Source organism: Variovorax sp. CCNWLW186 (assembly GCF_037203865.1).
Classification (GTDB): Bacteria; Pseudomonadota; Gammaproteobacteria; order Burkholderiales; family Burkholderiaceae_C; genus Variovorax.
In genome coordinates this window covers 168,885-224,441 of sequence record NZ_JBBCBO010000002.1, presented here as the reverse complement: position 1 = coordinate 224,441, position 55,557 = coordinate 168,885, and the positions used below count along the sequence as shown (strand labels likewise).

At 64.7% G+C, this 55,557-nt stretch carries 58 protein-coding genes and 1 pseudogene (2 of these 59 running past the window's edge); 33 read left to right on the top strand and 26 right to left on the bottom strand.

Translation table 11 applies throughout. The features are described from left to right. The 3 genes from V9K97_RS03555 to V9K97_RS03545 all read left to right on the top strand — a co-directional run. Positions 1-751: the 3' end of an AMP-binding protein gene (locus V9K97_RS03555; RefSeq protein WP_337316258.1), read on the top strand. Its footprint begins 905 nt before the window's first position; the window shows 751 of its 1,656 coding nt (coding positions 906-1,656); its start codon lies beyond the left edge, outside the window; the stop codon is at positions 749-751. Then, the gene (locus V9K97_RS03550) at positions 744-1,187 is read left to right on the top strand and encodes a MaoC family dehydratase (RefSeq protein WP_337316256.1); all 444 of its coding nucleotides are present in this window, start codon (positions 744-746) and stop codon (positions 1,185-1,187) included. Before V9K97_RS03555 ends, V9K97_RS03550 begins: the two co-directional genes overlap by 8 nt. Before the next feature lie 88 nt (positions 1,188-1,275). Continuing rightward, positions 1,276-1,938 (top strand): dihydrofolate reductase family protein, encoded by a 663-nt coding sequence (locus V9K97_RS03545; protein WP_337316254.1) that lies wholly within the window; start codon positions 1,276-1,278, stop codon positions 1,936-1,938. A gap of 20 nt (positions 1,939-1,958) precedes the next feature. On the opposite strand, the gene V9K97_RS03540 is transcribed toward V9K97_RS03545, so the two are convergent. Further along, complete coding sequence (locus V9K97_RS03540) at positions 1,959-2,330, bottom strand: VOC family protein (RefSeq protein WP_337316252.1); 372 nt, start codon at positions 2,328-2,330, stop codon at positions 1,959-1,961. 72 nt (positions 2,331-2,402) lie between these two features. Next, positions 2,403-3,149 (bottom strand): type I methionyl aminopeptidase, encoded by a 747-nt coding sequence (map, locus tag V9K97_RS03535; protein WP_337316250.1) that lies wholly within the window; start codon positions 3,147-3,149, stop codon positions 2,403-2,405. Between the two features lie 148 nt (positions 3,150-3,297). Between map and V9K97_RS03530 the strand changes: the two genes are divergently transcribed. From V9K97_RS03530 to V9K97_RS03500, 7 genes are all read left to right on the top strand, one after another. Next, positions 3,298-3,792 carry a helix-turn-helix transcriptional regulator gene (locus V9K97_RS03530; RefSeq protein ID WP_258501893.1) on the top strand — a complete coding sequence of 165 codons (495 nt, stop codon included), beginning with the start codon at positions 3,298-3,300 and terminating at the stop codon, positions 3,790-3,792. Continuing rightward, positions 3,789-4,196 carry a VOC family protein gene (locus tag V9K97_RS03525; protein WP_337316249.1) on the top strand — a complete coding sequence of 136 codons (408 nt, stop codon included), beginning with the start codon at positions 3,789-3,791 and terminating at the stop codon, positions 4,194-4,196. The genes V9K97_RS03530 and V9K97_RS03525 overlap by 4 nt, the downstream gene beginning before the upstream one ends. 50 nt (positions 4,197-4,246) lie before the next feature. Beyond that, the gene (locus tag V9K97_RS03520) at positions 4,247-5,884 is read left to right on the top strand and encodes a sensor histidine kinase (protein ID WP_337316248.1); all 1,638 of its coding nucleotides are present in this window, start codon (positions 4,247-4,249) and stop codon (positions 5,882-5,884) included. Then, positions 5,881-6,564, top strand: coding sequence for a response regulator transcription factor (locus V9K97_RS03515; RefSeq protein WP_337316247.1), 684 nt, complete (start codon positions 5,881-5,883; stop codon positions 6,562-6,564). The genes V9K97_RS03520 and V9K97_RS03515 overlap by 4 nt, the downstream gene beginning before the upstream one ends. Before the next feature lie 171 nt (positions 6,565-6,735). Next, a complete protein-coding gene (locus V9K97_RS03510) occupies positions 6,736-7,218 on the top strand; it encodes an SgcJ/EcaC family oxidoreductase (RefSeq protein ID WP_337316245.1) in 483 nt (160 codons plus the stop codon). Positions 7,219-7,346: 128 nt separating this feature from the next. Continuing rightward, positions 7,347-7,907: a hypothetical protein gene (locus V9K97_RS03505; RefSeq protein ID WP_337297075.1), complete on the top strand. Its 561-nt coding sequence runs from the start codon at positions 7,347-7,349 to the stop codon at positions 7,905-7,907. Then, the gene (locus V9K97_RS03500) at positions 7,904-9,094 is read left to right on the top strand and encodes a PrsW family intramembrane metalloprotease (RefSeq protein ID WP_337316242.1); all 1,191 of its coding nucleotides are present in this window, start codon (positions 7,904-7,906) and stop codon (positions 9,092-9,094) included. The genes V9K97_RS03505 and V9K97_RS03500 overlap by 4 nt, the downstream gene beginning before the upstream one ends. 8 nt (positions 9,095-9,102) lie before the next feature. Here V9K97_RS03500 and V9K97_RS03495 read toward each other — a convergent pair whose 3' ends face one another. Further along, complete coding sequence (locus V9K97_RS03495; protein ID WP_337316240.1) at positions 9,103-9,999, bottom strand: AraC family transcriptional regulator; 897 nt, start codon at positions 9,997-9,999, stop codon at positions 9,103-9,105. Between the two features lie 98 nt (positions 10,000-10,097). Between V9K97_RS03495 and V9K97_RS03490 the strand changes: the two genes are divergently transcribed. From V9K97_RS03490 to V9K97_RS03480, 3 genes are all read left to right on the top strand, one after another. Continuing rightward, positions 10,098-10,841: an SDR family oxidoreductase gene (locus V9K97_RS03490; RefSeq protein ID WP_337316238.1), complete on the top strand. Its 744-nt coding sequence runs from the start codon at positions 10,098-10,100 to the stop codon at positions 10,839-10,841. 151 nt (positions 10,842-10,992) lie between these two features. Beyond that, positions 10,993-11,781, top strand: coding sequence for an extensin-like domain-containing protein (locus V9K97_RS03485; protein ID WP_337316236.1), 789 nt, complete (start codon positions 10,993-10,995; stop codon positions 11,779-11,781). 207 nt (positions 11,782-11,988) lie between these two features. After that, on the top strand, positions 11,989-13,557 hold the full coding sequence (locus V9K97_RS03480) for a serine hydrolase domain-containing protein (protein ID WP_337316235.1): 1,569 nt from the start codon (positions 11,989-11,991) through the stop codon (positions 13,555-13,557). Between the two features lie 13 nt (positions 13,558-13,570). Here V9K97_RS03480 and V9K97_RS03475 read toward each other — a convergent pair whose 3' ends face one another. Beyond that, positions 13,571-14,365, bottom strand: coding sequence for an SDR family NAD(P)-dependent oxidoreductase (locus tag V9K97_RS03475; RefSeq protein WP_337316234.1), 795 nt, complete (start codon positions 14,363-14,365; stop codon positions 13,571-13,573). Positions 14,366-14,422: 57 nt separating this feature from the next. After that, positions 14,423-15,052 (bottom strand): DUF938 domain-containing protein, encoded by a 630-nt coding sequence (locus V9K97_RS03470; protein ID WP_337316233.1) that lies wholly within the window; start codon positions 15,050-15,052, stop codon positions 14,423-14,425. Between the two features lie 170 nt (positions 15,053-15,222). Here V9K97_RS03470 and V9K97_RS03465 point away from each other — a divergent pair, with 170 nt between their 5' ends. Together V9K97_RS03465 and V9K97_RS03460 are read left to right on the top strand one after the other, a co-directional pair. Continuing rightward, positions 15,223-15,621 carry a VOC family protein gene (locus V9K97_RS03465; RefSeq protein ID WP_337316232.1) on the top strand — a complete coding sequence of 133 codons (399 nt, stop codon included), beginning with the start codon at positions 15,223-15,225 and terminating at the stop codon, positions 15,619-15,621. Between the two features lie 18 nt (positions 15,622-15,639). Next, the gene (locus V9K97_RS03460; protein ID WP_337316231.1) at positions 15,640-16,467 is read left to right on the top strand and encodes a helix-turn-helix transcriptional regulator; all 828 of its coding nucleotides are present in this window, start codon (positions 15,640-15,642) and stop codon (positions 16,465-16,467) included. Positions 16,468-16,488: 21 nt separating this feature from the next. Here V9K97_RS03460 and V9K97_RS03455 read toward each other — a convergent pair whose 3' ends face one another. After that, the gene (locus tag V9K97_RS03455) at positions 16,489-17,295 is read right to left on the bottom strand and encodes a helix-turn-helix transcriptional regulator (protein ID WP_443302496.1); all 807 of its coding nucleotides are present in this window, start codon (positions 17,293-17,295) and stop codon (positions 16,489-16,491) included. Between the two features lie 71 nt (positions 17,296-17,366). On the opposite strand from V9K97_RS03455, the gene V9K97_RS03450 reads away from it, so the two are divergent. Both V9K97_RS03450 and V9K97_RS03445 read left to right on the top strand, forming a co-directional pair. After that, entirely contained in the window at positions 17,367-17,855 is a 489-nt protein-coding gene (locus V9K97_RS03450; protein ID WP_258501907.1) for a DUF3237 domain-containing protein, read from the top strand. Positions 17,856-17,904: 49 nt separating this feature from the next. Next, positions 17,905-18,921 (top strand): Bug family tripartite tricarboxylate transporter substrate binding protein, encoded by a 1,017-nt coding sequence (locus tag V9K97_RS03445; RefSeq protein WP_337316229.1) that lies wholly within the window; start codon positions 17,905-17,907, stop codon positions 18,919-18,921. An 18-nt stretch (positions 18,922-18,939) separates the two neighbouring features. On the opposite strand, the gene V9K97_RS03440 is transcribed toward V9K97_RS03445, so the two are convergent. Then, entirely contained in the window at positions 18,940-19,842 is a 903-nt protein-coding gene (locus tag V9K97_RS03440; protein WP_337316228.1) for a LysR family transcriptional regulator, read from the bottom strand. Between the two features lie 130 nt (positions 19,843-19,972). On the opposite strand from V9K97_RS03440, the gene V9K97_RS27260 reads away from it, so the two are divergent. Together V9K97_RS27260 and V9K97_RS03430 are read left to right on the top strand one after the other, a co-directional pair. Next, positions 19,973-20,107 carry a hypothetical protein gene (locus V9K97_RS27260; RefSeq protein WP_443302493.1) on the top strand — a complete coding sequence of 45 codons (135 nt, stop codon included), beginning with the start codon at positions 19,973-19,975 and terminating at the stop codon, positions 20,105-20,107. A gap of 14 nt (positions 20,108-20,121) precedes the next feature. Next, positions 20,122-21,330 carry an L-dopachrome tautomerase-related protein gene (locus V9K97_RS03430; protein WP_337316227.1) on the top strand — a complete coding sequence of 403 codons (1,209 nt, stop codon included), beginning with the start codon at positions 20,122-20,124 and terminating at the stop codon, positions 21,328-21,330. A 1-nt stretch (position 21,331) separates the two neighbouring features. Here the strand turns inward: V9K97_RS03430 and V9K97_RS03425 are convergent. From V9K97_RS03425 to V9K97_RS03415, 3 genes and pseudogenes are all read right to left on the bottom strand, one after another. Then, positions 21,332-22,069, bottom strand: a pseudogene (locus tag V9K97_RS03425) (NADPH-dependent F420 reductase); the annotation flags it as partial. 16 nt (positions 22,070-22,085) lie between these two features. Continuing rightward, complete coding sequence (locus V9K97_RS03420) at positions 22,086-23,063, bottom strand: tripartite tricarboxylate transporter substrate-binding protein (protein ID WP_337316226.1); 978 nt, start codon at positions 23,061-23,063, stop codon at positions 22,086-22,088. Between the two features lie 30 nt (positions 23,064-23,093). Further along, entirely contained in the window at positions 23,094-24,260 is a 1,167-nt protein-coding gene (locus V9K97_RS03415; RefSeq protein WP_157615196.1) for a mandelate racemase/muconate lactonizing enzyme family protein, read from the bottom strand. A gap of 103 nt (positions 24,261-24,363) precedes the next feature. Here V9K97_RS03415 and V9K97_RS03410 point away from each other — a divergent pair, with 103 nt between their 5' ends. The 5 genes from V9K97_RS03410 (at position 24,364) to V9K97_RS03390 (ending at position 29,989) form a co-directional block, all read left to right on the top strand. Further along, complete coding sequence (locus V9K97_RS03410) at positions 24,364-25,260, top strand: LysR substrate-binding domain-containing protein (protein ID WP_443302572.1); 897 nt, start codon at positions 24,364-24,366, stop codon at positions 25,258-25,260. A 47-nt stretch (positions 25,261-25,307) separates the two neighbouring features. Next, positions 25,308-25,562 carry a DUF7661 family protein gene (locus V9K97_RS03405; protein WP_337297092.1) on the top strand — a complete coding sequence of 85 codons (255 nt, stop codon included), beginning with the start codon at positions 25,308-25,310 and terminating at the stop codon, positions 25,560-25,562. Between the two features lie 158 nt (positions 25,563-25,720). After that, entirely contained in the window at positions 25,721-26,374 is a 654-nt protein-coding gene (locus V9K97_RS03400; RefSeq protein ID WP_337316224.1) for an alpha/beta fold hydrolase, read from the top strand. Between the two features lie 14 nt (positions 26,375-26,388). After that, complete coding sequence (locus V9K97_RS03395) at positions 26,389-28,773, top strand: DNA polymerase II (protein WP_337316223.1); 2,385 nt, start codon at positions 26,389-26,391, stop codon at positions 28,771-28,773. A gap of 88 nt (positions 28,774-28,861) precedes the next feature. Then, positions 28,862-29,989: a sensor histidine kinase gene (locus tag V9K97_RS03390; protein WP_337316222.1), complete on the top strand. Its 1,128-nt coding sequence runs from the start codon at positions 28,862-28,864 to the stop codon at positions 29,987-29,989. 13 nt (positions 29,990-30,002) lie between these two features. Here V9K97_RS03390 and V9K97_RS03385 read toward each other — a convergent pair whose 3' ends face one another. From V9K97_RS03385 to urtA, 10 genes are all read right to left on the bottom strand, one after another. Next, the gene (locus V9K97_RS03385) at positions 30,003-30,644 is read right to left on the bottom strand and encodes a response regulator transcription factor (protein ID WP_337316221.1); all 642 of its coding nucleotides are present in this window, start codon (positions 30,642-30,644) and stop codon (positions 30,003-30,005) included. A gap of 13 nt (positions 30,645-30,657) precedes the next feature. After that, positions 30,658-32,022, bottom strand: a complete 1,365-nt coding sequence (locus tag V9K97_RS03380) for a cache domain-containing protein (RefSeq protein ID WP_337316220.1) — start codon at positions 32,020-32,022, stop codon at positions 30,658-30,660. A gap of 60 nt (positions 32,023-32,082) precedes the next feature. Then, positions 32,083-33,021: a VTT domain-containing protein gene (locus tag V9K97_RS03375; protein ID WP_337316218.1), complete on the bottom strand. Its 939-nt coding sequence runs from the start codon at positions 33,019-33,021 to the stop codon at positions 32,083-32,085. Between the two features lie 37 nt (positions 33,022-33,058). After that, on the bottom strand, positions 33,059-34,069 hold the full coding sequence (locus V9K97_RS03370; protein WP_258501925.1) for an aldo/keto reductase: 1,011 nt from the start codon (positions 34,067-34,069) through the stop codon (positions 33,059-33,061). 90 nt (positions 34,070-34,159) lie between these two features. Further along, positions 34,160-35,416 (bottom strand): MFS transporter, encoded by a 1,257-nt coding sequence (locus tag V9K97_RS03365; RefSeq protein WP_337316216.1) that lies wholly within the window; start codon positions 35,414-35,416, stop codon positions 34,160-34,162. A gap of 135 nt (positions 35,417-35,551) precedes the next feature. Further along, positions 35,552-36,244, bottom strand: coding sequence for an urea ABC transporter ATP-binding subunit UrtE (urtE, locus tag V9K97_RS03360; RefSeq protein ID WP_337297101.1), 693 nt, complete (start codon positions 36,242-36,244; stop codon positions 35,552-35,554). A gap of 12 nt (positions 36,245-36,256) precedes the next feature. Continuing rightward, complete coding sequence (gene urtD / locus V9K97_RS03355) at positions 36,257-37,135, bottom strand: urea ABC transporter ATP-binding protein UrtD (protein WP_337297102.1); 879 nt, start codon at positions 37,133-37,135, stop codon at positions 36,257-36,259. Further along, a complete protein-coding gene (urtC, locus tag V9K97_RS03350) occupies positions 37,132-38,358 on the bottom strand; it encodes an urea ABC transporter permease subunit UrtC (RefSeq protein ID WP_337316214.1) in 1,227 nt (408 codons plus the stop codon). Before urtC ends, urtD begins: the two co-directional genes overlap by 4 nt. 55 nt (positions 38,359-38,413) lie before the next feature. Beyond that, positions 38,414-39,961 carry an urea ABC transporter permease subunit UrtB gene (urtB, locus tag V9K97_RS03345; RefSeq protein ID WP_337316211.1) on the bottom strand — a complete coding sequence of 516 codons (1,548 nt, stop codon included), beginning with the start codon at positions 39,959-39,961 and terminating at the stop codon, positions 38,414-38,416. Positions 39,962-40,146: 185 nt separating this feature from the next. Continuing rightward, a complete protein-coding gene (gene urtA / locus V9K97_RS03340) occupies positions 40,147-41,415 on the bottom strand; it encodes an urea ABC transporter substrate-binding protein (protein WP_337316209.1) in 1,269 nt (422 codons plus the stop codon). Between the two features lie 178 nt (positions 41,416-41,593). Here urtA and V9K97_RS03335 point away from each other — a divergent pair, with 178 nt between their 5' ends. Both V9K97_RS03335 and V9K97_RS03330 read left to right on the top strand, forming a co-directional pair. Then, entirely contained in the window at positions 41,594-42,220 is a 627-nt protein-coding gene (locus tag V9K97_RS03335; protein WP_337316207.1) for a nucleotidyltransferase domain-containing protein, read from the top strand. Further along, positions 42,204-42,632, top strand: a complete 429-nt coding sequence (locus V9K97_RS03330; protein ID WP_337316206.1) for a hypothetical protein — start codon at positions 42,204-42,206, stop codon at positions 42,630-42,632. Before V9K97_RS03335 ends, V9K97_RS03330 begins: the two co-directional genes overlap by 17 nt. On the opposite strand, the gene V9K97_RS03325 is transcribed toward V9K97_RS03330, so the two are convergent. Together V9K97_RS03325 and ppk2 are read right to left on the bottom strand one after the other, a co-directional pair. Next, positions 42,629-43,696 (bottom strand): extracellular catalytic domain type 1 short-chain-length polyhydroxyalkanoate depolymerase, encoded by a 1,068-nt coding sequence (locus V9K97_RS03325; protein WP_337316204.1) that lies wholly within the window; start codon positions 43,694-43,696, stop codon positions 42,629-42,631. The two genes, V9K97_RS03330 and V9K97_RS03325, sit on opposite strands and share 4 nt — an antisense overlap. A gap of 71 nt (positions 43,697-43,767) precedes the next feature. Next, a complete protein-coding gene (gene ppk2 / locus V9K97_RS03320) occupies positions 43,768-44,688 on the bottom strand; it encodes a polyphosphate kinase 2 (RefSeq protein ID WP_337297104.1) in 921 nt (306 codons plus the stop codon). A gap of 152 nt (positions 44,689-44,840) precedes the next feature. On the opposite strand from ppk2, the gene V9K97_RS03315 reads away from it, so the two are divergent. The 7 genes from V9K97_RS03315 (at position 44,841) to V9K97_RS03285 (ending at position 51,185) form a co-directional block, all read left to right on the top strand. Next, complete coding sequence (locus V9K97_RS03315) at positions 44,841-45,875, top strand: transporter (protein WP_337316202.1); 1,035 nt, start codon at positions 44,841-44,843, stop codon at positions 45,873-45,875. Between the two features lie 97 nt (positions 45,876-45,972). Next, on the top strand, positions 45,973-46,830 hold the full coding sequence (locus V9K97_RS03310; RefSeq protein ID WP_337316201.1) for a 3',5'-nucleoside bisphosphate phosphatase: 858 nt from the start codon (positions 45,973-45,975) through the stop codon (positions 46,828-46,830). Beyond that, positions 46,827-47,804 carry a DMT family transporter gene (locus tag V9K97_RS03305; protein WP_337316199.1) on the top strand — a complete coding sequence of 326 codons (978 nt, stop codon included), beginning with the start codon at positions 46,827-46,829 and terminating at the stop codon, positions 47,802-47,804. The genes V9K97_RS03310 and V9K97_RS03305 overlap by 4 nt, the downstream gene beginning before the upstream one ends. 13 nt (positions 47,805-47,817) lie before the next feature. Continuing rightward, a complete protein-coding gene (locus tag V9K97_RS03300) occupies positions 47,818-48,453 on the top strand; it encodes an L-threonylcarbamoyladenylate synthase (protein ID WP_258501941.1) in 636 nt (211 codons plus the stop codon). Positions 48,454-48,496: 43 nt separating this feature from the next. Further along, on the top strand, positions 48,497-49,168 hold the full coding sequence (locus V9K97_RS03295) for a site-2 protease family protein (RefSeq protein ID WP_337297107.1): 672 nt from the start codon (positions 48,497-48,499) through the stop codon (positions 49,166-49,168). Between the two features lie 10 nt (positions 49,169-49,178). Next, complete coding sequence (locus V9K97_RS03290; RefSeq protein WP_337316197.1) at positions 49,179-50,510, top strand: tryptophan--tRNA ligase; 1,332 nt, start codon at positions 49,179-49,181, stop codon at positions 50,508-50,510. Positions 50,511-50,582: 72 nt separating this feature from the next. Further along, positions 50,583-51,185 (top strand): response regulator transcription factor, encoded by a 603-nt coding sequence (locus tag V9K97_RS03285; RefSeq protein ID WP_258501945.1) that lies wholly within the window; start codon positions 50,583-50,585, stop codon positions 51,183-51,185. Between the two features lie 171 nt (positions 51,186-51,356). Here the strand turns inward: V9K97_RS03285 and shkS are convergent, their stop codons facing one another. From shkS to V9K97_RS03265, 4 genes are all read right to left on the bottom strand, one after another. Beyond that, positions 51,357-52,775: a surface-behavior sensor histidine kinase ShkS gene (gene shkS, locus V9K97_RS03280; protein WP_337297109.1), complete on the bottom strand. Its 1,419-nt coding sequence runs from the start codon at positions 52,773-52,775 to the stop codon at positions 51,357-51,359. A gap of 234 nt (positions 52,776-53,009) precedes the next feature. Then, positions 53,010-53,786 carry a glycosyltransferase family 2 protein gene (locus tag V9K97_RS03275; RefSeq protein ID WP_337316195.1) on the bottom strand — a complete coding sequence of 259 codons (777 nt, stop codon included), beginning with the start codon at positions 53,784-53,786 and terminating at the stop codon, positions 53,010-53,012. Continuing rightward, a complete protein-coding gene (locus V9K97_RS03270; RefSeq protein WP_337316193.1) occupies positions 53,783-55,135 on the bottom strand; it encodes a hypothetical protein in 1,353 nt (450 codons plus the stop codon). Before V9K97_RS03270 ends, V9K97_RS03275 begins: the two co-directional genes overlap by 4 nt. A 48-nt stretch (positions 55,136-55,183) precedes the next feature. Further along, positions 55,184-55,557: the 3' portion of a hypothetical protein gene (locus tag V9K97_RS03265; RefSeq protein WP_337316191.1), read on the bottom strand. The gene runs 64 nt beyond the window's last position; 374 of the gene's 438 nt are visible here — the last part of the coding sequence; its start codon lies off the right edge, out of view; its stop codon occupies positions 55,184-55,186.

The window sequence follows — 55,557 nt, the reverse complement described above, 5'->3', positions numbered from 1 at the left end:
TGCGGGGTCTCCGCCTCCGCTTGCCGTGCTCAACAGCGTGCTGGCCATGGGTTTCGATGTGGAGCATGTCTTCGGCATCACGGAGGTTTGCGGCACGCCGGTGAGTTGCGTGTGGCAAGACGGCTGGGACGATCTTCCCAAGGCCGAGCAAGGAAAGCTGCGGGTGCGCCAGGGCGTGCGCGCCGCCATGTTCGAAGGCCTCATGGTCGGCGATGCGGACACCCTGGCACCTGTTCCGCAGGACGGAAAAACTGCGGGAGAGCTCATGCTGCGCGGCAACACGGTGATGATGGGCTACTTCAAGAACGAGGCCGCAACGCGCAAGGCGCTCGCCGACGGATGGTTCCGTACCGGGGACGTCGCGGTGCTCCACGGCAACGGCTATGCCCAGATCACCGATCGTTCGAAAGACGTGATCATTTCGGGCGGCGAGAACATCTCTTCCGTCGAGGTCGAGGACGTGGTTCACGGGCACCCAGCCGTCTTGCATGCCGCCGCGGTCGCCCAGCCCGACGAAAAATGGGGCGAAGTGCCCTGCGTGTTCATCGAACTCAGGGCCGGTGCCGCGGCACCGTCGGAGCAAGAAATCATTGCCTTCTGCCGCGAGCGGCTGGCTCACTTCAAGTGTCCGCGCCGCGTGATCTTCAGCAGCCTGCCGAAAACGGCCACGGGCAAGATCCAGAAATTCCGCCTGCGCCAGCAAGCCGGAAGCCAGGAAGCCATCACCGGGCTCGCGACGCCGCATGACTGAATTCGAACCCGCCGCCCGGGCGCCCATAGAGCCCGGCTACCGCTTCTCGCGGACCCACGCCTTCGACGAAGAGCAAGTCAGGAGGTTTGCCCTGGCCGCGGGAGACGACAACCCACTGCACCACGATGCGGAGTTTGCAAGAGGCACGCGCTTCGGCGGGTTGATAGCAAGTGGCACCCACACCACGTCGCTGTTGATGGGGCTGACCGCCAGCCACTTCGCCAAGAAAGGAAGCGTGCTCGGAATCAACTTCTCGGTCGACCTGCTGCGCCCCGTGCGGGCGAGCGAGACGGTACTCATCGAATGGAACGTCTTGTCGATCGCGGCCCGCCCGAGAGGCGGCAGCATCATCGAGATGCAGGGCTGGGTGAAAGGCGCGGATGACCGGACCAGCGTTCTTGCGCATGGCACGGTGCTTCTCAATGAGCACAACTGAGGCATCCCCTCGCGTCTTTGGCAGAAAGCGAGGCTTTGTTGTCATTGCCGAGCCACCGCGCAGCTCCTAGACTCGCCGCTCCAATGCCATGGAGCAAGGGGCTAATGCCATGTCAAAGCTTCGATTCAGGATTTCGATTTCGCTGGACGGGTTTGTCGCCGGTCCGCACCAAAGCTTGCAGGAGCCGCTCGGGGTTGGCGGCGAGCAATTGCATGAATGGGTGGTCCAGCTCGAGGCCTGGCGCCGGCCGCACGGCCTGGATGGCGGCGTGGTGAACGAGAGCACGGCGGTGATGGAAGATGAACTCGTCAACATCGGCGCGACCATCATGGGCCGCAACATGTTCGGCGGCGGCCCAGGGCCGTGGGACAACACGAATCCCTGGAACGGCTGGTGGGGCCGCAATCCGCCGTTCCGTCACCCGGTATTCGTGCTGACCCACCACGCGCGCGAGCCGTTGATGATGGAGGGCGGCACGAGCTTCACGTTCGTGACCGACGGCATCGAAAGTGCACTGGACCAGGCCCGGCGCGCGGCAGGCGGAAAGGACGTGGCACTGGCGGGTGGGGCCAACGCCGCGCAGCAGTACCTGAAAGCCGGCCTCGTCGATGAAATGCAGCTGCACCTTGCGCCGATCTTGCTCGGCGGTGGAGAACGCCTGTTCGACGGCGTCAACACCCTGCATTCCCTTGCCCCGGTGAAGACGATCGCGGCGCCGGACGTGACCCACCTGAAATTCGCGAGGAAGTAAAAGCGCTGTGTGCGCGCGCGCTAGCGCAATGGCTGCTGCACAAGCTGGAGCTCGTTGCCCGCGGGGTCGCGCAGCGTCGCAAGAATGCCGCCCCATGCCTGCTGCTCCGGAAGGCCGCTAAACGCAACGCCGAGCGAGGCAAGCTCGCTGTACTTCGACTGAACGTCCGCCACGTCGAAAGACAGCCCCGTGAAACGCCCGATAAGCGCCTGGTCTTCCGCGGGGGCATCCGCGTCGACATGCTCGACGACCAGGCTCATCGGTCCTGCGTCGAACACGCGAAAGCCCTCTTCGCTTCGCGGCGATGTGAGCGGCAAGCCAAGCAGCTCTTCGTAGAAGCGGGACGCGCCCGGCAGGTCTCGAACAAAAATGCGTGCGGTGCGAAGCTGCATGGTCTCTCCTGGCGAGCGTTGGTGGATGGCTAGGGCATACGAGAGAAACGAAGGGCGAATCCCTGTTCGCAGTCAGTGCAGCGTCACGACGATGGGAGCACCCTTGGTGATGATCATCGTGTGTTCATACTGCGCGGACAAGTTGCCGTTTGCGCCTGCGAGCGTCCACCCGTCGGCAGCTTCCGTCACGATGCGGCTCTTGGTCGAAAGAAACGGTTCGATGGTGATGACCATTCCTTCTTGCAGGATGCGTTTGTCCGAGGGATCGAAATAACCGGCGATGTGTTCCGGCTCTTCATGCAACGCGCGGCCGACGCCGTGGCTACCGAGATTTTCGATGACCTTGAAACCATAGGCCTTTGCAGTGCGCTCGATGGCGGCGCCGATGGCGTTGATCGGTTGCCCTGCCCTGGCGCTCTTCATTGCTTCGGCAAGGGCCGTGCGCGTCGCGTGGCAGAGGCGGGTCTTCTGCGGGTTGCTCGGGGGCACCACGATGGTCCCGCCGGTATCGGCAAAGTAGCCGTTGAGCTCGGCCGACACATCGATGTTCAGGACGTCTCCTGCTTTGATGATCCGGTCCCCGGGGATTCCGTGCGCCGCCTCTTCATTGATGCTGATGCACGTTGCCCCCGGAAAGTTGTATGTCAGCCTCGGTGCGGACCGCGCGCCCTGTTCTTCCAGCAGCTGCTCGCCGAGCGAGTCGAGCTCGCGCGTGGTCATGCCGGGTTCTGCGGCATCGAGCATCTGGCGCAGCACGAACGAGACGATTCTGCCGATCCGTTTCAATGCTGCGACGTCGTCCTGGGTTTCGATGGTCATCTGAGGTATTTGTGGAAGATTCGGTTGAAAGATCTTTTTTGGGTGGCGCACGGGCCTTGGAGGGCATTATCCGGTACCTATGGCGCTGGTACGCGCCAAACACACGAGGGAGAGCGTTGAACGTGAATCTGCATCTTCAGGGGGCCGCGTGAGCGAAGCCCCTGCCCTTCAAGACCCCGACCTGCTGCGCCGGCTGCTGCGCGCAAAAGACCGGATGGACGCCGCATCGCACGAGGAGTGGCCGGTGGGCCGTCTCGCAGAGGTAAGCGGCGTGTCCGAGGCCCACTTCGCGCGATCGTTCAAGCAGGCCTTCGGCATTCCGCCGCACCGCTATCTGCTCACCCGGCGCATCGAGCGCGCGATGGCCTTGCTGCGCGAAACCGACCGGCCCATCACCGACATTGCCTTCGATACGGGCTGGGCGAGCCTGGGAACCTTCGGGCGCACCTTTCGCGACATTACCGGCCACAGCCCGAGCGCGGTGCGCTCGCAAGGCAAGCAGGCGGTGCGCGAGCTCGGCCCGGTGCCCGAGTGCATCGTGAGCGCCGCGCGCCGGCCCGGGCTCACGACCGCAGTTTCGGAGAAGCGGCGCCAGGCGGCAAACGGTACAAACAAGCCCGAACAAACACAGGAGAGTTCATGAAGCAGGGCATTGATGTAGCCGGTTTGTATGTGCGCGATCAGGACGAGGCGCTTGCGTTCTATGTAGACAAGCTGGGGTTTCGTGTTCACACGGACGTGGGCAACGGCGGCTATCGCTGGCTCACGGTGCAGCACCCGGAGCAGCCGTCGTTGCAGCTTGGGCTTTTTCTGCCCGGCCCGCCGGTGCACGACGAGGCAACGGCGCAGGCGCTGCGCGCCATCGTGGCCAAGGGCGCGATGCCTCCGCTGGTGCTCACGGTGGCCGACTGCCGCGCCGCTTACGCCCAGATGCTTGCCAAGGGGGTGGAGTTCACGCAGGAGCCAGTAGAGCGCTACGGCACGGTGGACGCGGGCTTTCGCGATCCTTCCGGCAACGGGTGGAAGATGATCCAAGGCCGCGGCTGAGGCCTGCGGCACGCCATCGCACGGCCGCGCGGGCTTGCTAAAGTCCGCGCATGTTCAGATCAAGGCTCTCACTGGCGTTCGCCGCACTGGTTACGCTGGTTTGCATCCAGGCGGCCTTCGTCTACTGGGGCTCGGCGCGCGTCAATGTCTACACGCAGCACAGCCGGCTGGCGAGCGACATCCTCTCCGAGCTGCTGGAGCTGTCGGCCAACAAGCAGCGGCTGCGCGTGTGGGCGTCGCAGCAACTGATGAACGCGGGAGCCTCCAGCGAAACGCGCGACCGCTGGTTGGCGGGCATGCAGGCCAGCGCGGCCCGGCTCAACGAGCTGGCGCATCGCGACCTGGCCGTGTGGACCGAGATCGCGGCCAGCGATGGCTCCGCAGTACCCGCGGAGGTCACGCAGCTGGTCGATGCGGTTGAACTGCTGGACGCCAACATTGCCGACGTGCATGAGCGGCTGCTGCGCCTGACGCCGCTGGAGCGAGGCGCCGAGTTCTCCGCCGTATGGCAGGAGCTCAACCAGGTGTTCGACGTGACGCGCGGGCGCGACCTGCGCGAACTGGTGAACGGCGCCATCGAGCGCCAGCGCCGCACAGTGCCGGTGGCCCGTGCCGCCACCGAGCGCGGCCTCGAGGCGCTGCGCCTGAAGGCCATCGCGCTGGCCGCGCTCACGCTGGCCGCTGCCGTGCTGATGGCCGTGCACCTGAACCGACGGCTGCAGCGGCCGCTCGACCGCTTGCTGGCCGGCACGCAGGCCCTGCAGGCCGGCAATCTCGACCACCGCCTGGCCCTGGGTTCGCACGACGAGTTCGACCGGGTCGCCGAGCATTTCAACGCCATGGCGGTCGAACTGCAGCAGCACCGCAATGCCGCCGAAGCTGCCCGGCGCCGGCTGGAAGACGCAGTCGAAGCGCGCACCGCGGAGTTGCGCAGCGCGCACGACACCTTGCAGCAGATCGACCAGCGGCGCCGGCAGCTCTTTGCCGACCTCAGCCATGAGCTGCGCACCCCGGCCACGGCCATTCGCGGGGAGGCCGAGATTGCGCTGCGCGGCAGCGACAAGCCGCTCGCCGAATACAAGCAGACGCTGGGGCGCATCGTCGGCGGCGTGAAGCAGCTCGCTCGTGTAATCGACGACCTGATGCTGATCGCCCGCGCGGAAGCCGACCAGCTCGTGATGCGCCCCGGCGAGGTCGAGCTGCAGCAGCTGGTTGCCGATGCCGCCGAGCAGGCCGAAGCGCTCGGTGCGCTGCATGGCGTGCGGGTGCAGCTCGAGGCGCACGCCAGCACCGCAGCCCAGCCGGTGCACGTTCATGTGGACGCCGACCGCCTTCGCCAGGCGCTGATGATCGTGCTGGACAACGCCGTGCGCTATTCGCATGCGGGCGGCACGGTGCGCCTTGGCTGGCGCGAGCGCGGCGAGCAGGTCGACATCGTCGTGCAGGACGAGGGCATCGGCATCGACCCGCACGAGATGCCCACCGTGTTCCAGCGCTTTCACCGCGGCCGGCGCGCGCGCGACCACCGGGTGGAAGGCACCGGCATCGGGCTGTCGATTGCGCAGGCCATCGTGGGTGCACACCATGGCCACATCGGCATCGACAGCGTGCCCTTTACCGGTACCACTGTCAGCATCAGCCTGCCGAAATCGCACGGCGACCAGGCCGCTTCGCTGGAGGCGGCATGAACATTCTCATCGTGGAAGACGATCCGCGCGTCGCCGATTTTCTGCAGCGCGGCTTGCGCGCCGAGGGCTATGGTGTGCAGCTTGCGCGCACCGGCACCGAGGGCCTGGAGCGCGCGCGCGGCGGCGATCTCTCGCTGCTGGTTCTCGACCTGATGCTGCCCGGCCTGAGCGGGCTGGAACTGTGCCAGACGCTGCGCGCCGAAGGCCGCCATGTGCCGGTGCTGATGCTCACGGCCATGAGCACGCTCGAAGACAAGGTCAAGGGCCTGCGGCTGGGTGCCGACGACTACCTTACCAAGCCCTTTGCGTTCGAGGAACTGCTCGCGCGCATCGAAGCGCTGATGCGCCGCGGCCGCGAACAGCGCCCGCAGGCCAGCACGCTGCAGCTGGCCGACCTGGTGCTCGACCGCGAGCGCATGCAGGTCACGCGCGCCGGCCGGCCGGTTTCTCTCACGGCGCGCGAATTGGCCTTTTTGGAGCTGTTGATGAGCGCCCCGGGCCGCGTGTACAGCCGCGAACGCATCCTGTCGAACGTGTGGGGCACCAACGAGGACCCGCTGACCAATGTGGTCGATGTGTATGTGCGCCGTCTTCGCAGCAAGATCGACGACGGCCATGCGCTTGCGCTGCTGAAGACGGTGCGCGGCTTCGGCTACCGGCTCGACGCGCAGGAAAGCTGAAAAGAAGCTCGCCCGCGTTCATGCGCTGTTCATCTGCGCGTTAACCATTTGTCATTCCGCGCAGAGGCTCGCGTTCATCCGCGCGGCCAACACTTGATTCCTGCGCCGCGATGCGGTGCAGCGCCGTCACAACACGGCGTCGCTTTCACCTCACTGCACAGGAATCAAAAAATGAAGATGCGACTTCTCGCCATCACCGCCGCCACCAGCCTGCTGGCCCTTAGCTTCGCCACCGGCGCCAACGCCGCCTCCGGCGCGGCGGCTTGCGCCCCTGTGACGCAAGCGCAGGTCAGCGCGCTATTCGACCGCTGGAACGATTCGCTGCGCACGCTGGACCCGGACAAGGTCACCGCCAACTACGCACCCGACGGCGTGCTGCTGCCCACCGTGTCGAACAACCCGCGCAGCACGCCTGCGGAAATTCGCGACTACTTCGTCAAGTTTCTGAAGGGCGAGCCGCGGGGCACGATCGACAAGCGCATCATTCGCATCGGTTGCAACGTGGCGCAAGACGTGGGCACCTATACCTTCAAGTTCAAGGACGGCACATCGGTGCACGCGCGCTACACCTACGTGTATGAACTGGTGAACGGCCAATGGCTCATCGCCCATCACCACTCGTCGGCAATGCCCGAGGCCGTTGCGGGCAAGTAAACGGCCGCACGCGCTGCCGCTGGAGATGCGCGCGGGGTTCCTCCTCACCGCCATTTCCAGCGGCGGCGGATGATCGTCGTCCGCCGGCGGCGATGCAAGAGCAGCCCGCCGTGTGGCACGATAAAAGCATGCTCGAGCCCTCACGCCGCATTCCATACCGCACCTGGCCAGGCGCGCTTGCCGTTCTGCTTGCCATTGCCGGGTATGTCGGCGGCCTGAAATTGTGGGACAGCCGCACCCCCGGGAGCCGGCCGCTGCCCGCGGGCGAAACGGTGGCGGTCGGGCACGCGCGGTTCGTTCCCGCCGAAGGATGGGAAATGGACGTGTCCCGCTCCAGGGCGGGCAGGTCCCTGATGCTGTTCAAGGGCGGCCACAAGTTTTTGGTGACTACCGGGTCATGGGCAGGCGGGCCCGACGGGCCGATGACGCGGCAGCAAAGGTTGATGGAACGCGGCCAGGGCTTGCAGATCGACGGCGACGTGTCCGGCTTTGTCACGCCGTGGGGCCTGCAGGGCAAGACCTTTGCCTACTACGGGTCGAAGCTGGCGGGGCGGTTCTGGCAGGTGGTCGACCTGCAGCGCCGCTCGCTGGTGCAGATCGACGTCTACGGCGCGAGCGACGGCTTGAACGAGGCCATGGCCGACGCGCGCAGCATGCTCGAATCGATGGACCTGGAGGCTCCGCAATGAACCTCGAACTTCCCGAGCAACAGGATCGCGCCGAATGGCCGGTGGGCACCGACTCGTTCTTTCAGCCGCGCCGCGCGGCCTTCTGGCTGCTGTCCGCGCTGATCGTCAACGGGTTGTTCTACACCTTCAACATGTTCTCGGTGGGGTTCCGGGTCGTCCCCATCACTGCGTTGCTGGGGCTGCTGGTGTGGGGCATCTACACGCTGGTTTTTCTGCTGGTGTTTCGCACGCTCGATTTGCTCGAGCAGCATCCGCCGGAAGCTTTTTTCCTCGCGTTTGCGTGGGGCGGCCTGGGCGCGGTCTACTTTGCCGCGCCGGCGAACATTGCCATTCAGAGCCTGTGCGCCAAGCTGGTGTCGCCCGATTTCGTGGCGATCTGGGGGCCGGCCATTGCGGGCCCGATCACCGAAGAGTTCCTGAAGCTGGCGGGCGTGGTGCTGCTCATTCTTGTGGCGCGCAACCAGTTCCAGACCTACCTCTCGGTGCTCATCGTCGGGGCCATGACGGGGCTTGGCTTCCAGGTGGTCGAAAACCTCACCTACACCGTCAACGCTTCCATGCACTTTCCGCTCGAGAACCAGGTGTACCCCGTGCTGCTGAACCTGCTGACGCGCGGGCTGTTGAGCGGGCTGTGGAGCCACGCGGCCTACACCACGATCGCGTCTTTCGGCCTCGCCTGGTTCCTGCTGCACCCTGAACGCCCCATGGCGGCAAGAATCGGCTGCGCCCTTCTGTGCTTTGCGCTGGCCTGGGCCATGCATTTCATCTGGAACTCGCCATGGCTCGAAGATCTTTTCGACGGTGGCTACGGCGAGATGGCGGTGCTGCTTGTCGTCAAGGGCATTCCCGCGATGATTGCGGCCGGGCTCTTCTGGCGCGTGGCCGCCCGTGAGAACGGCGCCTACCTGCACGCCCTTGCGGCCTACTTCGTACCCGAGCGCGATCTGATCCGCGACGACGAGTGGGTTCGCCTGGGCGCGCCTTTGTCGCGCTACAGGGTTCGCATTGAAATGGGATGGAACTTCGGCCTGCGTGCACGGCGCCTGAAGACCCAGCTGCAGCGCGAGCAGCTGCGGCTCATTCGCAAGGCGATGACCTATGGCCGCGGGGCGCAGACGCTGCGGCACGAGGTGGCAATACGGCGGCTGCGCGCCATGCTCGACCCGCTCATCGCACCCCAACCCTGAGGCACCCGCTAGCCCTGGCGTGCAAAGCGACCCGGCGGCCGGCCCACATGGCGGCTGAACGCGGTGCTGAATGTGCTGGCGGAGCCGTAGCCCACGCGCTCGGCAACTTCCGCAATGCCGACGTCGCTGCGGGCCAGCAGGTCTTTGGCGAGCGCCATGCGCCAGGCGAGCAGGTACTCCATGGGCGGCAGGCCCACAGCGCGAGAGAAGCGTTCAAAAAAAGCCGACCGCGACAGTGCGGCCTTTCTTGCAAGATCGGCCACCGTCCACGACTGCGCGGGATCGCCATGCAGGTGCCGCAGCGCGGTGGACAACCGCGGATCGGCCAACCCGCGAAGCAGCCCCGGCGGCGCGCGCTCCCCGGGGGTGGAGCGCAGGGCTTCGATCAGCAGCAATTCAACGAGGCGTTCAAGGACGAGATCGCGCCCCGGTTTCTGCTGGAGCGATTCCTCCCTTACGAGCTGCAGCAGCACTGAAAGGCGCCCGATGTCGCGCACGTGCAGCAGCGCTGGAAGCAGCGAAGCCATCAACGACGCGTCCGGCGATTCGAAGGCAAAGTAGCCGCCGAGCATTCGCATGTCCGGGAGGCCTTCGCGCCTGCCGTGGCGAATTTCTTCCGTTGGCGCGGGCACCTTCCTGGCGTCCACAAACACCGGCTCCGCAGGTTCGAGGCCCGACATGGTGAACCCCGGCGTGGCCGGCATGAGCACGAAGTCGCCGGCGGCAAGGGCAAGCGGCTCTTGCCCGTCTACCGCAAGAACGCATTCGCCCTCGAGCATGGTGCAGAAGCTGGGCTCGCCGAATGCCGAATAGCGAACCGCCCAAGAGCCCGCGCCGCTGATGACCTTCGAGTACACCGCGCGCGGACGCAGCAGCTTGACGACATCGGCGAGCGGATCGGACATGCCGGACTCCTGCAAATAAAACACGGACTATAGGTTATTCAAAGTCCGGCGAGGTGCCGATATCGTGACGCACCTTCAACCAATCTCAAAGGAACCCAATGAAGACCGTCCTGATCACCGGCTGCTCGTCTGGCTACGGCCTGGAAACCGCGCGCCACTTTCACGCGCAAGGCTGGCACGTCGTTGCGACCATGCGCACGCCGCGCGCCGAACTCCTGCCTGTGTCGGAATGCCTTCGCGTGCTGCCGCTCGACGTGACAAGGCCCGAGAGCATTGCCGCCGCGCTCGAGGCCGCCGGACCTATCGACGTGCTGGTCAATAACGCGGGGCTGGGCCTCTTCGGCGCATTCGAGGCAACGCCGATGGCGACCGTGCGCGAGATATTCGAAACCAATACCTTCGGCATGATGGCGATGACCCAGGCCGTGCTGCCGCAGTTCCGGCTCAGGAAGTCGGGCGTGGTCATCAACGTCACATCCACGGTCACCCTCGCACCCATGCCGCTCGTGGCGGCCTACACCGCGAGCAAGACCGCCATCGAAGGCTTCACCGAGTCCCTGGTGTTCGAGCTCGCGCCTTTCAACATTCGCGCAAAGCTCGTCGAGCCCGGGTATGGCCCGGGCACGCAATTCACCGCCAACGGAGCTGAACGCATGCAGGGCTTGATTCCCGAGGCCTATGCCCCGCTGGCGCACCGCGTGTTCGCGGAACTGGGCAACCCGGCGGCAGTGACTACCGCGGCCGACGTGGCCGAGGCGGTGTGGCACGCCGCGAACGACCCCGCGCCGACGTTGCGGTATCCCGCCGGTGCGGATGCGATCGCACTCGCCGGCAGCAAATAGGAAAGCCCGAGGCCCGCCGGCACCTGACCGCACAGCAGAAAGCCACGTCAGACTACAGCCGAGTAACGCCAGGCCTTCTAGCGTTCTGCTTTTTGCAGAGCTTCAGCATGGCTGATCCAATCCTGCCTGGCGCTGCATCGGAGCGCTTGTCTTGAACCTTTCTGATGATGCGGCAAAGCCGACGCCCTCGAGGCGCAAGCGCTGGCTCGGCACGGCGTTTGTGTGCGCCGTGCTCGCTGCACTTTTGCTGGGCGCGTGGGCGGTCGCTACCGGCAGGCTGCAGATCCCGGAGCGCTTCAATCCATGGGCGCCGCTCGACGTGAATGCGCCGCCCGGCTGGCTGACCGGCTACAAGCTTTCGCGCGCCCGCAGCGAGCCTGCGCGCTGCCTGGCCGCGCTGGCGCAAACCGGCATGCAGTACGACCTGCTGCCCGACCGAACCACCGCCCCCGGCTGCGGCTTCAAGAACGCGGTGAGGCTGCGCTCCGCCGGCGTGCGGCTGGGCACGGCGCCTTCGCTGAGTTGCCCCATGGCGCTGTCCTTCTTCATGTGGGAGAGACACGCACTGCAACCCGCCGCCCTGCAGCACTTCGGCCAACCGGTGGCGGCCATCGACCACCTGGGCAGTTACGCCTGCCGCAACGTGAACCGCGGCGAAGGCGCCGTGCCGGGTGCTTCGCGCAGCCGGCATGCGACAGCCGATGCGCTCGACGTTGCCGGCCTGACGCTTGCCAACGGCCGGCGCATCACGGTGCTGCAGGCATGGCCTCGCGGCGGCTCCGCCGACGCGGCAAGCACCAGCGATCCGGCCGCGCTGCTGGTGCGCGATGCGCACCGCGGCGCCTGCCGGTTCTTCAACGGCGTACTCGGCCCCGACTACAACGCGGCGCACCGGGACCATCTTCATCTGGAAACCGGCGGGTATGAGGTGTGCCGCTGACAGCGGCTTCTCTCCCAACCCGCGTCATCGCAAAGACGTGTTTGATGCGCCTTGCTGAACAGGTGAGAACCTTGGAGCTACATCGCTCGCGCTTCCCCGAAAAGAGCTAGGCGGCCGCATGGGATTCACACACAATCCCGCCGGTGTCGGAGTTTGCGCACGGCAAACACCCACCGCTCCCATCGCAAAGCTACCCAAGGACCGCCAATGCATTGCCCGATCCGCCGTTCCCTTGCCACAACCGCTGCGGCCCTGAGCCTGGCAACCCTGCTGGCCTCGTGCGGTGGTGGTGGTGGCGGCGGGGGTGGAGGCGGCGGAGTGGTCGGTGTTCCGGTGACACCGCCGCCCACCACGGCCCAGTTGCCCGAACGCGATGCGCTCATTGCGCGGGCGCGGGCGCTCGAACTGAACACACCTTATGTGCCACCGCCGGGCAATGTGCTGGAGCACCATACCTCCGGCTATGCCAAGACGATGTGTTCCGCCGTGTTCATCACGGGCATCGACCCCGACGTTGCCGCCGAGAGCCTCGGCTACTTCGTGGGCCCCTATGAGCAGCGCAAGAACGTTGGCAAGCCCGTGGTCGATCGCGTGAAGAAAGAGGTCCGCATCTCGATTCCCAACGGCCCGACGTTGGTCGCGCGCCACTTTGGCTCGCAGGGCTGCGTCACGCTGCCGGCGGGCAGCGACGGCGTTTTCTTCGCGCCCGTCGAGGTGAAGAGCACCCTGCCCGACCCCGCGACCCAGCCCTGGCCGATGGGCGACGTGCTGCCTGGCGACCCGCCGCCCGCGGAAGTCAACATGGCGAAGGTGAACGAGGCGGTCGAGGCGGCGTTCGGAGTGACGGAGGCCTACACGGCGGCCTTCGTGGTCACGCACAAGGGGCGCATCGTTGCGGAGCGCTACATGAACGGCATCGGGCCGACGACGCCGCTCGAATCATGGTCGATGGGCAAGAGCGTCGTTGCCACCATGATGGGCGTGCTCATCAAGCAGGGTGTGTACAAGCTCGACCAGCAGGCACCGATCCCCGAGTGGCAAGGGGCCGGCGACGGCCGCCAGCAGATCAAGATCTCGGACATCCTGCAGATGTCGAGCGGGTTGCGCATCAAGGCGCCCGACGACCCGGACTTTGACCCCAACGGCACCTACCCCGATCACACCTACTACTACACCGGCCGCATCAACGCCTTCAACTATGCCGCCACCCGCCCGCAGCAATGGCCGCCCGGCGCGGTAGGCCGCTACCGCAACACCGACCCCGTGCTTGCCAACTACCTGGTGCGCCTTGCGGTGGAAAAGCGCGGCGAGGAGTACCTCTCGTTTCCGCAACGCGCGCTGTTCGACAAGATCGGCATCCGCTCGATGGTCATCGAGACCGACCCCTACGGCAACTTTCTCACGCAGGGCTACGACTTCATGTCGGGACGCGACTGGGCCCGCCTGGGCAACCTCTACCTGCAGGACGGCGTGTGGAACGGCGAGCGCATTCTTCCCGAAGGCTTCGTCAATTTCGTGGGCAGCGTTGCGCCGGCGTGGGCCGCGGACAAGCGCCCCATCTACGGCGGCTTCTTCTGGATCAACGGCATGAGTTCATTGGCCGCGCCGACGTCGGCCTACTACATGCTTGGCGCGGGAGGCCAGTTCGTGCTGGTGATTCCTTCGCACGATCTCGTCGTGGTGCGCATCGGGCATTCCAAGGGCCAGTGGTTCGCAACCTCGACGCTGAACAAGGCGCTTGCGCTGCTGACCGCCGCAGTGCCGCGCGTGCGCTGACAGCGGTAAGCAATCAGGACGTGGGCGCGCCCTTGCGCAAGGTGGGCAAGCCCACGCCGGCGGCATCGAAGCCGCCGTCCACCGCGAGCACCTGGCCGTTGATGAAGCTGGCCTCGTCGCTGCACAGAAAGCCCACCGTGTTGGCCATCTCTTCCGTCGTGCCGTAGCGGCCCAGCGGAATGGTGTCGTAGTAGTCGGAGCGGATTGCCACGGTGTGCACGAGCTTGGCCATTTCGGTTTCGACCGGCCCCGGCGCGATCACGTTCACGCGCACGCCGGCGTTGCCGAGTTCGACCGCATGCTGCTTGGTCAGGTGGATGAGCGCCGCCTTGCTGGTGCCATACGCCACGCGCAGCGTGCTCGCGCGCAGGCCGGAAATGGAAGCGACGTTGACCACCGCGCCACGTCCGCGCGCCACCATCAGCGCACCGAAAGCCTGCGTGCACAGAAAAGCGCCGTCGAGGTTGGTGCCGAGCACTGTGCGCCACTCTTCGAACGAAGTCTGGAGCACCGGCTTGAACACCGCCACGCCTGCGTTGTTGACCAGCGCATCGACATGGCTGAAGCGCTCGACGACGGCCTTGGCGGCGCTGGCGACCTGCGGCGGTTTCGAGACGTCGCAGTGCAAGCCGAGCACCCTCTCGGGTTGAGCCAGATCGGCCACCGCCTGATCGAGCGTGGAGGCATCGATGTCGAGCAGCGCGACGTTGTAGCCATGTGCCAGGAACCAGCGGCCGATGGCCAGGCCGATGCCGCGTGCACCTCCGGTGACGACAGCGACGCGAGACGAAGCGGGGAGATCAGTCATGGAAGTTTCTACGGTGAGCGGAGTGGTGCAGGCGAAATTGTGCGCCCCGCGGGCTAGTCAGCGGCCGAACACCAACAGCAGGTTGTTCGCAGGCATCGCCTGGCGTTCACGCAATGAGAGGCCCGCTGCGCGCGCTTCTGCCGCCACATCTTTCAGGCGGCGAATGCCCCAGGCGGAATTGCGTGAACGCAGGTCTTCATCGAAGGCGAGGTTGCTTGGTGCGGGCACGGCGTCTTCTTCGAAGTAAGGCCCGTAAGTGATCAACACCCCGCCGGGAAGCAGGTGCCGCGCGGCCCCTTGCATTAGCCCAGCGCATGCGGCCCACGGTGCGATGTGCAGCATGTTGGCGCAGTAGATTGCGTCGAACTTCGTTTCTTCTTCGCCTTGGCCGAACGCAGCGCCTTGCGAGGGCCATTGCGGCGCCGTTACGTCGAGCAGGAGCGGCGGCCTGAGATTGGGCAGTGCGGCTTCTTCGACGCGCGCCTCAAGAGCGGGGAGCATGCGGGCGTCTGCGTCGGTAGGGTGCCATGTCCATCGGGGCATTGCCGCTGCAAACCAGGCGGCATGCTGGCCTGTGCCGGATGCGATTTCCAGCGCGGCGCCACGCTCGCCGAGGATGCGTGTCAATGCCTCGAGGATGGGCTGCTTGTTGCGGTCGGCAGCTGGGCTGTGGGGTAAATCGGGCATTCTGGAATCGGCGCGGATGGAATGATCTGGAGGGTATCAGGACGAGGTCCGCTCGACGATGTGAGCGGATCGGCACTGAATTTGAGCGACTTTGAGCTATGAGCGCCCTCAATGCGTGCCTAAACTCGCTTCCTTGTCAAATTGTCCAAAAAGCAGAAAAGGAGATACCAATGTTCAATCACATCATGATCGGCAGCAACGACATCGAGCGCTCTCAACGCTTCTACGATGCGGTTCTTCGCGTGATCGGCGCAGAGAACGGGCCTGTCCGCAACGTTGCGGCGACGGGTCATGTTCGCCTGTTCTACCGGCACGACGGAAGTACGCTGGGGATCAGCGAGCCCATCGACAACCAGCCTGCCACGTGTGCGAACGGAGGCACCATTGCGTTCAAATGCGCGAGCCCCGAGTTGGTGAAAGAGTTTCACGACACGGCGGTGGCGCATGGCGGCGTATCGATCGAAGATCCGCCGGGTTTGCGTGACGAGGCGTTGGGCCGCTATTACCTCGCCTACGTGCGCGACCCCGATGGCAACAAGCTGTGTGCCATTCACCGGGTGCGTTCCTAGCCTTCATCACCGCTGGTCGTGACGAAGCACGTCTCGGTAAGGTCCCTGGTCTCACGCCCGGAGATCGGCACGACGGCCAATGTCGTTCAGCACAGCACGCTCCGAATCAGCCAGCTGGCGCTCGACAGCCCTGCCCTCATACTGCTGCGGCACGGCAAGAAGACGCTCCAGTCCGGTCAGCGCCGCTGGAGCCTGCAAGGCGGCGAAGCCATTGTGCTGGCCGGCGGCCAGACCTTCGACGTGTTCAACCAGCTGTCGGCACAAGGTCTTTTCGAAGCACGCTGGCTCCTTTGGGACAAGGCGATCATCGAAGCTTTCGAGCAGGGTTGCCGCGAAGCGCGGCCCCTGCGCCAGGCGGCCGTGCTCCGGGGCGCCGGGCGGGAGTTCCACGATTCCGTCGACCGCGCCATCGAAGCGGTGTCCTCCAACGCTCCCCAGGTTCCCGCCGAGATTGCAAGGCACCGGATGGCGGAGGTGTTGGTGTGGCTGTCTTTGTTCGACATCGCGCTCGCGGCCCCGCAAGGCGCAACAACGATGGTGGCAAGGCTGCGCAGCTTGTTCGCCGGCTCGCTTTCAGAGCCGTGGACGATGGCCTCGGTGGCCGCTCGGCTTGCCATGAGCGAAGCAACGCTCAGGCGAAGACTGAGTGCGGAGGGAGCGACCTTCGCGTCGGTATTGACCGATGCACGCATGTCGTTCGCCATGACGTTGCTCCAATCGACCGACCATGCGGTCACCCGAATCGCATCGAGCGTCGGCTACGATTCGGCGTCGCGATTTTCGGTAAGGTTCCGCGCACGGTTTGGATTTGCCCCGACGGCGGTTCGCGGCCATCGCAGGACCTGAACGCGAACAACAACCACGCGGTCAAACCCCGGCTTTGCCTGCCCCGCGCTCGGGCAGCATGAGTGCGAACAGCTCGCTGCGAAAGTGGATTCCGAGCCTGTTGAAAGCCCGGTTGCGATAGGTCTTGACCGTTGGCAGCGCCAGGCCCATATCTGATGCGATGCCCTCCTGGGTCATGCCGCGCAGCAGCCGAAGGCACACGTTCAACTCCTGCGTCGTGAGGGCCGGACAACGGGCCAGCAGCCGCGCCCTGAGTTCGTCGGCCGCGTCGGCCATGTCGACGCGTGTCAGGGCGATGTGCTTTCGGGCCAGGGCCATGAGCAGGCGCCCGGCAATGCCGAAGTCGGCCAGCTGCGCATCGCTGAGCGGACGCTGATGGGTATGCCGATAGAAGTTGACTGCAAACAGCGCATCGTCGCACGCCGCAGGCTCCTCCTCGACCACGGACACGCGTTCCACCACGCCATGGGCTTCATACACCTTGGCACGATGTTCGGCGGGCACTTCCGGCGCGGTGATATGGCACACGCGCAGTTGCGGCGCACTCGTTTCGCGCAAGGTGCGGTCGCTTCGGATGGGGCCCGAGAGGTAGGCGCGCCAACAGTCCCGCGTGGTGTCGGGCATGCCCCGGCTGCCGCTCAGAAAGATCGCGGGCCGCGAGCCGGTGCGGTAGACCGAGAACGAGCCCACCGGCAATGCCGAGGCCATGGCCTCCAGAAGGCAGGCCCCGAACCCCGGTTCGCCCACCGCGGGCACCACCATCGGCAGGCGCTGCAGCAGCGGCGCTCCGACAGGTTCGGCGGACAAATCAGGAATCCAGGTGCGCATGGGGCAATACGGGGAATCCCGTCATCTTCCAGGATGACAGCGCTGCCCGGCCACCGGACTTACGCTAGGGCATGGCTCCCATCCCTCAGCAAGACGATCCGCTTGCCGCGCCGCGGCTCACCTGGTTTGCCGACATATCCGTCGACGTCGGCGAGCCGATGGTGCTCAGCGAGGGCGCCCAGGGGCTGCGCCGCGTGGTGCCCATTCTGGGTGGCCATGCCAAGGGTGAGGGCTGGACCGGACGCGTGCTGCCAGGCGGCGCCGATTTTCAGCGCATCGCGAGCGACACGGTCTCGGAACTGGACGCACGCTACGGCCTGGAGACGGATGCGGGCGACCGCATCTACGTGCGCAACCGCGCGATGCGCACGGCACCGGCCGAGGTGATGGCGCAACTGCTGCGTGGCGACCCTGTCGACCCGGCGCAGGTCTATTTCCGTTGTGCGCCCTCGTTCGAAACGCGCAGCGAGTCGCTGCGCTGGATCACCGAGCGGATGTTCGTCGGGGTCGGCGTGCGCCACCCGGCCCAGGTCGTCATGCGCTTTTTCGTGCTGCAGTAATCCCACGCGCCGGCCCACCTCCCAACTTCAACACCGACAGGAGACCTGAATGACCACCGCCCTTTCCACGGGCGCGCGCCGCCGCGCGCTCATCGCCGCCGCCACCACGCTGATCGGGCTCGCAGGCATGTCGTGGGCGTCGCAGGCGGCCGCCCAGACAGTCGCTTATCCCCAGCGGCCGGTGCGCCTTGTCGTCGGCTTTCCGGCCGGCAGCGGTCCGGACATCGTGGCGCGGCTGCTGGCCCAGAAGCTGTCCGAGGGATGGGGAAATCTCGGCGTCATCGTCGACAACAAGCCGGGCGCCGGCGGGCTGATCGCCGCTTCTGAGGTGGCGCGTGCGCAGCCCGACGGCTACACGCTCATGCTCGGAGAAACCGGCCAGCTGGCCATTGCGCCCAGCAGCTACAGCAAGCTCTCCTACGACCCGAAGAAAGACTTCGTGCCCGTGAGCCAGGTGGTCACCTCCAACTTCATGCTGGTGGTCAACCCTGCCAAGGTGCCGGCGCGTGACGTGAAGCAGTTCGTGGAATGGAGCCGCGGGCAGAAGGGACTGTTCATGGGCACATTCGGCGCAGGCACGCCGGGCCACTTCGGCGCGTTTCTCTTCGGCGACGCTATCGGCATCAAGCCGGAGCCGGTGCACTACAAGACCACGGGCGATGCGCTGGGCGGCCTGTTCAGCGGCGATGTGTCGGGTGCCTTCGCGAGCGTGGGCCTGTCGGCAGCCAACGTGAAGGCCGGCAAGCTGATCGCGCTGGCCTCCAGCGGCGATACACGCAGCGCCAGCCTGCCCGACGTTCCGACCTTCCGCGAGCAAGGTTTTCCGCAGCTGGCTTTCAACTCATGGTTCGGCGTCGTCGCGCCGGCCAGAACGCCGCCCGAGATCGTCGCCCGGCTGGAGACGGACATCCGCAAGGCCGTCCAGTCAGCCGAAGGCAAGGCGAAACTGGAGGATGCGGGCTTCAGCGTCACGGGCACCACGTCGCAGGAGTTCGCCCGCGTGATCGCGGCGGATACGGCGAGCTGGGGCAAGGTGGTCGCCGCGACAGGCTTCAAGGCGGATTGAGCCCGGAGGAGGCTCGCATCACGTTTGCTTTTTGGCCAGAAAATCGATCAGCGCACGCGACGCGGACGAGAGCCGGCGGTGCGGTGCATAGATCACCGAGAACGGCCGTGTGCGCCCGCGTGACTGCGCCAGCACCTCGACCGCACGGCCCTGAGCCACGAGCTCGCGTGCGATGAAGTCATAGGTCTGGCAGATGCCCAGGCCGTTCAGGGCCAGCGAAACCACACCCATCACATCGTCCGACACCTGCAGGCTGCCGTGCGGCAGCCAGTCGAGGTCGCGTCCATCCTCACGCAGCAGCCAGGGCGACACACGGCCGGTGCTCGGCATCACGAAAGGCAGGCAGCTGTGGTGCGCGAGTTCGGCCACGCTGCCCGGCGCGCCCGCGCGTTCGATGTAGGCCGGCGCCGCGAGCAGGCACATTGGCGCGTCTTCGAGCTTGCGGGCGACCATGCCGCTGTCGGGCAACTGGCCCAGCCGGATCGCGAGGTCGTAGCCCTCGGCCACCAGGTCTACGTTGCGATTGGTGATGTTCAGTTCGACGCGCACTTGCGGATGCCGCGCGGAAAAACTCAGCAGCAGCGCCGGCAGCCGATGATGGCCGTAGGTGGTCGGCACGCTCAGGCGCACGCTGCCCGCCAGCGCGTCGCCAGGGCCCTGCATCGCCCGCTCGGCATCGTCGATCAGCGCGAAAGCCGCGCGCGACTGCTCGAGGTAGGTGCGCCCTTCTTCGGTCAGGCCCAGGCGCCGCGTCGTGCGGCGCAGCAGCTGCACACCAAGCCGCGCTTCGAGCCGGGTAATGGCGCGGCTGAGCACCGACGGCGTGGTGGCGAGCGCCACGGCAGCGGCCGTCATGGAGCCCTTATCAACCACTGTGACGAAGGTTTCCACATCTCCCAGGTGATCGAATCGCCGCCCCATCTTGACTCCTGAAGAACAAATGTTTTCCTTTGAGGCCAGTTTATCGCCTGTTCAGCCATCAATACAGTCGAACCCTGACTTGGGCCACGGCCCGAGCCTCTGAAACAAGCCATCAAGGAACACCTGCATCATGGATCTGCAACTCAGCGGCAAGACCGCCATCGTCACCGGCGCAACGGCCGGCATCGGCTTGGCCATTGCGGCCACGCGCTCCAAAGGCATCGTGGACTACCTGCGGCAGACAGCGACGCGCTCTATTCTCTGATCGGAGATTCCACCATGTCGTCTCCGCTCGTTGTGCTGGCCGCCGCCCTCGCACTTTCCACCGCGTCCACCGCGGCCTCTGCCACCGACACCGCGCCCCTCGAACGCTGGCGCAGCTACGCCGGCGTGAGCTGGGAGGCGCCGAAGGACGGCGCCGATCCGGCGCCTTTCGAATCGTCGGTCAACGCACCCATTGCGGGCTTGCATTTCGATGCACAAGGCGCCGCCTACGTCAGCACGCCGCGGCTGGTGTCTGCCGACGCACCGGCAACCCTCAGCAAGCTGGACACCCGCGTGCAAACCGGGCCAGCGCGACTGACGGCATTTCCGTCGAAAGAGGGCAACGCCGTGAAAGGCGCGCCGGACCAGAGCTTGCGCAATGTGCTGGGCTTTCACGTCGACCGCAAGAACGGATGGCTGTGGGCGCTCGACCTGGGCTTTGTGGCGGGCGAATCCGAAGCACCGCCGGACGCCCAGAAGGTGCTTGTGCTCGACCTGAAGTCAGGCCGCACGGTGAAGCGCATCGGGCTGGACGGCGCGGCCGACCGCAAGGGCAGCTTTCTCAACGACATTGCAGTCGACGAACAGCGCCGCGTGGCCTATATCTCCGACAGCGGCATGCGCAGCGCACCGAACAACATGGTGGGCTTGATCGTGGTGGACTTCGCCTCAGGCAAGGCGCGGCGCGTGCTGGACAGGAACCCGAACCTGCAGGTCGAGCCCGGCGTGAAGGTGGTTGCTCATGGTGCGGAGATTTGGCCGGGCAACCCGCTGCTGCTCGGCATCAACGGCATTGCGCTGTCGCCCGATGCCCGCACGCTCTACTGGACAGTGACGACAGGGACGCGCGCCCGTGCGCTTCCGACGGCGATTCTGCGCAAGGCCGGTGCGAGCGACGACCAGATTGCCACGGCGACCCGCGATCTAGGCAGCGTAGGCGGCAACACCGACGGAATCGCGACGGATTCGGCGGGCGGGCTCTACATCACGGACGTTACGCGCAACGGCATCGTGAAGTACGACCCTCGCACAAAGTCGATGTCGCTGATCGCGTCCGATGAAGGCGTGCGCTGGCCCGACACCGCCGCAATCCATCCGGATGGCGACCTGGTCTTCACCTCGAGTGCCTTGAACGATCATTTTGCGGGAGCGGTCAAAAGCGGAGAGGAGCGATATGAGCTGTGGCGCTTGCGGATCGACGGGAAGATGGCACGGCCGCGCTGATCTATGCGGTAGCACTCCGGTTTCGCGCCACGATTTGCGCGTGCGTCAGCGCGCCGCCTGCCGATGCAAACTCCTTCATCAAGGCATCCCGATTGCGGGGCGCGCGCTCCCTTTTCGCTGCTTCGACCGCCAGCTTCAACTCACCGATCGTCAACTCGGTGCAGTATGCGGGCGTTCCCGGCTGCTGGCGCCAGGAGTCCTGGAGGCCCCCGGCGTCCAGCGCGTCGAACCCTGTTTGATCGACCAGCTGCCGGGCTGTCGCCGTTGCCGTCGCATCGTCTCCAGCCACGGGAATCGCGAGACGACCGGGCGTACCTGCAGGCCGTCCCCCTGCTTCCAAGGTCGCGGCCAGAACGGCGTTCCATGCCTTCACCACGGGACGTCCGATCTGTTCCTGGCTCCATGTGCTTTCAGGCTTTCCGCCGTCCACCTCGGCAATTGCGCCATCGCGGGTTGGATAGTAGTTGGAGGTATCGATGACCACGGCCTCGGGCGCCACGCTCTCGAACAGGTTCGCGAGGTCCCGATGACTTGCAAACGGAATCGCAAGGATGACGACCTCGGCGTCGGCCACCGCCTTTTCCTTGGTCACCGGCGTGGCACCGACTTCGGCGGCGAGGTCCCGAATGGTTTGCGGCCCCTTCGAGTTGGCAAGCCTCACGTCATGGCCGCTGGCGGCGAGCTTGCGGGCGAGGCACGCGCCGATATTGCCGGCGCCGATGATTCCGATCTTCACGCTCTTTCTCTCCTCGCACTCAGTCGGCGTATTCGCCGGCGTCCTTGATCACTTTCGCCCAGCGGGCCTTCTCAGCTTCGACGAATTTCCTGTGGCCGGCCGGGGCCAGGCGCTCGTCATTCACCACGGTAAGGCCCAGCGCCTCTTCACGCTTGATGAGTTCCGCGTCCTTCAAGGCGACGCGAAGTGCCGCGTTCAGCTTGTCCAGCACCGCGGGCGGCGTTCCCTTGGGCGCATACAAACCGTGCCAGACCTGCACGTCGAAGTCCTTGAGGCCGGACTCCGACAGCGTGGCGGTGTCCTTGAGCGATGGCAGCGGCAGGCGCTTGAGGCTGGTCACGCCGTAGACCTTGACCTTCTTGCCTTCGATCTGCGGAACGGCGTTGGTGGCCTGTTCGCACATGAGATCGACCTGCCCGCCAATAAGGTCCGTCATGGCTGGCGCGGTTCCCTTGTAGGGCACGGCCGTCATGGTGGTCTTCAAGGCGCTTTGGAACATCAAGCCGCAGAGGTGCGATGCAGAGCCCAAGCCTGCATGGGCGAGGTTGACCTTTCCGCCGTTCGCGGCAATCCACTTGCGCAGGTCCGCGAAGCTGTTGGCCTCCAGGGTCGGCTTGCCGATCACCACCGAAGGAGCTTCGTTGATCACACCCAGCATTTCGAAGTCATCGGGCACCTTGTAAGAGAGCTTGCGATACAGCGCGGGCGCGGTTGCCATGCCGATGTGATGCACCAGCAGCGTGTAGCCGTCCGGGGTGGCGCGCGCCACCTTGGCCGAGCCGATGGTGCCGCCCGCACCGGCAGCGTTTTCGACGACCACGGTCTGGCCGAGCGGCTTGCGGAGTGCCTCGGCCAGGTCACGGGCGATCTTGTCGCTCGGGCCGCCGGCCGCGAACGGGACCACCAGCGTGACGGGTTTGTCCGGAAACTCTGCAGAGGCCAACGCAGCCGAAGCGAACAGGCCGAGGCCGGCGGCGTAGCGCCAAATGCTTTTCATGGTGTTGTCTCCTTGGGTGGGTTATTTGCTTCAGGCTGAAAGCGCTTGCATCTCCCGGTACAGATCGGCTTTGCCCTCGAAGCCGATCCCCGGCAAGTCAGGCAGGGTCACAAAACTGTTCTCGACCTTCACGCCATCCGGGAACCCGCCGAACGGCTGAAAAAGGTCAGGATACGACTCGTTGCCGCCAAGGCCGAGGCCGGCCGCGATGTTCAGCGACATCTGGTGACCGCCGTGCGGGATGCAGCGGCTTGCCGACCAGCCATGTTCCTTCAACATCTCCAGCGTGCGCAGGTACTCGACCAGGCCGTAGCTGAGCGCGCAGTCGAACTGCAGCCAATCGCGGTCCGGGCGCATGCCGCCGTAGCGGATCAGGTTGCGCGCATCCTGCATCGAGAAAAGGTCTTCGCCCGTGGCCATCGGGTTCTTGTAGAAATTGCGGAGGGCCGCTTGCAGTTCGAAGTCCAGCGGATCGCCCGGCTCCTCGTACCAGAACAGGTCGTACTGCGACAGGGCCTTGGCATAGGCAATCGCGGTTTCCAAGTCGAAGCGGCCGTTGGCGTCGACGCAGAGCTTCTGGCCGTCTTGCAGCACCTCCATGATCGAGTCGATGCGGCGCAGGTCTTCGTCGAGAGAGGCCCCGCCGATCTTCTTCTTCACGACCGTGTAGCCGCGGTCGATGTAGCTGCGCATCTCGTCCTTCAGCTTTCCGTGGTCTTGCCCCGGGTAGTAGTAGCCGCCCGCTGCGTAGACGAAGATCTTGCGGTTGGGCTTGCCGTCCCCGTAGCGGTCGGCCAGCAACTGAAACAGCGGCTTGCCTTCGATCTTGGCCACCGCGTCCCACACCGCCATGTCGATGGTGCCGATGGCCACCGAGCGCTCGCCATGGCCGCCCGGCTTCTCATTGGTGAACATGGTGTTCCAGATCTTGTGCGGATCGAGGTTGTTGCCGCTGTCATCGACAAGAGACGACGGGTTCGCTTCCATGATGCGCGGGATGAACCGCTCGCGCATCAGCTTGCCCTGGCCGTAGCGGCCGTTCGAGTTGAAGCCATAGCCGACGACTGGCTTGCCATCGCGGATCACGTCGGTGATCACCGCGACAAGGCTCAGCGTCATCTTGCTAAAGTCGATGTAGGCGTTGCGAATGGGCGAGCTGATGGGGATGGTCTTCTCGCGGATTTCGACGATCTTCACGGTTGTCTCCAGAACGGGTGAGTGGGAGACTGAATGGTCGGCCGTGCCGTCTTTTTCTGCCAATGTTCAATTTCTCAACTTCTATGCGCTGGACGAACCGGAAATGAACCTGATCTGGCTTGACGACTTCCTGGCGTTGGCAGCAACCGGAAATTTCTCGCGTGCGGCAGATGAGCGCCACAGCTCTCAGCCCGCATTCAGCCGCCGCATTCGCGCGCTGGAAGAGTGGATCGGCGCAGACCTGTTCGACCGCAGCACGCAGCCTGCCACGCTCACCGAAGTTGGCGAGTGGTTTGCCGGCGTGGCGCAGGAATTGATCGCAAGGGTGGCCCGCGTACCAGGCGACGCCAGGAAGGTTGCGGAGGCGAGTTCGGTCACCCTGCGCATTGCGTGCACGCATGCGCTTTCCATGACCTTCCTGCCGCGATGGATTCGCAGCCTCGAGTCGAGCATCACGCTCGGGCCGGTGCAACTCATGTCCGACGTGCTTCAGCGTTGCGAATCGCTGATGCTGCAAAGCAAGGTCCAGTTCGTTCTGAGCCACGCACATCCCGATGCGCATGGCGCGCTCGATGCAGACACATACGAATCAGCCCGGATCGGCGGGGACATGCTGGTCGCAGTGTCCGCACCCAATGGCGCCGGCAAGCCGCTGCATCAGCTTTCACGCAAAGGCGCATCGGCCGTGCCGGTGCTCTTGTACAGCGAGGAATCGGGGCTGGGGCGCATCATGCGCGCCTTGGTGAGCCCGCGGCTGGAGTCGCTCGATGTCCAAGTCGTTTTCACGGCTCATCTCGCCTCGGTGCTCCGGACGATGGCGCTGGACGGCAGGGGCATCGCATGGCTGCCGCAGACCCTTGTGGAAGAAGACATCGACCAAGGGCGCCTTGTCGCCGCAGCGAGCACCGAGTGGGCCGTACCGCTGGAGATCAGGCTCTATCGGGACAGCGAGCTCCTGGGGAAGGCGGCGAATGAATTCTGGAGTGCTGCGATCAGGTGAGCAGCCACTAGTGGTCGTTGACCAAGGTTGTTGAGAATGGATGCTCTATGCGATACCGCTTCAACGTTTTCGGGCGAATCATTGCCATCGAGCGAGTCGGCAACGCATGGGCCGCTCACCTTTCAGGAGACGATGGCAAGCGTCGGCCAGCAGGACTCGCGATTCCGTCCGATGTGCCTCACGCCGAGCTGGCGCAGTATCTCTACGACATCTACCATGAGTCTGCGACGCCCACGAACGGCGATGTCTTCGAGATCGAGCCCCGAGGTCAAGAACCCATAGAGACTCGTCGCCGACAATAGGTGAACGGCAAGATTCCGAAGGCCGCAACCGCCTATGCGGAAGGGCCGCCGAGCGATGCGCGAACGCGATCTCCAAACGACAATGGCGCGTGTTGAACGTGCTGCGGTCCGATGGCTCAACGCCGGTTCCACCGCCTCATTCGAGAGGACAAAATCAGATGGCAAGATTCGTTTTGGTGCCGGGAGGTTGGCACGGGGCATGGGCCTTCGACGATGTGAGCAAGGTGCTCTCGAGCGAAGGCCACGAAGTGCAGGCGCTCACGCTCTCCGGCCTTGGCGATGAGCCTGCGAACGGGGTCAATCTCGAACGTCATATCGACGAGGTGGTTCAGGCGATTCGGGGGCACGATACGCAGGCCATTCTTGTCGGTCATTCATATGGAGGAATGGTCATCACGGGTGCGGCCGACAAGGAGCCGTCGCGCGTGGAAGCGATCGTTTACGCCGATGCCTATGTGCCGGACAACGGTGCGTCTGTTTGGTCGCTCACCACCCAGAATTATCGGGAGCGTTTCATTGCGGGCGTGGCGGCGGATGGCTTGAGCTGTACGCCTTCGGTTCATCTGGACAGGCGATGCCGCCCGCACCCCATCGCGACCTTTCTGCAGGCAATCAAGTTGACGGGCGAGTGGCGCAATGTCCGCAGCAAAGCCTTTATCGCCGCGTTCGGCTGGGAAGGAAGTCCGTTCATCGAGCTGTACGAACGTCTGCGGCTGGACCCCGAATGGGCTACGCATCGTCTGGACTGCGCACACGATATTCCGCGGCTTGCCCCAGAGCCTTTCGCGAGAATCCTCCTGGAGTACGTATAGGAAGCCGAGCTCTCGTGACATCCACCGAACTCCAGGGCTTCATCCTTACCCGCCACTGGCGTGACGCGCCCGCCGGTACAGAGATCGAGTACTGGCTGGCAACCGATGCGGGGCCGAGGAAAGTGCTGCTGACCTCGCGCCGCAGCGTCGCGTTCGTCGCCAATCGGCATCGGGCGGCGGTGGAAGCCCACCTCACGGCCATGCCGGACGTGCAGTTGCGTGAGCTTGAACTGAAGACGTTCCATCAGGAACCTGTCCTCGGTGTGTATGCGAAGCACTTTCGCCAACTCGGCCGGTTGGCGCGCGCCCTGCAGGCCCAGGGCGTTTCCTTGCTCGAGGCCGACGTGCGCCCGCACGACCGCTACCTGATGGAACGCTTCATCACCGCCGGCGTGCGGGTGGAAGGCGGGCGGGTAGAGCGCGCCACCATCGTCGACTGCAAGCTCAAGCCCGCGCCCGAGTACCGTCCCGTGCTGAAGGTCGTGTCGCTGGACATTGAGACGAGCCAAGACGAAGCGCTCTATTCCATCGCGCTGGACGGCACGCCGGAGCGCGTCGTCTTCATGCTGGGCGAGCCGCCGCCAGAGCCGCCAGCCGGGTCTGACGAACCCATGGCCTTTTCGCTGATCTATTGCGCGTCCCGCAAGGCCATGATCGAAAAGCTCAACGACTGGTTCGAGCGGAATGACCCTGACGTCATCATCGGCTGGAACGTCATCCAGTTCGACCTGCGCGTGCTGCAGAAGACGGCCAACGACTGCGGCGTGCAGTTCCTGCTGGGGCGGGAGGGCCGCCCGATCGAATGGCGGACCCATCCGGGCAAGCAGGGCTACCTGTTCGCGCCTACATCGGGCCGGGTCATCATCGACGGCATCGACGCGCTCAAGGCCGCGGTGTGGAGCTTTCCGTCCTTCAGCCTGGAGACCGTCTCGCAAGCGCTGCTCGGTGAAGGCAAGGCCATCGGCGATGAGTACGACAAGATGGCGGAGATCGAGCGGCGCTACCAGGAAGACAAGCCCGCGCTCGCGCTCTACAACATCCGGGACTGCGAGCTGGTCCTGCGGATCTTCGACAAGGCCAAGCTGCTGCAGTTCGTGATGGAGCGGGCCCAGACCACCGGCCTTCAAGCCGACCACTTCGGCGGCTCCATTGCAGCGTTCAGCCACCACTACATGCCGCGGATCCACCGCCTGGGCTACGTGGCGCCGAATGTGGGCGAAATTGCGAGCAAGGCCTATCCGGGCGGGTACGTGATGGACTCCAAACCGGGCTTCTACGACTCCGTCGTGGTGCTGGACTACAAGAGCCTCTACCCTTCCATCATCCGGACCTTCCTGGTCGATCCGGTGGGCCTTGTCGAGGGAACGAATGCCAGCGACCCCGCCGTATGCATCAGGGGACCGAAGGGGACAGTCTTTTCGCGGGACAGGCACTGCCTGCCCGAGATCGTGACCACGCTCTGGCGCGCCCGGGACGAGGCCAAGCGGACGAAGAACGAGCCGCTGTCGCAAGCGCTGAAGCTGCTCATGAACTCCTTTGCCGGCGTGCTGGGCGCGGCCGAGTGCCGGTTCTTCAACCCCGATCTGGTGTCCGCCGTCACCCTGCGCGGACACGAGATGATGAAGCTCACGCGCGAGTTCGTGGAGAGGCGGGGCTACGAGGCCATCTATGGCGATACCGACTCCATCTTCATCTGGCTCAAGCGCACCCACACCAACGAGGAGGCGCACGCCGTCGCGGCAAGCCTGGCGGCCGACATCAACGACTGGTGGACGCGCACCCTTCGCGACGAGCAGGGCCTGGAGAGTTTTCTGGAGATCGAGGTGGACACTCACTACAAGAAGTTCTTCATGCCCACCATTCGCGGCTCGGAGGTCGGCAGCAAGAAGCGCTACGCGGGCCTGAGTGTCGATACCGCCGGCAAGGAGGAGATGGTGTACCGCGGCCTGGAGATGGCGCGCAGCGACTGGACCCCGCTGGCGCGGCAGTTCCAGGAGGGCCTGCTTTCACGCATTTTTCAGGGCGCGCCCTACAAGGAATTCGTGACCGACTACGCGAGGTCGACACTGGCCGGCGCCAAGGACGACCTGCTCATCTACCGCAAGCGCCTGCGCCATCGGCTCGACGCCTATCTGGTCAACGTGCCGCCGCAGGTGCGAGCCGCTCGCATTGCCGACGAACACAATGGCCGCATCGGCCGGCCCAAGCAGTATCAGAAAGGCGGCTGGATTCAATACGTCATGACCAGGAACGGGCCGGAGCCGCTGGAAACCCGCCATTCGCACATCGACTACGAACATTACCTGACCAGGCAGCTCCAGCCGATTGCCGACGCCATTCTCCAGCCCATCGGAGAAAGCTTCATGGCCTTGACGACTTCGCAGCGCGGGCTTTTCTAGCCGAGATCGAAGCGGCGAATACAGGCAGAATGCGGCACGGTCTCCTCGCTTTCGGTCATCTACCTTGTCACTGCTCTCGAAGGCACCTATGCGTCTGGCTGAATTCATCAACATCCATAGCGAGACGATCGTCGCCGAGGCGGCACGGTACGCGCGTACGCTGGCGCCCCTTGCACATGAATCGGAGCTGACCCTCAGGGATCACATCCCGAAGATCCTCGAGGCGATCGTACTCGACCTGGAGAACAGCCAGTCGTCCAACGAAGCGCATGCCAAGTCCCTGGGCCAAGGGGCGGCCCTTTCGGGTACCGAAGATTCCGCTGCTCAAACGCATGGGCGCCAAAGAGCGAGAAGCGGCCTTCAAATGACCCAGCTCGTCGCCGAGTACCGCGCCCTCAGAGCGGGTGTGCTCAGGCTGTGGGCAGAAAAGGAGCCTGTTGCGGTTTCTGTGGTCGACGTCATCCGGTTCAACGAAGCCATCGACCAGGCGGTGGCGGAGTCCGTCGAGTTCTTTTCCGAGGAAACCGATCAGCTCAGGAACGTATTCCTGGGTGTACTGGGGCATGACTTGCGTGGGCCCCTGAATGCGATTCTTCTCACCGCGGAGCTCATTTCGAGAAAGACAAAAGAATCGCCGATGTCCGAAGTGGGTGTGCTGATACGCAGCGGACGGCGAATGGCCTCGCTCCTGGACACTTTGCTGCAGTACAACAGGTCAGCGTTGGGTGGAGGCATGAAGATTCACCGGGAGCACACCAACCTGGGCGAACAATGTGCCGCAGAAGTCGAACTGTTGCGCGCTGCGCTTCCCGACGCGCACATCGATTTTTCGGCAGGAGCGGATACAGAGGGCTTGTTCGACGCCTCAGCCGTGCGCGAAGCATTGGGGAACCTGGTCAACAACGCGGCGACCTACGGCGACGCCGGGCCCATTTCGGTGACTTTGACCGGCGGCGTGGGTGCCGTCTTGCTGAAGGTGGCGAATACGGGTCAGGAGATTCCTTCCGCCGAAATTCCCAAGTTGTTCAAGGCCCTTGAGCGAGGTTCCGCAGCCGACGCCTCCGGCAATCGGACAAATCTCGGGCTCGGGCTCTTCATCGTGCAGCAGATTGTTGCCGCACATGGCGGACAGGTGCGATGCGTGAGCTCCCCGGCGGGCACGAGCTTCGAGCTCGAACTGCCCCGGGTCAAGGCGAACGCATTGCCGACTGCGTAAGAGGTCCGGCGGCTCATCCGCCCCCAAACTCCCGCGCGTGCTCCACCGCGTACTTGATCAGCTCGGCCTGCCCCTCGATTCCCAGCCGCCGTTTGATGCTCTGCCGGTGCGCTTCCACCGTGCGAACGCTGAGCCCGAGGTCGCGCGCAATCTGCTTGCTGGATTCACCCCTGCCTAATGCCGTGAGTATTTCGCTCTCGCGCGGCGTGAGCAGCGGCTTGGGTGCCTGGTTGCGGAACAGCTTTTTTGAAACGGCCGGACTCAGGAAGGTGCCGCCAGCCGACACAGCCTCTATGGCGGCGACGATTTCGGCGGCGGGCGCGTCTTTCAGCACGTAGCCGCGCGCGCCCACCTGCAAGGCCTTCTGCACGTACTCGGGGTTGTCGTACATGCTGAGCATCACCACGTGCGGCGCGGGCTGGCGTTGCAGCACGAGCGCGGCCAGGTCGATGCCGTTCATGTCCTTCATGCCGACATCCATCAGCAGCAGGTCGGGGCGCAGTTCTTCGACAAGCGAAAGCGCCTCGGCTGCGCTGCCCGCCTCGCCGACGATCTCGAGGTTGGGCATGGAGCCGAGCCGCGCGCGCAGGCCGTCGCGCACCAGCGGGTGGTCGTCGACCAGAAAGAGGCGGATGGATCGGGCGGCGTCTTTCATCGCAGGGGTCCGGCTATTCAGGCTTGGCGCTCTGGGTCGGCACTTCGGCCACGATGGTTGTTCCGCCTTCGCCGGACCGCACGCTGAGGCGCCCGCCGATCGACTCCATGCGTTCGCGCATGTTGCGCAGGCCGATGCCGCGGCGCGGGTCGAGCTGCATGGCGTCTACGTCGAAGCCCTCGCCGTCGTCGCCGATCTCGAGCCGCACACCGTCTTCGTCCGAGAAGCCGAGGGCAATGTGCACGCGGTTGGCCTTTGCGTGCTTGCGCACATTGGTCAGCGCCTCTTGCGTGACGCGGAAGAGCGCGGTCTTGGCTTCTTGCGAGAGCTCGAAGGCCTCGCCTTCGATCATGATCGACGCATCGATGGCGCCCTCTTCCGCAAACTCGTCGCCCAGGCGTTGCAATGCGGCGGGCAGGCCAAGGGTGTCGAGCAGCGCCGGGCGCAGCCGATGCGAAATGCGCCGCACTTCGAGCAGCGAATCATTGAGCCTTTGCAGTGCCTTGGTCAGTGCGGGCGGTGACGCCTGGCTGTCGCGGTCGAGTGCATCCACGGCGGATTCGATGAGCAGCTTGGCGGACACCAGCGTTTGGCTGGTACCGTCGTGCAGCTCGCGCGCGAGGTGGCCGCGCTCTTCTTCTTGCGACTGAACCACGCGCCGCGCGAGCAGCCGCAGCTTGGCCTCGGCCACGCGGTGTTCGCTCAGGTTGAGCAGCAGGCCGGTGGCGCTCACCACGCCCAGGCACAGCGCGGCAATGCCGGCAATCCAGAGCAGCGTGGTGGTGACATTGGCGCTCATCTGCCGGTCGAGCGCCTGCATGGTGGTTTCGATGTCGTCGAGGTACAGGCCGGTGCCGACCATCCAGTTCCAGCGCGGCAACGCGGTGACGTAGCCCAGCTTGGGCGCCATCTGCTCGCTGGAGGGCTTGCGCCATTCGTACTCGACATAGCCGCCGCCCACGCGCGCGCCGGCAATCAGGTCTTGTATGGTGAAGCGGCCGCGGGAGTCGCGCAGGTCCCAGAGGTTCTTGCCCACGAGGTCGGGCTGGCGCGAATGCATGAGGGAGCGGCCCTGCATGTCGTAGACGAAGAAGTAGCCGTCATCGCCGTAGTCGAGCGCGGCCAGGCGGCGCAGGGCTTCGTTGCGGGTTTCTTCGTCGTCCAGGCCCGCGTCGTACAGCGGCCGCACGATGCTCACGGCCAGGTCGACATAGCTGCGCAGTTCGCTGCGCCGCTGGTCCATGTAGCTTTTCTCGATGAGCGCACGCTCGCGCCGCGCCAGGTCATGCTCCTGGTGGCGCACCGCCAGGGCAACCAGCACCAGCGCGATGAGCAGCGGTGCAACGGCCAGCGCGACGATCTTGGTGCGGAGGTTCATCGGAGGGCAAGACTACCACCGGGGCGGGTCCTGTCCTGCCCGATGACGCGGTTGGACCGATCAGTGCAGACTGGTGGGCCGACCCGAGGCTACCCATGCGTCGAGCCCGCCTGTGAGCGGCAGTGCGCGGCGTGCGCCGCGGGCCAGCAGCACGCGCGCAGCCTGGGCGGCCGACACCTCGTTGGGGCAATTGCAGTAAAGCACCACGTCGCGCCCGCCCACCAGCGGCAGCTCTCCATGCCGCTGCTGCAGCGCCTTGAGCGTGTATGAAAGCGCACCCGGAATGCGGCGCGGGTCGACCTGCAGGCCGGCCTCTCCACGCACATCGATGACCAGCGGCGGCACCTCGCCGGCCAGCAGATCGTGCAGCTCGTCCACGGTGATGCGCGGCATGCCGGTCAGCCGCATGAATGCGCGGCGGCGCCAGTAGCGCACAACCAGCATCACGGCCAGCACAACCACAAGCGCAAGCGTCGCAATGCCGCCAGCCTGCGCGAGCATGGCCAGCACCTCCTGGATCTGGTCGCGAAAAGCCCAGCCGAGCCCGAGGAAAACGCCGGTCCAGATGAGTGCGGCGCCAATATCGAACCCGATGAAGCGCCACACCGACATGCCCAGCGCACCGGCCATCGGCGGCGCCACCACCGAGACGCCGGGCACGAACTTGGCGGCCACCAGCGAGAGGCCGCCCCACCGGCCTATGAGCGATTCGCCGCGCCGCACGCATGAGTCGGGCGACAGCGAGATGCGGCACAGAAGGCGCATGAAGCCGTAGCCGAAACGCCGCCCGGCATAGAACCAGGCGCCGTCGCCCAGCAGGTTGGCAAGCACCGCAGCCACCACCACGCCCACCACCGAGACATTGCCAGCCGCCAGCAACGCGCCCGAAACCACCAGCACGGCTGCGGCAGGCACGGGCAAGCCGAGGCGCGCGGCAAAGCTCGCCGCGAAGACGATCGCGATCGCGTTCTGCACCAGCAGCGACATCAGCTGTGCCATGGCAGCAGCGCGAGGTGGGGGTTTACTCGTTCAGGGCCTAGCGGGGCGCGTCGCCCTTGCGGTATTCGGCCGTGAGCTCGTCGAGCTTCTGCTTCAGTGCCGGGTCGAGCTTGTATTCGGCGGCTGCCAGCGTGGCGTCGAGCTGTTCGGGCCGGCTGGCGCCCAGCAGCGGCGCGGTAATGAGCGGGTTGGCCATGACCCACGCGACCGCCAGCGTGGCCAGCGGCACACCGGCTTCGTCGGCCAGCTTGTGCAGCTGCGTCACCGTGTTGAAGCTGCGCTCGTTCCAATAGCGGTCCTGGTACATGCCGCCCGCGGTGCCGAGCGTGAAGCGCGTGTTTTCCTCAGGCTTGGCACCGGGCTTGTACTTGCCGGTGAGCAGGCCGCCGGCCAGTGGGTTGTAGGGAATTACGCCCAGGCCCTCTTCGGCCGCGAGCGGCAGCAGCTCGCGTTCGATTTCGCGGAACAGCAGGCTGTAGCGCGGCTGCACCGACACATAGCGCGTGAGCTTGTGCAGCTCGGCCTTGCCGAGCGCGCGGGCCAGCCGGTAGGCCAGGAAGTTGGACACGCCGATGTAGCGCGCGCGGCCGGATCTGACGATGACGTCCAGCGCCTCCAGGCTCTCTTCGAGCGGTGTCTCGCGGTCGTCGCTGTGCAGCTGGTACAGGTCGACATGGTCGGTCTGCAGCCGCTTGAGCGAGGCGTCGATGGCGTCCAGCAGGTGCTTGCGCGATGCGCCCTGGTCCCAGCTGTTGGGGCCGACCTTGCCGACAGCCTTGGTGGCCACCACGAAGCGGCGGCGGCCGGTGGGGCCTTGCTTCTGCAGCCAGCGGCCGATGATTTCTTCGGTGCGGCCGGTGGTCTCGACGGTGCCGCCCAGCGGGTACACGTCGGCCGTATCCAGAAAGTTGATGCCGCCTTCCGCGGCCTTGTCGAGAATGCTGTGCGACACGGCCTCGTCGGTCTGCAGGCCGAAGGTCATGGTGCCGAGCGCAAGGCGCGACACGGTCAGGCCCGTGCGGCCGAGCCGGGTGGTGGGAATGCTCATGGTGGTCTCGATCCGAAGCGATGAGAGAGGTGTGGAAGGGCGGCGGTCATCATAGACACGGCCGCGCAATCCTGCATGCGCCGGCTTTTCTCAGGTGGCTTCGAGCCGGCCGCCCTGCCGGGCGCCGGCGCGTGCGCTCATCACGGCCCAGCCGAAGATGCCGATGCCGGCCAGCGCCAACAGCGCCCCGACCCACCCGGTCGAGGTCCAGCCCAGGCCCGCCGCAATGGCCACGCCGCCGAGCCACGCGCCGAGCGCGTTGGCCATGTTGAAGGCCGAGTGGTTGAGCGCGGCGGCAAGCGTCTGCGCGTCGCCGGCCACGTCCATCAGGCGAATCTGCAGCGCCGGGCCGATGGCGACCGTGGTGCCGATGAGAAACACGTTGAACGCCGCAGTAAAGACGTTGTGCGCCGCGAACGTGAACATGGCGAGCACCAGCGCCGCATACACCAGCAGGCCGCCGATGGTGCGCATGAGCGACTTGTCGGCCAGGCGCGAGCCGACGAGGTTGCCCGTGACCATGCCCAGGCCGAACAGCGCAAGAACGAAGGGCACGCCGCCCAAAGGCAAGCCCGCCACCTCGATCAGCGTGGGCTTGATGTAGCTGAACACCGAGAACATGCCGCCAAAGCCGATGGCGCCGATGCCAAGCGTGAACCACACCTGCTTGCGCTTGAGCGCGCCAAGCTCGCGCCACGGGCTGGCACCCGCGGGCGCCGCAAGATCGGGAATGTCACGCCGCAGCAGCGCCACGGCAATGAGCGCGATGACGCCGACGAACACGAAGGCCGCGCGCCAGCCGAACAGCTGGCCGAGCCAGGCGGCAATCGGCACGCCGACAAGCGTGGCGCCGGTGAGCCCCAGCATGACAAGGCCCACGGCCCGCGCGCGGCGGCCGGATGGCGCCAGCGTTGCCGCCACCAGCGCGGCAACGCCAAAGTAGGTGCCGTGCGGCAGGCCGGTCGCAAAGCGCAGCAGGTTGAGCGACATGTAGCCCGGCGCCATGGCGCTGGCGAAATTACCGGCGGCAAAAATGGCCATGAGCGCAATCAGCAGTGCGCGGCGCCGCCAACCCGCGGCAAGCACCGCGAGCACGGGCGCGCCGATGACCACGCCCAGCGCGTAGGCGCTGATGACGTGGCCCGCCTGCGGAATGGTGACGGCAATGTCGCGCGCAACCTCGGGCAGCAGGCCCATGATCACGAACTCACCCGTGCCGATGGCAAAGCCGCCGACGCCGAGCGCAAGCACGGCCCGCAAGAAGTTGACGGGCCGAGGCGGCGCAGACGAAGAAGAGGAAATGTCGGTGTCCGCGCCGGTATCGGGCGCGGGTGGGGGGGCGTTCAAGGCCAGGCTCCTGGGAGGGTGCCCGGCGGCGACGGGCAGGGCCCGATTTTAGGGTAAACCCTGAATTTCTGCCGATACGCAAATGGCGAAGGGCCGATACGGGGACGGGCTTTTTCTGGCTTCTGCCCCTTGCGGTCAGATGGCGACGAGCTGCCGCACGCCCTGTGCTTCCATGTCCTTGCCGAGGCCGCGCGCGATCACCTCGCCGCGCTCCATCACGAGGTAGTCGTCGGCGAGCTCCTGGGCAAAGTCGTAGTACTGCTCGCAGAGCACGATGGCCATGTCGCCGCGATCGGCCAGCATGCGGATGACGCGGCCGATGTCCTTGATGATGCTCGGCTGAATGCCTTCGGTGGGCTCGTCGAGGATCAGCAGCTTGGGCTTGGGCGCCAGGGCGCGGGCAATGGCCAGTTGCTGCTGCTGCCCGCCCGAGAGATCGCCGCCTCTTCTGTTGATCATCTGCTTGAGCACGGGGAACAGCTCGAAGAGTTCCGACGGAATGGGCGTGCTGCCGCTCTTGTACGCCAGGCCCATGCGCAGGTTTTCCTCGACGGTGAGGCGCGCAAAGATTTCGCGGCCTTGGGGAACGAAACCGATGCCGGCCCTTGCCCGTTCGTACGGCGTGGCCTTGTGGATCGGCTTGCCTTCGAGCTCGATGCTGCCGCTCTTGATGGGCACCAGGCCCATCAACGACTTCAGCAGCGTGGTCTTGCCTACGCCGTTGCGGCCCAGCAGCACGGTGACCTTGCCGAGCGTTGCCTCGAAGCTCACGTCCCGCAGGATGTGGGAGCCGCCGTAGTACTGGTGGATGTTCTTGACTGTCAGCATGAAATCGATTCCTCAGCGGCCGAGATAAACCTCGATCACGCGTTCGTCGGACTGCACTTCGTCGAGCGTGCCCTGCGCCAGCACGGAGCCGTCGCACAGCACGGTGACGATCTCGGAGATCGTGCGGATGAAGCTCATGTCGTGCTCCACCACCATCAACGAATGCTTGCCTTTGAGCGTGAGGAACAGCTCGGCGGTGCGCGCGGTTTCCTCGTCGGTCATGCCGGCCACCGGCTCGTCGAGCAGCAGCAGCTTCGGGTCCTGCATCAGCAGCATGCCGATTTCGAGCCATTGCTTCTGCCCGTGGCTCAGGTTGCCGGCCAGGCGCGACACGCTGTCGGCCAGATGAATGGTGTGCAGCACTTCGGCCAGCCGATCGCTCTGCGCCGAGTCGAGCCTGAACAGCATCGAGGCGCGAACGCCCTTGTTGGTCTTGAGCGCGAGCTCGAGGTTCTCGAACACGGTGAGATGCTCGAACACCGTCGGCTTCTGGAACTTGCGGCCGATGCCCAGTTGGGCAATGTCGGCCTCGCGGTGGCGCAGCAGGTCGATGGTGCTGCCGAAGAACACCGTGCCTTCGTCGGGCCGCGTCTTGCCGGTGATGATGTCCATCATCGTCGTCTTGCCCGCGCCGTTGGGGCCGATGATGCAGCGCAGCTCGCCCGGCGCAATATCGAGCGACAGCTTGTTGATCGCCTTGAAGCCGTCGAAGCTCACGCTCACGTCCTCAAGGTACAGGATGCGGCCGTGCGTGATGTCGACCTCGCCCGGCGTGGCAATGCGGCCGAAGCCGGCGGAACGACCGCCCGACTCGGTGCTGCCGCTCACGTAGTGCATGCCGTGGGCCCTTGCCGCGCGCTCGGCCCCGGCTTCCATCAGGTCGGGCGTCATGCGCGCGCTCCCTTCACTTCAGGCGCGAGCGGTGCATGCAGCGCCTCGGGCTCCATGCCCTGCGCGGCGGCCATGGCGCGCTGCGCTTCCTCGCGGCCGGCACTCGGTGCAGCGGGTGCCGCCTTCTCACGCGACAGCCATTTCTTCACCAGGCCCACGATGCCGTTCGGCAGGAACAGCGTGACGGCAATGAACAACGCGCCAAGGAAGTACAGCCAGTACTCCGGGTACGCCACAGTGAGCCAGCTCTTCGCACCGTTGACGATGAAAGCGCCGATGATCGGCCCGATGAGCGTTGCGCGACCCCCCACGGCCGCCCAGATCGCGATCTCGATGGAGTTGGCCGCGCTCATCTCGCCCGGGTTGATGATGCCGACCTGCGGCACGTACAACGCACCGGCGACACCGCACATGATGGCCGAGATGACCCAGATGGTGAGCTTGTAAGGCAGCGGGTTGTAGCCCGAGAACATCACGCGCGTTTCGGCATCGCGAATGGCCTGGAGCACGCGGCCGAACTTGCTGCCGATGAGCCATTTGGCAAACAGGAAGAAGCCCAGGAGCGTGATGCCCGTGAGCGCGAAGAGCGTCATGCGCATCTCTTGCGTGGCAATCGGAATGCCGAGGATGCGCTTGAAATCGGTAAAGCCGTTGTTGCCGCCGAAGCCCGTTTCGTTGCGGAAGAACAGCAGCATTGCCGCGAAGGTCATGGCCTGCGTGATGATTGAAAAATACACGCCCTTGATGCGCGAGCGGAACGCGAAGAAGCCGAACACGAAGGCGATGAGGCCCGGCACCGCAACGATGAGGAACAGCGTGGCAATGAAGCTGTCGCTGAAGGTCCAGTGCCAGGGCAGCGTCTTCCAGTCGAGAAACACCATGAAGTCGGGCAGGTCGCTCTTGTAGTTGCCGTCGCGGCCGATCTGCCGCATGAGGTACATGCCCATCATGTAGCCGCCGAGCGCAAAGAAGAGACCGTGCCCCAGCGAGAGAATGCCGGTGTAGCCCCAGATCAGGTCCATGGCCAGCGCGCAGATGGCGTAGCACATGATCTTGCCGACGAGCGCCACGGCGTAGTCGCTCATGTGCAGCGGGCTGTCGGCCGGCACCACCATGTTGAGAACCGGCGCCACCGCGCACACCACGATCAGCGTGACAAAGAAGGCTGTCCAGCCCTTGCCGCTCAGCAGCGGGCCCTTGGTTGGCAACGTGACCTTGCTCATTCGAAATTCTCCGCGCTGCGCGCTACGTTATTCGCCTTGGGAGCGGCCCGGCGGCTCATGCTTCTGCGCTCCGGCCCTTCATGGCAAAGATGCCTTGAGGTCTCTTTTGAATGAAGATGATGATGAAGACAAGCACCGCGATCTTCGCGAGCACCGCGCCCGCCCAGCCTTCGATGAACTTGTTGAGAACGCCGAGCCCCAGTGCCGCATACACGGTGCCCGCAAGCTGGCCCACGCCGCCCATCACGACCACCATGAAGCTGTCGACGATGTAGCTCTGGCCGAGGTCGGGCCCCACGTTGCCGATCTGGCTCAGCGCGCAACCCGCAAGGCCGGCAATGCCGGAGCCGAGCGCGAAAGCGTAGGTGTCGATGCGCGCCGTGTTCACGCCCATGCACGAGGCAATGGGCCGGTTCTGCGTGACGCCGCGCACAAACAGGCCAAGCCGCGTGCGGCCGATGAGCCAGCCCATGGCCAGCAGCACCAGCGCCGCGAAGATGATGATGCAGATGCGGTTCCATGGCAGCGTCACGTTGCTCAGCATGGTGAAGCCGCCGCTCATCCAGCCCGGGTTTTCCACGCCGACGTTCTGCGCGCCGAAGAGCGACCGCACGAGTTGCTGCAGCATCAGGCTGATGCCCCAGGTGGCGAGCAGCGTTTCGAGCGGGCGGCCGTAAAGAAAGCGGATCACCCCGCGTTCGAGCACCGCACCGACGAGCGCCGACGCAAGGAACGCCACCGGAATGGCCGCCACCAGGTACCAGCCGAAGGCCGCCTCGGGCATGTAGCGCTGGAAGATGCCCTGCATCACGTAGGTGGCATAGGCGCCGATCATCATCAGCTCGCCGTGCGCCATGTTGATGACGCCCATCAGGCCGTAGGTAATGGCCAGGCCCAGCGCGGCGAGCAGCAGCACCGAGCCCAGGCTGATGCCGCTGAACACCGCGTTGATGCGGTCGCCCCAGACCAGCGAGCCGTCGATGCTGGCAATGGAAGCGACGATGGCGGCCTTGACGTCCGCCTCGGTCTCGTCGGCGAGCCGCTGGTTGAGCAGCAGCTTGGTGTCGGGGCTGCTGTTGGCGCCAAGCTCCTTGGCCGCGATAAGGCGCTTGGCCTTGTCGGCGCTGCTGAGCATGCTGGCAGCGCGCACCAGCTGGAGCTGCGCCTTGATGGCGGGGTTGGTCTCGGCGGCCAGCGCCTTCTCGACCATGGGCACGCGGGATTCGTCGGGCTCCTTGAAGAGCGCTTGCGCGGCTTCGGCGCGCACCGCGTCGTCCTTGCTGGTGAGCTTGAGCGCGGCCTGCGCGGCATCGAGCGCGCCGCGCATCAGGTTGTTGTTGACCACGTCCTCGGCCGTGTCGGGCACCTTCAGTTCGGCGCCGGTCACGGGGTCGTAGCCTTTGTCTTCCTTCATCACGAAGACCTTGTCTTCGGTGTACTTGACCGCGTCTTCGGACATGGCCTGGATGAAAGCGGCGGTTTTTTCGTCGGCCGTGAGCACGGCCTTGTTGAGCGCGGTGATGCGCGATTCGGATTCGCCGGAGGCGATGGCCTTGGCTTCGTCGGCGGTCAGCGCGTGGACGGCCGTTGCCATGAGGAGCATGGCGGCAAGTGCGCAGTGAAGGGTTCGTCGAAGCATTGTGAAGTGGAAGTTGGGATTGGCTCCCTCCCCTTCCGGGGGAGGGTTGGGGTGGGGGCACACAGCGCTCATTCAGGCGCAGTGACCAGATCGACCGCCGCTTGCCCCCACCCCTGCCCTCCCCCCAGCGGGGGAGGGAGAAAACACGCTTACAGCGACTTGCCAGCCGGCTGATCCGGCTTCTTGTCGTTGCCTTCGATGTACGGGCTCCAAGGCTTGGCCTTGACCGGGCCCGGCGTCTTCCACACCACGCTGAACTGGCCGTCGGCCTTGATCTCGCCGATGAACACGCTCTTGTGCAAGTGATGGTTCTTCTCGTCCATCTTCGAGACGATGCCCGAAGGAGCAGTGAAAGTCTGGCCGGCCATGGCGGCAATCACCTTGTCGGTGTCCGTGCTCTTGGCCTTCTCGACGGCCTGCTTCCACATGTGGATGCCGATCCAGGTGGCTTCCATCGGGTCGTTGGTGAGCGGCTTGTCCTTGTGGCCGGCGATGTTCTTGGCCTTGGCGTAGTCGCCCCACTGCTTGATGAACGCCGTGTTGGTCGGGTTCTTGATGCTCATGAAGTAGTTCCATGCAGCGAGGTGACCGACCAGCGGCTTGGTGTCCACGCCGCGCAGTTCTTCTTCGCCCACCGAGAAGGCAACCACGGGCACGTCCTTGGCCTTCAGGCCGGCGTTGCCGAGTTCCTTGTAGAACGGCACGTTCGAGTCGCCGTTGATGGTCGACACCACGGCCGTCTTGCCGCCGGCCGAGAACTTCTTGACGTCGGCGACGATGGTCTGGTAGTCGCTGTGGCCGAAGGGCGTGTACTTCTCGTCGATGTCGGTGTCCTTCACGCCCTTGCTCTTCAGGTAGGCGCGCAGGATCTTGTTGGTGGTGCGGGGGTACACGTAGTCGGTGCCCAGCAGCACCCAGCGCTTGGCGCCGCCGCCTTCCTTGCTCATCAGGTAGTCGACGGCCGGAATGGCTTGCTGGTTGGGCGCGGCGCCGGTGTAGAACACGTTCTTGGAGAGCTCTTCGCCTTCGTATTGCACGGGGTAGAACAGCAGGCCGTTCATTTCCTCGACCACCGGCAGCACCGACTTGCGCGACACCGAGGTCCAGCAGCCGAAGATCACCGAAACCTTGTCCTGGCCGAGCAGTTGCTTGGTCTTTTCGGCGAACAGGGGCCAGTTGGAAGCGGGGTCGACCACCACGGGCTCGAGCTGCTTGCCTAGCACGCCGCCCTTCTTGTTGATGTCGTCAATGGCCATCAGCACCGTGTCTTTCAACACGGTTTCAGAAATGGCCATCGTGCCCGACAGCGAGTGCAGCACGCCGACCTTGATGGTGTCGGCGGCAAAGGCCGGCGCAGCGGAGATGCTGGCCAGGGCGACGGCGGCGGTGAGCGCCTTGAGGGTGAAACGACGTTGCATGTGGACTCCTGCTCCGGGGTGGTTGAAACCTTGTCGCCGGGCTCGCCGGACGATGGAGGGGAGTCTGCGGATTCGACCGCGGGCGAGAAATACGCCGGGTGGCGTACACGGAGGTACTCAGGGCAGGGCTGTCGAGCTGTGCCCCAAAAAACCCATTTTGGGCTTTAAAATACCCAAAATGGGCATGCCCTCATCGCAAGCAAAACAGACCGCAAGGCCCGCCAGCCTGGCGGACGCCCTGTTCACGACCACCCAGCAGCGCGTGCTCGGCTATCTCTTCGGCCAGCCCGACCGGAGTTTCTTTTCCACCGAGTTGATCAAGTTGACCGGCGCAGGCTCCGGCGCCGTACAACGCGAACTCAAACAGTTGGCAGACAGTGGCCTGCTCATCACATCGCGCGTCGGCAATCAGAAGCACTATCAAGCCAATGCCGCGGCGCCAATCTTCGATGAATTGAGCAGCATTGTTCGCAAGACCTTCGGACTCGCAGGTCCGCTGCGCGAAGCGCTGGAACCGCTGGCCGAAAAAATCGAAGCCGCGTTCGTGTTCGGCTCGGTGGCCAAGAAGAGCGACACGGCCGCCAGCGACATCGACCTGCTGCTGATCAGTGAAGAACTTGCGTATTCGGATCTGTTTCTCGCTCTCGATGCAGTGTCGGCACGTCTGGGCCGTACAGTGAACCCGACCATGCTCACCAGAAAAGAACTGATGCGAAAGCACAAAGACGGCGAATCGTTCGTGAAGCGCGTCATGGAGCAGCCCAAGCTCTGGGTCATCGGCGACGCGCATGCCCTCCCCGCTTGAAAACCTGTGCGGCCCGACCAAGCCGCTCGCCGCAGAACCGCCGGATGCTCGCGAATTCGCGGGCCTGATGCGTTCCGGACTCGCGCGGCTGGCGGACGCCCAGGTGATGCAACTTTCCGTCGAGGGCCGATTCGACCTCGCCTACAACGCAGCGCATGCCATGTGCCTCGCGGCGCTGCGTTGGCATGGCTACCGGTCAGGCAACCGCTTCATCGTCTTTCAGGTGTTGCCCCATACATTGGAGTTGGGGCCGGAGGTGTGGCGGGTATTGGCCAAAGCTCACGAAATACGAAACCTCGGAGAGTACGAAGGCGACATGAATGTGGACGAGCGCATCGTTCGCGATCTGATTGCCGCATGCCAGCGTGTGGCCTCGAAGATTGCTGAACTGCCGCCGCCCAAGCCCGACTAGGTATTCGCGGCTGAAATCAAACTCGGCGCCTCCAGCTTGAACTGCGCCGCCGCAAAGGCCCAGACCATCCGCGTGGCATCCGGCCCGGCCGGGTCGCTGAAAAGCAGGCTGGCTTTGCCGCCGCTCCACGCGTGCCCCAGGCCCGCAATCTCGCACAGCGTGACCAGCGAGCGGCCTTTGCGCCGGAACTCGGTCACGCGCATGGGGTGGCGCTTGCCGCGCTGGAGCGTGCGCGAGAGCCCCGGTTTTGCGCCCACCGCCGTGGCCCACACGGCCGCACTGTTGACGGCGTTGCTCGGCGCCACCACGGCATCGGCATCGCCGTGCAGCACCAGCATCGGCGGCAATGTCGCGAAGACTGCGGCGGCGCCCATCGCCTTGCCGACCGCGGTGGAGGGCATAGGCGGCGTGTGCTGGCCGCGCATCGCGCCCAGCGCGGTGGCCGAAGATTTCGCGGCGCCCGGCGCCACGCCCGAATGCATGACCACGGCGCGGAATCGCAGCGGGTAGCGGGTTGCCAGCAATGCCGCCATGCTGGCCCCGGCCGAGAGGCCAGCCAGCGCGATGCGCTCGCGGTCTACCGGATACAGCACGCAGGCCTGGTCGATGGCCGCCATCAGCGTGGCCGCTTCGGCGTCGGCCTTGCCCGAGCGCCGCTCGTACCAGTTCCAGCAGCCTTGCGGATGGGCCAGCCTGTCTTGTTCCAGGTAGAGCACCAGGAAGCGTTGCCGCACCGCGAGCGCGTTCATGCGCGTGCTGGCCGCAAAGTCGCGGCCGGTCTGGCCGCAGCCGTGCAGCATGACCATGAGCGGCAGCCTTTCGCCGGGCTTCAGCTTCAGGTCGGCCGGGCGAAACAGGTGATAGCCCCGTGCGCCGCCCGGGCCCAGCGCCATGCCGCTGAGCCAGTCGCCCCGGCCCGGCGGCGGCTTGAGGCGCTTGGCGGTGGCGCGCTGCACCTGCCCCGTCACGCGCTTGCTGTTGCTCAGCGTGAGCTTGGTCAGGGCCTTCAGGTTGCGCTCGTAGGCGCGGGCGAAGAGAGAAGCAGTGGTGGAGCGGCGAACCATGGGCGCAGTGTGAGGGCAAAGCGCCGGGCGTCCAAACGGGGCGGTGAAGGCCTGGAGCCCCGCCCCGTGCCTCAGTAGATTTCCGGCACGATCATGCTCGCCGGCACCGGCTGGCGCAGGTAGTCGGCGTGGCGCTCCCGTGCGGGCAGTTGAACTGGCGGATGCGCCACTTCCTGGTACGGCAACTGGCCCAGCAGGTGGCTGATGCAGTTCAGCCGCGCCTTCTTCTTGTCGACCGCCTGCACCACCCACCAGGGCGCCTCTGGAATGTGGGTGCGCTCCAGCATGATTTCCTTCGCCTTGGTGTATTCCTCCCAGCGGCGGCGGCTTTCGAGGTCCATCGGGCTCAGCTTCCATTGCTTGAGCGGATCGTGAATGCGGCCGAGAAAGCGCATGTGCTGCTCGTCGTCGGTAATGGAGAACCAGTACTTGATGAGCTTGATGCCCGAGCGCACCAGCATCTTCTCGAACTCCGGCACGGTGCGGAAGAACTCTTCGTACTCGTCGTCGGTGCAAAAGCCCATCACGCGCTCGACGCCGGCGCGGTTGTACCAGCTGCGGTCGAACAGCACCATTTCGCCGGCCGCCGGCAGGTGCGCGGCATAGCGCTGAAAGTACCACTGGGTGCGTTCGCGGTCGTTGGGCGCCGGCAGCGCGGCCACGCGCGCCACGCGCGGGTTCAGCCGCTGGGTAATGCGCTTGATCACGCCGCCCTTGCCGGCCGCGTCGCGGCCTTCGAAAAGAATGACCACCTTCTGCTTGCTGTGCTGCACCCAGTCCTGCAGCTTCACCAGTTCGCCCTGCAGGCGGAACAGCTCCTTGAAGTAGGCCTGCCGCGCGGCCTTGTCGGTGGCGCGGGCGGCGGGATCGAGGTCGTCGATGTTGCGATCTTCGATCTCCAGCTCCAACTCCTCGTCATAGCTGTCGATCAAATCGCGGGCGATGCGTTGCATCAGGTCTTCGTGGTCTGGAAGTGCGCTCGTCAGCATCATGGCTAGGAAAGAGAGATGTGTAGGTGGATCAAGGCATGCTGCACGCAGCGTATGACCGTTGCGTGACGAATTGGCGTCGGCGGACACGAGGTTGTCATATAGGTCGAACACCATCTGGCAAACCCCTTTGGCTTTCCTGATCCACACGCACCTTGCCGGCACTCCATGACCTGGCCGCCAACTCCTATGGCGGCGACGAAGCCGGGCTGATCTGCGGCTATTTGTTCGACGCCGCCGCGCCGGAGCCTGTGCGGGCGATCGACTCAGCGCAGGCCGCGGCCTGGCTGGACACCGGCGCGCCGCCCTCGTCGGACTCTGCATTCTTGTGGTTGCACTTCAACCTGAGCCATGCCCAGGCCGAGCGCTGGCTGCTGCGTCATGCGCAGCTCTCCGACACTTTTTATGAAGCGCTGCACGAGGGCCTGCCCTCCACGCGCATCGAACGCGCCGACGATTCGCTGATTGCCGTCATCAACGACGTGCACTTCGAGTTCAGCTTCGAGCCCTCGGACATCTCCACGCTCTGGATCAGCGTGGGGCCGCGCCTGGTGGTGACGGCGCGCGCCAAGCCGCTGCGCTCGGTCGACGCGCTGCGAACGGCGGTCAAGGCCGGAGACGCGCCGCGCTCGACCACCGAACTGCTCGAGCACCTGCTGCGCGCCCAGGCCGACGTGCTGGTGAAGATCGTGCGCGGCGTCACTTCGCGCATCGACCGCATCGAGGATGAGCTGCTGGCCGGCCGGCTCGACCACAAGCGTGCGCGGCTGGGGGTGCTGCGCCGGCTGCTGGTGCGGCTGCAGCGGCTGCTGGCGCCGGAGCCCGCCGCCCTCTTCCGCCTGCTGCAAGGGCCGCCGGCCTGGATGGCCGAGCCCGATGCGCAAGAACTGCGCGGCTCCACCGAAGAATTTTCGGTGGTGCTGCGCGACATGCAGGCACTGCAGGAGCGCATCAAGCTGCTGCAGGAAGAAATTGCAGCCAACGTCAACGAGGACAACAACCGCAGCCTGTTCGTGCTGACGGTGGTGACCGTGCTTGCGCTGCCCATCAACATCCTTGCCGGCCTGTTCGGAATGAACGTGGGCGGCATTCCGTTGGCCGAGCACAAGTACGGGTTCTGGATCGTGGTGGCCATCGTCGCCAGCTTTACCGCGGTGGCCGCGTGGACGGCTTTTCGCAAGAAGCGCTAAGCCGCATCGGCCGCGGTAGTAATGCTATTTATTTAATAGCAACCACAATAGCATCCATGCGCCCGCATCGGTGTTGCAGACCCAATAGAATGATCATGTGTCCTCTATTCTCAATGCCGATCTGCACTGCCATTCCGTGGTTTCCGACGGCACGCTGACGCCCGAAGAACTGGCAGCGCGCGCCGCTGCCAACGGGGTCGAACTCTGGGCGCTCACCGACCACGACGAAGTCGGCGGCCAGCACCGCGCGGCCGCTGCCGCGCGCGCCAACGGGCTGCGCTATCTCACCGGCACCGAGATTTCGGTCACCTTTGCCAACGAAACGGTGCACATCGTCGGCCTGGGCTTCGACCCGGACGATGCCGCCATGACGCAGGGCCTCTACGACACGCGCGGCGGCCGTGGCAAGCGCGCGCAAGAAATGGCCGAGGGGCTGGCCAAGGTCGGCATTCACGGGGCCTATGAAGGCGCGCTCAAGTTCGTCGGCAACCCCGAGCTGATCTCGCGCACCCACTTTGCGCGCTTCCTGGTCGAGCAAGGCCATTGCCGCGACACGCCCGAGGTGTTTCGCAAGTACCTGACCGAAGGCAAGCCCGGCTACGTGCCGCACCGCTGGGCCTCGCTGAAAGACGCAGTCCAGTGGATCACGGCCGCCAAGGGCATGGCCGTCATTGCGCACCCCGGTCGCTACAAATTCACCGCCAACGAGGAATACGCGCTGTTCCTCGAGTTCAAGGCGCACGGCGGGCAGGCGATCGAAGTCGTCACCGGCAGCCATACGACAGCCGAATACGTCGAATACGCCGACAAGGCGCTCGAGTTCGATTTCGCCGCCTCGCGCGGCAGCGATTTCCACAGCCCCGACGAAAGCCATTGCGATCTCGGCAAGCTGCCACCGTTGCCCGGCGCGCTCACGCCGGTGTGGGAACTGCTCAGCCATCGCATCCAGCAGTGAGCCAGAGCCCCGGGCCCGGCACCGACAGCGCGGCCACGGCCGCACTGGCGAATGCCCGTGCCGCCGCACAGCAGACGCGCGACGTCGAATCCGAACGCATCCTTGCGGGCATTGGCCTGGTGCTGGTGGCGGTGGCCTGCTTTGCCACGCTCGACACCGCCACCAAGACATCGACCGCCGCCGTGCCGATTCTCATGGGCGTGTGGTTCCGCTATGCCTTCCAGGCCGTGGCCACCACGGCGGTGCTGCTGCCCAAGCACGGCACGGCGCTGCTGCGCACGCAGCATCCGCGCTACCAGCTGCTGCGCGGCGCACTGCTGCTGGCGTCGAGCACGCTGGCCTTCTTGAGCCTGCGCTACATGCCGCTGGCGGAGTTCACGTCCATCGTGCTGATCGCGCCGCTGGTCATTACGCTTCTGGCGGCCACCACCCTGAAGGAGCATGTTTCGGTGCTGCGCTGGGCGCTGGTGGCGGGCGGCTTTGCCGGCACGCTGGTGATCTTGCGGCCGGGCGGCGATGCATTCAGCTGGGCCGTGCTGCTGCCCATCGGGCTGGTGCTGACCAATGCATGTTTCCAGGTGCTCACGAGCAAGCTGGCGCAAACCGAGAACCCGCTCACCATGCATTTCTATACCGGCTGGGTGGGCACGTTGATCGCGTCCCTGGCGCTGCCGTTCGTGTGGACGGCCCTGCCCTCGTGGCACTGGTGGGCGTTGCTGTGCCTCATGGGTTTCATGGGCACGGTGGGGCACTTCATTCTTATCCTCGCCTACCAGCGCGCGCCGGCTTCCACGCTGACGCCGTATCTTTATGCCCAGATCGCCTTTGCCATGCTGGGCGGCTGGCTCGTTTTTTCACACGTGCCCGACCGCGTCTCGCTCATCGGCATTTCGATGATTGCGGTTTGCGGTGCGGCCGGCGCCTGGCTCACGGTGCGCGAGCGCCGCGTGCCCATCGAGCCGGCGGAATCGTAATCAGGAGTCTTTCATGGCCCAGTACTTCGAAGTCCACCCGGACAACCCCCAGCAACGCCTGCTGAAGCAGGCCGCCACGCTGCTGCAGCGCGGCGAGATCGTGGCCGTGCCCACCGACTCGAGCTACGCACTGGCCTGCCACTTGGATGACAAGGACGCCGTCGACCAGCTGCGCCGCATTCGCCAGGTCGACGAGAAGCACCATCTCACGCTGATCTGCCGCGACCTGAGCGAACTGGCCAACTATGCGCGTGTCGACAACAAGCAGTACCGCCTGCTGAAGGCCGCCACGCCGGGCCCCTACACCTTTCTGCTCGAAGCCACAAAGGAAGTGCCGCGGCGCGTGAGCCATCCGCAGCGCAAGACCATCGGCCTGCGCGTGCCCGACCACAAGGTGCTGCTCGAACTGCTGGCGCTTCACGGCGCGCCGCTGTTGGCCACCACCCTCATCGCACCCGGAGAAACCGAAGCGCTGAACGATGCGCAGACCATTCGCGAGCGTTTCGAAAAGCAGATCGGCGCCGTTATCGACGCGGGCGCCTGCCCTTCGCAGCCCACCACCGTGGTCGACCTCACGCCCATGGGCACGGGTGACGATCCGGTCGTGGTGCGGCAAGGCCGCGGCGCGCTGGCGGTGCTTGGCCTCTGACGAGCGGCACCGAAGCCTTCAGTCTGTCTGACACAATCGCCCAGTGGATATTTCCAACCTGATACAGACCGTACTTATTTACGCACTGCCCGTGGTCTTTGCGATCACGGTGCACGAGGCGGCGCACGGCTATGTGGCGCGCCATTTCGGTGACGAGACGGCAACCATCATGGGCCGCGTCACGCTCAACCCCATGAAGCACATCGACCCCATCGGGACCATCCTGATGCCGTTGCTGCTGTACTTTGCAACCTCTGGCGCGTTCCTGTTCGGTTATGCCAAGCCAGTGCCGGTGAACTTCGGGCGCCTTCGCCATCCCAAGCGCGACATGATCTGGGTGGCGCTGGCCGGCCCGGCGTCCAACTTTGTGCAAGCCATTCTTTGGGCCCTGCTGCTGGTCGGGCTCGTCGCAGCGGGCATCGATGAAACCTTTTTCATCAAAATGGCGCAAGGCGGCGTGCTGGTCAACCTCGTGATGTGGGCCTTCAACCTGTTTCCGCTGCCCCCGCTCGACGGCGGGCGCGTGCTCGCAGGCCTGCTCCCCAACGGCCCGGCTCAGAATTTTCTGGCACGCATCGAGCCCTTCGGTTTCTTCATCGTGATGGGCCTGGTCATCGCCGGCGTCGTCAGCACCTTCTGGCTGCGTCCGTTGATGGACGTCGGCTACACGGTCATCAACGTGCTTATTTCACCGCTCACGGCTTTGCTGCGTTAAGTTCCTCTCCATGGCTTCGTCTTCTCCAGCTCCCCTGCGCGTCCTGACCGGCATCACGCCGTCCGGCACGCCGCACCTCGGCAACTACGTCGGCTCGATCCGCCATTCGGTGCGGCAGAGCGTGGCGCCGGGCGTGGAGAGCTTTTTCTTCCTGGCCGACTACCACGCGCTCATCAAGGTGCAGGAGCCGGCGCTCATCCAGCGCTCCACGCTCGAAATTGCGGCCAGCTGGCTGGCTTGCGGGCTCGACCCCGAGCGCGTGACCTTCTATCGCCAGTCGGACATCGCCGAAATCACCGAGCTCACCTGGTTTCTGACCTGCGTGACCGGCAAGGGCGTGCTCAATCGCGCCCACGCCTACAAGGCGCAGCTCGACAAGAACGTGGCCAAGGGCGAAGACCCGGATTCCGACGTGACTGCCGGCCTGTTCATGTACCCGGTGCTGATGGGCGCCGATATCTTGATGTTCAACGCGCACAAGGTGCCCGTGGGCCGCGACCAGGTGCAGCACATTGAAATGGCGCGCGACATGGCGCAGCGTTTCAACCACCAGTACGGCGAGCACTTCACGCTGCCCGATGCCGAGATCGACGATGCCGTCGCCACCCTGCCCGGCCTTGACGGCCGCAAGATGAGCAAGAGCTACGGCAACACCATTCCGCTGTTTGCACCGCGCGCCCAGTTGCAAAAGCAGATTGCGAGCATCGTCACCGACTCGCGCGCGCCCGGCGAGCCCAAGGACACCGAAGGCTCTGCGCTGTTCCAGATCTACCAAGCCTTTGCCAGCGCCGAAGAAACCGAGACGCTCCGCAAGGCGTACGTCGAAGGCATCGGCTGGGGCGACGCCAAGCAGATGCTGTTCGAGCGCATCGACCGCGAAGTGGCACCGCTGCGCGCCCGCTACGACGAACTGATGAACAACCCGGCGGAGATCGAGCGCATTCTGCTCATCGGCGCCGAAAAGGCCCGCAAGCTCTCGCGCCCCTTCATGACCGAACTGCGCCATGCGGTGGGGCTGCGCAACCTTGCGGCGGGCCGCGACAAGGGCGGCGCACGCAAGGCGGCCAAGGTCGCCAAGCCCAGCTTCAAGCAATATCGCGAGCGCGACGGGCTGTTCTATTTCAAACTGCTCGATGCGAGCGGCGCCGCGCTGCTGCAAAGCCGTGGTTTCGCGTCGCCGCAGGAAGCCGGGCGCGCAATTGCCGCCCTGCAGCAACAGCGCGGCGCGGCATTGACCGCGCTCGCCGACCAGCTGGAGCCGGTCGGCACGGAAGAATTGAGTGCCGCGAGTGCGGCGCTGGAAGCACTGGCGGAGGCAACGACCGCGACCAGCGGAAGTTGATCCGGCATATGTCCATCGGCCCACCCGCCGGGGACAGACGAGAGTAGACGGGCGATCACAAAGGAAGAAAACATGAGCATTTATGTCATCGACGACCATCCCCTGATGCGCGACGCCATCGTGATGGTGTTGCGGCGCCTGCGGCCGGCCGAAAACATCGTCGAGCTCGAGCGGCTGGACAAGCTCGCGAGCTCGGTTCAGCAGCGCGGCGCGCCGACCCTTTTCTGCCTCGACCTGAAGCTGCCCGACACCAACGGCGTTTCGGGCGTGGTCGCGGTCAAGCAGGTCTACCCCAACGTGCCGATCGCCGTTTATTCGGCGGCACCGGCTGCGGACATGGAAGACGCGTGCATCGAAGCGGGCGCCGACACCTACATCGAGAAGTCGGCCAGCTCGGCCGAACTGGCCGCCGTGCTGCGCGGCCTCTTGATGGCCGGCTCGGAAGAAGCGGACGAGCCCGCGCTGGCCAACAACAGCAAGCTGTCGAAGCGCCAGACGCAGCTGATCGCCATGCTCGACAAGGGCATGAGCAACCGCGACATCGCCACCGACCTGGAGATCAGCGAACACACGGTGAAGGTGCACCTGTGGCGCCTGTTCCGCCGCCTGGGCGTGAAGAGCCGCACGCAGGCGCTGCACTACGCGCGGACCAACGGGCTGATTTCGAGTAACTAGTCTCGCCCCCAGGCTCCGCGCACTTCGTGTCGCTTCTCCCTCCCCCTACCGGGGGCAACACCAGCGGCCCGGCAAAGCCGGTTCCGCGGTGTTTCTGGAAGGGACTCGAGCGGGTTGTTGGCCGCTGAAAAACCGCGCTGGGCGCGGTTTTTTTATGGCTGCAGCGGCCGGTCAGCCGCCACCGGAGGCGCTGACGCGGGCTTGGGCTACGGCTTCGTCGGCATCGTGCAGCGCAACGCGGAACACGCTGCCGCTGCCGAGGCGGGAGCGCACGCTGACGGGGTGGCCGAGCACGTGGGAGAGCCGGGCGACGATGGCCAGGCCGAGGCCGAAGCCGTCGGATGTGCCGGCATGGTCGGCCACCTTGTAGAACTCCAGGAACACGTCGCGCAGGTGTTCGGGTGCAATGCCGATGCCGGTGTCCCACACCTCGATGCGCATGCCCTCGCGCGTTTGCCGCGAGGCGAGCAGCACACCGCCGTCGGAGGTGTACTTGATGGCGTTTGCAAGCAGGTTGCCGATCATGCGGCGAACGCGAATGGGGTCGGTCAGAAAGCTGCCTTCCGTCACATGCACGCGGAAGTCGAGCCCCCGGCTTTCGGCAACCGGGCGGTACTGCAGCTCGAGGTCGTGCAGAAGTTCTGCCACATCCACACGCTCGATGTGCAGCCGCACCTGGCCTGAATCGATGCGCGCCAGGTCGAACATCGAGTCGAACAGCGCATTCACCGCGTGCGTGGCGCGAACGATCTTGGGCGCGAGTTCCAGCACCAGTTCGGGCTCGTTGCGCAGCCAGTCGGCATAGAGCGACAGCGCCAATACCGGCTGGCGCATGTCGTGCGCAGCGCTCGCGAGAAAGCGGTTCTTCATGGCCACGGCAGCCACCGCGGCCTGCCGCTGCTGCGTGAGCGACTTGATCAGGATGTGGTTGTGAAACAGCAGCTCCAGGCTGTTGCGCGCCGTCTCGTGAATATGGCGGCCGGCGCGCAGCAGCAAGAACCAATGCAGGATCGGCAGGATCGGCATCAAAAAGCCGTACTGGAAATGCGGCTCCACGATGTTGATGCTCACCAGCCGGATCAGCACCGCCCCGAGCATGGTGATGAACAGCGTGTTGACGTAGCGCTTGAGCAGCGGCGGGTGCAGCGCCAGCCCGTTGAGCGGGAACGTGCCCACGCCGGCCACAATGAGCCAGCTCATGAACTGGTTGACCTGCGGCGTGCGCTCGAAGAACAGCAGGATCGACGCGCCCCACACGATGGCGCTGGTGCTCCACACGAAGCCGTAGCGCTCGGTGAACTGCAGCTGCGCCGCGGCGCTCCGGCCGGCGTAGCGCACCGCATAGACCCTGGCGCCCCACGCGCGGAATCCCGTGGCAACGAAGCCGAAGGCAAGCCACGTGAGCAGCTCCCAATGGGGCACATAGCTCCAGTTCAGGCCGACCATCAACGGCATGAGCGCGGCCGAGACGATGTAGGAGCCGCGCGCGGAGCGCATCAGGCTGCGGATCAGCTCGCCGCGCACCCACGATTCGGCCTCGTCAGCCGAAGCCGGGACCGGTGTCACGCTTGCGATCGACGCATTGGCCATTGGCGCTTCGCCCCCTCTTTATTCGACTACAGGAAATCCCTCAGCATGCCGGGCATGAAGAGGTGGCGATCTTAACGGCCTTACGCAAATCAGCTTCGCGCAATCAGAACCCACTCACTTCGAGAACTAGCGAATTCGGGGGAAAGGAATAAGAGGAGCGATCAGCTTCTTCTCGCCCACATTCGCTGACCAAGCCGAGGCATAGGTCAAAGGCATTCGTCTCCAATGCGGCAGTCACCTGAGATGAAGCCAAGGATGGCGCATGGTGAGTTCGATTTTGAGCCTAGCAGTCGCGCCGACAGTGTCGGTGCGCAGCATCGAAGTGCCATGAACCCGATATCTGCAGAGAATTTCCGGCACGTACAGGGCCCGCATTCCCTGGTCGACAAACTTGCACCAGAAGTCGAAATCCTCCCAACCGCCCTCGATGTGGGTGTACCCGCCGACTTGGCGCCACGAGCGCTTGGAGATCAGCGCCATAGCATCGACATAATTGCCGGACCGAAAAAAGCTCTTGCTCCAGACATCTGCATACCCGAGGCCACTTTGATCGCCAAACAGCTCGATCTGAGTGTATGCGGCATCGAATTCTCGGTGTTCGATTGCTCCGAACAAGCGGGCAAGCGCGCGAGGGTAGATCTGGTTGTCGGCGTCGATAACGAATACAGGATCCGTCCGCGCGTGCTCAAACGCAGTGTTCCGAGCCTCCGCCAACCCTTGGTTACGCGTATGCCGAAGCAGCGAAATCCGGTCGAATCGGTGGCTGTTATGCTCCATCCAGTGTCGAGCCACCGCGACTGAGTCGTCCTTCTTGGAGTGATCATCCACGACGATCAAATCGAGCGGCGAATGCGTTTGCCGGGCAATCGAATCTAGGCACTCAACTACAAACTGGGCGTAGTTGAACAGACTTACAGCAACTGTGATCCCGTCCTTGGCCGGCCACGTTCGATTGGTTTTTTCGAATATGACCTCAAAAGGCACAAGGCGCGGCGATGTTCGCGCACTCATGGCTCGGTTCCACCCAGTTGCTTGGAAAGAAACGAAAGGATGGCGTCGGTTCGAACGAAGTCCGCTTCATTGCTCGACAGAAGGTCGGCCGTGTTCTTCAATACCCTCTGTGCATCGCGCTGCCCATCGACATCGAAGATCAGCCATTCCAGCAGATTGGGAATGTGGCGAGCTTCTTCCTCAAAAAAATGCTCCCCAGGCCGAAGATGCGGATGAGGCAAACATGGATCGGTGACAACAAGCGCTCCAGATGCCATGCCTTGCCTCACCATTCGATGCCATTCGAAATAGGGAAATTCGTCACGATGAATGTTAAGACTGATTTTCGAATGGCCTGCGACATGACCGGCTAGACGGGTCAACGACCTGCCTTCTGTATAGTCAAGAATCGGCCCATGCCATTGTCGACGGTAGTAGATAAATGACGACAGCTTTGCAAAGGTAGCAGCATTACGGCCAAAAAAAGACTCTCTCCGCGCGCTTTCGCTTCCAAAAAAAGAAACATCGATTGGGCGCCCCACCCATGCACCCGGATCGAAAATTTCGCCCTTGGCATTCGTTGGGAGTGCGTCGAAGAGCGGATGATCCATATCCACATCCTCGAGCCAGCGAGTCTGTAGTGTCGCACCAGGCTCAAGGTGCATGGCAGGTATTCCCGCTTCCCCGAACAGATGGGCAGCCTGTGGTGAAATATCAAACACGCCCTGAGATGCCAAGATTGTGGGCATTGCCTTTGCAAACCAGGGGGTATGCAGCTGTTCGGTGTTGTAGATGAATGAGGCCGAGACCACGGCATCTCTCATCCACTCTTTCCCGGCACCCAGAGTAAAGAATTCGTGAGGAGCTACCACGATACTCAGGGGCGGCATGCTGGCTATATCCGAGTTCTCATCTCGTATGACAACATCCAGGCCGGCGCGCCGAAGATCAAGTGCGAGATCTCCGGCAATTTCCTTCATGAACGTATTGCCTAACGAACTTACGTAGACCGATGCGTGGGGATATTGCGCTCTGAATGTCCCGGCGCGATCTTCGAATGACGACAGAACCGGAGCGGCGGGTAACGGTTCATCGATTGACGAGCCGGATGCACTTGCCAGCGAACGCGCGATCTGCTCGGGTTTGAATAGAGGTCCTCCTTGCGGAGCACCATAGCAAAGCGCGTGGTAGAAGGTGTCGACGCCGAGGCCATCAGCTGCACCCGGATGCATTTCACGGTATTCCTTGTCAGAAAACAGCGGCATCGCTGCTAGCCTTCGAGAAGATTTTTCCGCCAGCGAACGTGAAAACTGAGGAAGGTGAGGACTTGCGCTCTCTTCCGATTTGGCGAGCCGAGAGAACTTAGTCATAGAACGAACAAAGGCTTATTTTCCAACTTCAAGTTCACTGCAACAGACTCAGGAGTGTGATCGAAAAATGTTGCCGATCTTCGAGCGCAATCCCACCGGAAAGATGCGAGCCAAGACACGAAGGGGAGCAGTGAGCCTCCAGCTTGTCGAACACAGTACGGCTGCCAATTGTTCATTACAGGCGCTCAATTGTTGATCCAACTCTCTTTCGCGCTTCCTTAACAGGCTCAAAGAGTTCGCCTGGGTGGCACTTGATCTTTCAAAATGAGTGCGAAGATCGTTAAGACTTTCTTCCCATTGCTGCTTTTTCAATTGCAGAGCTCGCTGAGCGCTCTCACGCATGCCAATTTCCCTCTCTAACGCAGTTTGCAATTCAATGACATACTGTTGCGTTTGTAGAGTACGCAACAATTCATCAGCGG

Bases quoted from the DNA above. Each gene is read 5' to 3' on its own strand.
- V9K97_RS03550 (WP_337316256.1), top strand. From the start codon at position 744: ATGACTGAATTCGAACCCGCCGCCCGGGCGCCCATAGAGCCCGGCTAC.
- V9K97_RS03545 (WP_337316254.1), top strand. From the start codon at position 1,276: ATGGAGCAAGGGGCTAATGCCATGTCAAAGCTTCGATTCAGGATTTCG.
- V9K97_RS03540 (WP_337316252.1), bottom strand. From the start codon at position 2,330: ATGCAGCTTCGCACCGCACGCATTTTTGTTCGAGACCTGCCGGGCGCG.
- map (WP_337316250.1), bottom strand. From the start codon at position 3,149: ATGACCATCGAAACCCAGGACGACGTCGCAGCATTGAAACGGATCGGC.
- V9K97_RS03525 (WP_337316249.1), top strand. From the start codon at position 3,789: ATGAAGCAGGGCATTGATGTAGCCGGTTTGTATGTGCGCGATCAGGAC.
- V9K97_RS03520 (WP_337316248.1), top strand. From the start codon at position 4,247: ATGTTCAGATCAAGGCTCTCACTGGCGTTCGCCGCACTGGTTACGCTG.
- V9K97_RS03515 (WP_337316247.1), top strand. From the start codon at position 5,881: ATGAACATTCTCATCGTGGAAGACGATCCGCGCGTCGCCGATTTTCTG.
- V9K97_RS03510 (WP_337316245.1), top strand. From the start codon at position 6,736: ATGAAGATGCGACTTCTCGCCATCACCGCCGCCACCAGCCTGCTGGCC.
- V9K97_RS03505 (WP_337297075.1), top strand. From the start codon at position 7,347: ATGCTCGAGCCCTCACGCCGCATTCCATACCGCACCTGGCCAGGCGCG.
- V9K97_RS03500 (WP_337316242.1), top strand. From the start codon at position 7,904: ATGAACCTCGAACTTCCCGAGCAACAGGATCGCGCCGAATGGCCGGTG.
- V9K97_RS03495 (WP_337316240.1), bottom strand. From the start codon at position 9,999: ATGTCCGATCCGCTCGCCGATGTCGTCAAGCTGCTGCGTCCGCGCGCG.
- V9K97_RS03490 (WP_337316238.1), top strand. From the start codon at position 10,098: ATGAAGACCGTCCTGATCACCGGCTGCTCGTCTGGCTACGGCCTGGAA.
- V9K97_RS03480 (WP_337316235.1), top strand. From the start codon at position 11,989: ATGCATTGCCCGATCCGCCGTTCCCTTGCCACAACCGCTGCGGCCCTG.
- V9K97_RS03475 (WP_337316234.1), bottom strand. From the start codon at position 14,365: ATGACTGATCTCCCCGCTTCGTCTCGCGTCGCTGTCGTCACCGGAGGT.
- V9K97_RS03470 (WP_337316233.1), bottom strand. From the start codon at position 15,052: ATGCCCGATTTACCCCACAGCCCAGCTGCCGACCGCAACAAGCAGCCC.
- V9K97_RS03465 (WP_337316232.1), top strand. From the start codon at position 15,223: ATGTTCAATCACATCATGATCGGCAGCAACGACATCGAGCGCTCTCAA.
- V9K97_RS03455 (WP_443302496.1), bottom strand. From the start codon at position 17,295: ATGCGCACCTGGATTCCTGATTTGTCCGCCGAACCTGTCGGAGCGCCG.
- V9K97_RS03450 (WP_258501907.1), top strand. From the start codon at position 17,367: ATGGCTCCCATCCCTCAGCAAGACGATCCGCTTGCCGCGCCGCGGCTC.
- V9K97_RS03445 (WP_337316229.1), top strand. From the start codon at position 17,905: ATGACCACCGCCCTTTCCACGGGCGCGCGCCGCCGCGCGCTCATCGCC.
- V9K97_RS03440 (WP_337316228.1), bottom strand. From the start codon at position 19,842: ATGGGGCGGCGATTCGATCACCTGGGAGATGTGGAAACCTTCGTCACA.
- V9K97_RS27260 (WP_443302493.1), top strand. From the start codon at position 19,973: ATGGATCTGCAACTCAGCGGCAAGACCGCCATCGTCACCGGCGCAACG.
- V9K97_RS03430 (WP_337316227.1), top strand. From the start codon at position 20,122: ATGTCGTCTCCGCTCGTTGTGCTGGCCGCCGCCCTCGCACTTTCCACC.
- V9K97_RS03420 (WP_337316226.1), bottom strand. From the start codon at position 23,063: ATGAAAAGCATTTGGCGCTACGCCGCCGGCCTCGGCCTGTTCGCTTCG.
- V9K97_RS03410 (WP_443302572.1), top strand. From the start codon at position 24,364: ATGAACCTGATCTGGCTTGACGACTTCCTGGCGTTGGCAGCAACCGGA.
- V9K97_RS03405 (WP_337297092.1), top strand. From the start codon at position 25,308: ATGCGATACCGCTTCAACGTTTTCGGGCGAATCATTGCCATCGAGCGA.
- V9K97_RS03400 (WP_337316224.1), top strand. From the start codon at position 25,721: ATGGCAAGATTCGTTTTGGTGCCGGGAGGTTGGCACGGGGCATGGGCC.
- V9K97_RS03390 (WP_337316222.1), top strand. From the start codon at position 28,862: ATGCGTCTGGCTGAATTCATCAACATCCATAGCGAGACGATCGTCGCC.
- V9K97_RS03385 (WP_337316221.1), bottom strand. From the start codon at position 30,644: ATGAAAGACGCCGCCCGATCCATCCGCCTCTTTCTGGTCGACGACCAC.
- V9K97_RS03380 (WP_337316220.1), bottom strand. From the start codon at position 32,022: ATGAACCTCCGCACCAAGATCGTCGCGCTGGCCGTTGCACCGCTGCTC.
- V9K97_RS03375 (WP_337316218.1), bottom strand. From the start codon at position 33,021: ATGGCACAGCTGATGTCGCTGCTGGTGCAGAACGCGATCGCGATCGTC.
- V9K97_RS03370 (WP_258501925.1), bottom strand. From the start codon at position 34,069: ATGAGCATTCCCACCACCCGGCTCGGCCGCACGGGCCTGACCGTGTCG.
- urtE (WP_337297101.1), bottom strand. From the start codon at position 36,244: ATGCTGACAGTCAAGAACATCCACCAGTACTACGGCGGCTCCCACATC.
- urtD (WP_337297102.1), bottom strand. From the start codon at position 37,135: ATGACGCCCGACCTGATGGAAGCCGGGGCCGAGCGCGCGGCAAGGGCC.
- urtC (WP_337316214.1), bottom strand. From the start codon at position 38,358: ATGAGCAAGGTCACGTTGCCAACCAAGGGCCCGCTGCTGAGCGGCAAG.
- urtB (WP_337316211.1), bottom strand. From the start codon at position 39,961: ATGCTCCTCATGGCAACGGCCGTCCACGCGCTGACCGCCGACGAAGCC.
- urtA (WP_337316209.1), bottom strand. From the start codon at position 41,415: ATGCAACGTCGTTTCACCCTCAAGGCGCTCACCGCCGCCGTCGCCCTG.
- V9K97_RS03335 (WP_337316207.1), top strand. From the start codon at position 41,594: ATGGGCATGCCCTCATCGCAAGCAAAACAGACCGCAAGGCCCGCCAGC.
- V9K97_RS03330 (WP_337316206.1), top strand. From the start codon at position 42,204: ATGCCCTCCCCGCTTGAAAACCTGTGCGGCCCGACCAAGCCGCTCGCC.
- V9K97_RS03325 (WP_337316204.1), bottom strand. From the start codon at position 43,696: ATGGTTCGCCGCTCCACCACTGCTTCTCTCTTCGCCCGCGCCTACGAG.
- ppk2 (WP_337297104.1), bottom strand. From the start codon at position 44,688: ATGATGCTGACGAGCGCACTTCCAGACCACGAAGACCTGATGCAACGC.
- V9K97_RS03300 (WP_258501941.1), top strand. From the start codon at position 47,818: ATGGCCCAGTACTTCGAAGTCCACCCGGACAACCCCCAGCAACGCCTG.
- V9K97_RS03290 (WP_337316197.1), top strand. From the start codon at position 49,179: ATGGCTTCGTCTTCTCCAGCTCCCCTGCGCGTCCTGACCGGCATCACG.
- V9K97_RS03285 (WP_258501945.1), top strand. From the start codon at position 50,583: ATGAGCATTTATGTCATCGACGACCATCCCCTGATGCGCGACGCCATC.
- shkS (WP_337297109.1), bottom strand. From the start codon at position 52,775: ATGGCCAATGCGTCGATCGCAAGCGTGACACCGGTCCCGGCTTCGGCT.
- V9K97_RS03275 (WP_337316195.1), bottom strand. From the start codon at position 53,786: ATGAGTGCGCGAACATCGCCGCGCCTTGTGCCTTTTGAGGTCATATTC.
- V9K97_RS03270 (WP_337316193.1), bottom strand. From the start codon at position 55,135: ATGACTAAGTTCTCTCGGCTCGCCAAATCGGAAGAGAGCGCAAGTCCT.